The 50,969-nt window shown below is 38.6% G+C and carries 53 protein-coding genes and 2 pseudogenes; 39 read left to right on the top strand and 16 right to left on the bottom strand.

Translation table 11 applies throughout. The features are described 5' to 3' along the window. Positions 1-94: 94 nt before the first annotated feature. Genes GGQ84_RS08820 through GGQ84_RS08810 form a run of 3 tightly spaced genes read right to left on the bottom strand, consistent with a single transcriptional unit; the run spans position 95 to position 3,369 of the window. Positions 95-2,113 carry a DUF6449 domain-containing protein gene (locus tag GGQ84_RS08820; RefSeq protein ID WP_429161795.1) on the bottom strand — a complete coding sequence of 673 codons (2,019 nt, stop codon included), beginning with the start codon at positions 2,111-2,113 and terminating at the stop codon, positions 95-97. Beyond that, on the bottom strand, positions 2,085-2,987 hold the full coding sequence (locus GGQ84_RS08815; protein ID WP_429161793.1) for an ABC transporter ATP-binding protein: 903 nt from the start codon (positions 2,985-2,987) through the stop codon (positions 2,085-2,087). The genes GGQ84_RS08820 and GGQ84_RS08815 overlap by 29 nt, the downstream gene beginning before the upstream one ends. Next, a complete protein-coding gene (locus tag GGQ84_RS08810; RefSeq protein WP_429161791.1) occupies positions 2,980-3,369 on the bottom strand; it encodes a GntR family transcriptional regulator in 390 nt (129 codons plus the stop codon). The genes GGQ84_RS08815 and GGQ84_RS08810 overlap by 8 nt, the downstream gene beginning before the upstream one ends. A 200-nt stretch (positions 3,370-3,569) precedes the next feature. Between GGQ84_RS08810 and GGQ84_RS08805 the strand changes: the two genes are divergently transcribed. From GGQ84_RS08805 to GGQ84_RS08795, 3 genes are all read left to right on the top strand, one after another. Beyond that, positions 3,570-5,129 (top strand): glycine betaine uptake BCCT transporter, encoded by a 1,560-nt coding sequence (locus GGQ84_RS08805; protein WP_429161800.1) that lies wholly within the window; start codon positions 3,570-3,572, stop codon positions 5,127-5,129. A 228-nt stretch (positions 5,130-5,357) separates the two neighbouring features. Further along, positions 5,358-6,641: an FAD-dependent oxidoreductase gene (locus GGQ84_RS08800; RefSeq protein WP_429161798.1), complete on the top strand. Its 1,284-nt coding sequence runs from the start codon at positions 5,358-5,360 to the stop codon at positions 6,639-6,641. A gap of 26 nt (positions 6,642-6,667) precedes the next feature. Further along, complete coding sequence (locus GGQ84_RS08795; RefSeq protein WP_429161789.1) at positions 6,668-8,056, top strand: hypothetical protein; 1,389 nt, start codon at positions 6,668-6,670, stop codon at positions 8,054-8,056. Between the two features lie 15 nt (positions 8,057-8,071). Here the strand turns inward: GGQ84_RS08795 and GGQ84_RS08790 are convergent, their stop codons facing one another. After that, positions 8,072-8,548: a hypothetical protein gene (locus tag GGQ84_RS08790; RefSeq protein ID WP_429161788.1), complete on the bottom strand. Its 477-nt coding sequence runs from the start codon at positions 8,546-8,548 to the stop codon at positions 8,072-8,074. An 89-nt stretch (positions 8,549-8,637) separates the two neighbouring features. Between GGQ84_RS08790 and cls the strand changes: the two genes are divergently transcribed. Next, positions 8,638-10,086: a cardiolipin synthase gene (gene cls, locus GGQ84_RS08785; protein WP_429161786.1), complete on the top strand. Its 1,449-nt coding sequence runs from the start codon at positions 8,638-8,640 to the stop codon at positions 10,084-10,086. Between the two features lie 13 nt (positions 10,087-10,099). Here cls and GGQ84_RS08780 read toward each other — a convergent pair whose 3' ends face one another. Then, positions 10,100-10,369, bottom strand: a complete 270-nt coding sequence (locus GGQ84_RS08780; protein ID WP_429161784.1) for a DUF2619 domain-containing protein — start codon at positions 10,367-10,369, stop codon at positions 10,100-10,102. Between the two features lie 109 nt (positions 10,370-10,478). Between GGQ84_RS08780 and GGQ84_RS08775 the strand changes: the two genes are divergently transcribed. From GGQ84_RS08775 to GGQ84_RS08760, 4 genes are all read left to right on the top strand, one after another. Continuing rightward, positions 10,479-10,760, top strand: a complete 282-nt coding sequence (locus GGQ84_RS08775; protein ID WP_429161782.1) for a DUF503 domain-containing protein — start codon at positions 10,479-10,481, stop codon at positions 10,758-10,760. A gap of 31 nt (positions 10,761-10,791) precedes the next feature. Continuing rightward, complete coding sequence (locus GGQ84_RS08770) at positions 10,792-11,055, top strand: hypothetical protein (protein ID WP_429161780.1); 264 nt, start codon at positions 10,792-10,794, stop codon at positions 11,053-11,055. Positions 11,056-11,129: 74 nt separating this feature from the next. Further along, the gene (locus GGQ84_RS08765) at positions 11,130-11,480 is read left to right on the top strand and encodes a cupin domain-containing protein (protein WP_429161778.1); all 351 of its coding nucleotides are present in this window, start codon (positions 11,130-11,132) and stop codon (positions 11,478-11,480) included. 8 nt (positions 11,481-11,488) lie between these two features. Further along, a complete protein-coding gene (locus GGQ84_RS08760; protein ID WP_429161776.1) occupies positions 11,489-12,124 on the top strand; it encodes a DUF3786 domain-containing protein in 636 nt (211 codons plus the stop codon). 49 nt (positions 12,125-12,173) lie between these two features. On the opposite strand, the gene GGQ84_RS08755 is transcribed toward GGQ84_RS08760, so the two are convergent. Beyond that, on the bottom strand, positions 12,174-12,725 hold the full coding sequence (locus GGQ84_RS08755) for a ferritin-like domain-containing protein (RefSeq protein ID WP_429161774.1): 552 nt from the start codon (positions 12,723-12,725) through the stop codon (positions 12,174-12,176). A gap of 151 nt (positions 12,726-12,876) precedes the next feature. Here GGQ84_RS08755 and GGQ84_RS08750 point away from each other — a divergent pair, with 151 nt between their 5' ends. Then, entirely contained in the window at positions 12,877-13,689 is an 813-nt protein-coding gene (locus GGQ84_RS08750; protein WP_429161772.1) for a formate dehydrogenase accessory protein FdhE, read from the top strand. Between the two features lie 40 nt (positions 13,690-13,729). Here the strand turns inward: GGQ84_RS08750 and GGQ84_RS08745 are convergent, their stop codons facing one another. Further along, entirely contained in the window at positions 13,730-14,281 is a 552-nt protein-coding gene (locus GGQ84_RS08745; RefSeq protein WP_429161770.1) for a TIGR03915 family putative DNA repair protein, read from the bottom strand. 19 nt (positions 14,282-14,300) lie between these two features. Next, positions 14,301-15,538, bottom strand: a pseudogene (locus GGQ84_RS08740) (putative DNA modification/repair radical SAM protein). A gap of 138 nt (positions 15,539-15,676) precedes the next feature. On the opposite strand from GGQ84_RS08740, the gene GGQ84_RS08735 reads away from it, so the two are divergent. The 6 genes from GGQ84_RS08735 (at position 15,677) to glsA (ending at position 19,950) form a co-directional block, all read left to right on the top strand. Beyond that, positions 15,677-16,168, top strand: coding sequence for a cation:proton antiporter regulatory subunit (locus GGQ84_RS08735; RefSeq protein WP_429161769.1), 492 nt, complete (start codon positions 15,677-15,679; stop codon positions 16,166-16,168). 6 nt (positions 16,169-16,174) lie between these two features. Next, positions 16,175-17,335: a cation:proton antiporter gene (locus GGQ84_RS08730; RefSeq protein WP_429161767.1), complete on the top strand. Its 1,161-nt coding sequence runs from the start codon at positions 16,175-16,177 to the stop codon at positions 17,333-17,335. Between the two features lie 107 nt (positions 17,336-17,442). Next, positions 17,443-17,910, top strand: coding sequence for a hypothetical protein (locus GGQ84_RS08725; protein WP_429161765.1), 468 nt, complete (start codon positions 17,443-17,445; stop codon positions 17,908-17,910). An 81-nt stretch (positions 17,911-17,991) separates the two neighbouring features. Then, complete coding sequence (locus tag GGQ84_RS08720; protein WP_429161764.1) at positions 17,992-18,486, top strand: YajQ family cyclic di-GMP-binding protein; 495 nt, start codon at positions 17,992-17,994, stop codon at positions 18,484-18,486. A 57-nt stretch (positions 18,487-18,543) separates the two neighbouring features. Next, positions 18,544-18,984: a DMT family transporter gene (locus GGQ84_RS08715; protein ID WP_429161762.1), complete on the top strand. Its 441-nt coding sequence runs from the start codon at positions 18,544-18,546 to the stop codon at positions 18,982-18,984. A 45-nt stretch (positions 18,985-19,029) separates the two neighbouring features. Continuing rightward, positions 19,030-19,950 carry a glutaminase A gene (gene glsA / locus GGQ84_RS08710; RefSeq protein ID WP_429161760.1) on the top strand — a complete coding sequence of 307 codons (921 nt, stop codon included), beginning with the start codon at positions 19,030-19,032 and terminating at the stop codon, positions 19,948-19,950. A 49-nt stretch (positions 19,951-19,999) separates the two neighbouring features. Here the strand turns inward: glsA and GGQ84_RS08705 are convergent, their stop codons facing one another. Beyond that, on the bottom strand, positions 20,000-20,239 hold the full coding sequence (locus tag GGQ84_RS08705; protein WP_429161758.1) for a YgaP family membrane protein: 240 nt from the start codon (positions 20,237-20,239) through the stop codon (positions 20,000-20,002). A 173-nt stretch (positions 20,240-20,412) separates the two neighbouring features. Between GGQ84_RS08705 and GGQ84_RS08700 the strand changes: the two genes are divergently transcribed. Beyond that, positions 20,413-22,320, top strand: coding sequence for an ABC-F family ATP-binding cassette domain-containing protein (locus GGQ84_RS08700; RefSeq protein WP_429161756.1), 1,908 nt, complete (start codon positions 20,413-20,415; stop codon positions 22,318-22,320). Positions 22,321-22,364: 44 nt separating this feature from the next. Here the strand turns inward: GGQ84_RS08700 and GGQ84_RS08695 are convergent. After that, positions 22,365-22,826: pseudogene (locus GGQ84_RS08695) on the bottom strand (anaerobic carbon-monoxide dehydrogenase catalytic subunit); the annotation flags it as partial. Between the two features lie 163 nt (positions 22,827-22,989). Between GGQ84_RS08695 and GGQ84_RS08690 the strand changes: the two are divergent. The 3 genes from GGQ84_RS08690 to nth are packed head-to-tail and all read left to right on the top strand — an operon-like array spanning position 22,990 to position 25,024. Next, entirely contained in the window at positions 22,990-23,715 is a 726-nt protein-coding gene (locus tag GGQ84_RS08690) for a class I SAM-dependent methyltransferase (RefSeq protein WP_429161754.1), read from the top strand. A gap of 30 nt (positions 23,716-23,745) precedes the next feature. Next, positions 23,746-24,363, top strand: coding sequence for a flavin reductase family protein (locus tag GGQ84_RS08685; RefSeq protein ID WP_429161752.1), 618 nt, complete (start codon positions 23,746-23,748; stop codon positions 24,361-24,363). A 4-nt stretch (positions 24,364-24,367) separates the two neighbouring features. Beyond that, entirely contained in the window at positions 24,368-25,024 is a 657-nt protein-coding gene (gene nth / locus GGQ84_RS08680; RefSeq protein WP_429161750.1) for an endonuclease III, read from the top strand. Here the strand turns inward: nth and GGQ84_RS08675 are convergent. Then, entirely contained in the window at positions 24,977-25,435 is a 459-nt protein-coding gene (locus GGQ84_RS08675) for a ferritin family protein (RefSeq protein WP_429161748.1), read from the bottom strand. The genes nth and GGQ84_RS08675 overlap by 48 nt on opposite strands. A 115-nt stretch (positions 25,436-25,550) precedes the next feature. On the opposite strand from GGQ84_RS08675, the gene GGQ84_RS08670 reads away from it, so the two are divergent. The 4 genes from GGQ84_RS08670 (at position 25,551) to queG (ending at position 28,525) form a co-directional block, all read left to right on the top strand. Beyond that, entirely contained in the window at positions 25,551-26,858 is a 1,308-nt protein-coding gene (locus GGQ84_RS08670) for an FAD-dependent oxidoreductase (RefSeq protein ID WP_429161746.1), read from the top strand. After that, positions 26,858-27,142: a ferredoxin family protein gene (locus GGQ84_RS08665; RefSeq protein ID WP_429161744.1), complete on the top strand. Its 285-nt coding sequence runs from the start codon at positions 26,858-26,860 to the stop codon at positions 27,140-27,142. Before GGQ84_RS08670 ends, GGQ84_RS08665 begins: the two co-directional genes overlap by 1 nt. A gap of 78 nt (positions 27,143-27,220) precedes the next feature. Next, entirely contained in the window at positions 27,221-27,460 is a 240-nt protein-coding gene (locus GGQ84_RS08660) for an FmdB family zinc ribbon protein (RefSeq protein WP_429161742.1), read from the top strand. Positions 27,461-27,502: 42 nt separating this feature from the next. Then, entirely contained in the window at positions 27,503-28,525 is a 1,023-nt protein-coding gene (gene queG, locus GGQ84_RS08655) for a tRNA epoxyqueuosine(34) reductase QueG (RefSeq protein ID WP_429161740.1), read from the top strand. Between the two features lie 69 nt (positions 28,526-28,594). Here the strand turns inward: queG and GGQ84_RS08650 are convergent, their stop codons facing one another. Continuing rightward, positions 28,595-30,517, bottom strand: coding sequence for an aconitate hydratase (locus GGQ84_RS08650; RefSeq protein WP_429161738.1), 1,923 nt, complete (start codon positions 30,515-30,517; stop codon positions 28,595-28,597). Between the two features lie 150 nt (positions 30,518-30,667). Here GGQ84_RS08650 and hpt point away from each other — a divergent pair, with 150 nt between their 5' ends. The 5 genes from hpt (at position 30,668) to GGQ84_RS08625 (ending at position 34,949) form a co-directional block, all read left to right on the top strand. Then, the gene (hpt, locus tag GGQ84_RS08645) at positions 30,668-31,222 is read left to right on the top strand and encodes a hypoxanthine phosphoribosyltransferase (RefSeq protein WP_429161736.1); all 555 of its coding nucleotides are present in this window, start codon (positions 30,668-30,670) and stop codon (positions 31,220-31,222) included. Positions 31,223-31,225: 3 nt separating this feature from the next. Continuing rightward, positions 31,226-31,687, top strand: coding sequence for a tRNA (uridine(34)/cytosine(34)/5-carboxymethylaminomethyluridine(34)-2'-O)-methyltransferase TrmL (trmL, locus tag GGQ84_RS08640; protein ID WP_429161734.1), 462 nt, complete (start codon positions 31,226-31,228; stop codon positions 31,685-31,687). A 287-nt stretch (positions 31,688-31,974) separates the two neighbouring features. Continuing rightward, complete coding sequence (gene kamA, locus GGQ84_RS08635) at positions 31,975-33,234, top strand: lysine 2,3-aminomutase (protein ID WP_429161732.1); 1,260 nt, start codon at positions 31,975-31,977, stop codon at positions 33,232-33,234. Between the two features lie 123 nt (positions 33,235-33,357). Next, complete coding sequence (locus tag GGQ84_RS08630) at positions 33,358-33,558, top strand: alpha/beta-type small acid-soluble spore protein (protein ID WP_429161730.1); 201 nt, start codon at positions 33,358-33,360, stop codon at positions 33,556-33,558. 80 nt (positions 33,559-33,638) lie between these two features. Continuing rightward, positions 33,639-34,949 (top strand): DRTGG domain-containing protein, encoded by a 1,311-nt coding sequence (locus GGQ84_RS08625; protein WP_429161729.1) that lies wholly within the window; start codon positions 33,639-33,641, stop codon positions 34,947-34,949. A gap of 45 nt (positions 34,950-34,994) precedes the next feature. On the opposite strand, the gene GGQ84_RS08620 is transcribed toward GGQ84_RS08625, so the two are convergent. Together GGQ84_RS08620 and GGQ84_RS08615 are read right to left on the bottom strand one after the other, a co-directional pair. Continuing rightward, entirely contained in the window at positions 34,995-35,471 is a 477-nt protein-coding gene (locus tag GGQ84_RS08620; protein WP_429161727.1) for a sporulation membrane protein YtrI, read from the bottom strand. Further along, on the bottom strand, positions 35,468-35,791 hold the full coding sequence (locus tag GGQ84_RS08615; RefSeq protein ID WP_429161725.1) for a YtrH family sporulation protein: 324 nt from the start codon (positions 35,789-35,791) through the stop codon (positions 35,468-35,470). The genes GGQ84_RS08620 and GGQ84_RS08615 overlap by 4 nt, the downstream gene beginning before the upstream one ends. A gap of 155 nt (positions 35,792-35,946) precedes the next feature. Between GGQ84_RS08615 and GGQ84_RS08610 the strand changes: the two genes are divergently transcribed. The 7 genes from GGQ84_RS08610 to pyk all read left to right on the top strand — a co-directional run bounded on the left by GGQ84_RS08610 (position 35,947) and on the right by pyk (position 44,099). Next, positions 35,947-39,372, top strand: a complete 3,426-nt coding sequence (locus GGQ84_RS08610; protein ID WP_429161723.1) for a DNA polymerase III subunit alpha — start codon at positions 35,947-35,949, stop codon at positions 39,370-39,372. Between the two features lie 12 nt (positions 39,373-39,384). After that, complete coding sequence (gene coaD / locus GGQ84_RS08605) at positions 39,385-39,861, top strand: pantetheine-phosphate adenylyltransferase (RefSeq protein ID WP_429161722.1); 477 nt, start codon at positions 39,385-39,387, stop codon at positions 39,859-39,861. Between the two features lie 117 nt (positions 39,862-39,978). Beyond that, a complete protein-coding gene (mtrB, locus tag GGQ84_RS08600) occupies positions 39,979-40,191 on the top strand; it encodes a trp RNA-binding attenuation protein MtrB (protein WP_429161796.1) in 213 nt (70 codons plus the stop codon). Between the two features lie 80 nt (positions 40,192-40,271). After that, positions 40,272-40,472: a putative signal transducing protein gene (locus GGQ84_RS08595; protein WP_429161720.1), complete on the top strand. Its 201-nt coding sequence runs from the start codon at positions 40,272-40,274 to the stop codon at positions 40,470-40,472. A 17-nt stretch (positions 40,473-40,489) separates the two neighbouring features. Beyond that, the gene (gene accD / locus GGQ84_RS08590) at positions 40,490-41,362 is read left to right on the top strand and encodes an acetyl-CoA carboxylase, carboxyltransferase subunit beta (protein ID WP_429161718.1); all 873 of its coding nucleotides are present in this window, start codon (positions 40,490-40,492) and stop codon (positions 41,360-41,362) included. Between the two features lie 3 nt (positions 41,363-41,365). Then, a complete protein-coding gene (locus tag GGQ84_RS08585) occupies positions 41,366-42,328 on the top strand; it encodes an acetyl-CoA carboxylase carboxyltransferase subunit alpha (RefSeq protein ID WP_429161716.1) in 963 nt (320 codons plus the stop codon). 22 nt (positions 42,329-42,350) lie between these two features. After that, a complete protein-coding gene (gene pyk, locus GGQ84_RS08580; protein WP_429161714.1) occupies positions 42,351-44,099 on the top strand; it encodes a pyruvate kinase in 1,749 nt (582 codons plus the stop codon). A 52-nt stretch (positions 44,100-44,151) separates the two neighbouring features. Here pyk and GGQ84_RS08575 read toward each other — a convergent pair whose 3' ends face one another. Then, the gene (locus GGQ84_RS08575) at positions 44,152-44,955 is read right to left on the bottom strand and encodes an undecaprenyl-diphosphate phosphatase (RefSeq protein ID WP_429161712.1); all 804 of its coding nucleotides are present in this window, start codon (positions 44,953-44,955) and stop codon (positions 44,152-44,154) included. Positions 44,956-45,099: 144 nt separating this feature from the next. Between GGQ84_RS08575 and GGQ84_RS08570 the strand changes: the two genes are divergently transcribed. The 4 genes from GGQ84_RS08570 to GGQ84_RS08555 all read left to right on the top strand — a co-directional run bounded on the left by GGQ84_RS08570 (position 45,100) and on the right by GGQ84_RS08555 (position 49,947). Next, complete coding sequence (locus tag GGQ84_RS08570; RefSeq protein WP_429161710.1) at positions 45,100-45,276, top strand: hypothetical protein; 177 nt, start codon at positions 45,100-45,102, stop codon at positions 45,274-45,276. 150 nt (positions 45,277-45,426) lie between these two features. Then, positions 45,427-46,971, top strand: coding sequence for a hypothetical protein (locus tag GGQ84_RS08565; RefSeq protein ID WP_429161708.1), 1,545 nt, complete (start codon positions 45,427-45,429; stop codon positions 46,969-46,971). Between the two features lie 213 nt (positions 46,972-47,184). Beyond that, positions 47,185-47,610, top strand: a complete 426-nt coding sequence (locus GGQ84_RS08560) for a hypothetical protein (RefSeq protein ID WP_429161706.1) — start codon at positions 47,185-47,187, stop codon at positions 47,608-47,610. A 36-nt stretch (positions 47,611-47,646) separates the two neighbouring features. Continuing rightward, positions 47,647-49,947, top strand: a complete 2,301-nt coding sequence (locus tag GGQ84_RS08555; RefSeq protein WP_429161704.1) for a SpoIIE family protein phosphatase — start codon at positions 47,647-47,649, stop codon at positions 49,945-49,947. Positions 49,948-50,020: 73 nt separating this feature from the next. On the opposite strand, the gene GGQ84_RS08550 is transcribed toward GGQ84_RS08555, so the two are convergent. Then, positions 50,021-50,446, bottom strand: a complete 426-nt coding sequence (locus tag GGQ84_RS08550) for a rhodanese-like domain-containing protein (RefSeq protein ID WP_429161702.1) — start codon at positions 50,444-50,446, stop codon at positions 50,021-50,023. Between the last annotated feature and the right edge of the window lie 523 nt (positions 50,447-50,969).

Below are 50,969 nucleotides of genomic sequence, written 5' to 3'. Positions count from 1 at the left end.
TGCAATTAACTTAATGAACCGCCAAGTACCGAACGGTATGCTTGGTGGTGTGAGAGGACGGTAGATAAAATAATTATCTACCTCCTACTCGATATTACTCAGCAATCTGGTCTGCTACAAAGGAAGGCATATCTTCCTTTGTTAGCTCTTCATACATAATCTGTTGATTATCCTGATTATAATATCTCACTAAATATTGGGGGAAGTTGCCTTCAGGTTTTCTCCACCTGTGCTCCCTAGACATAAGCATGCATTTTTCAATTTCAGCCGGATCCGAGGTTTTAAAGATAATGTTCTCATCTTGAACGATACCGCTTGGGTTATCATGAATATCCTCTAATGAATACACCTGCTCCACTATCAGTGAATGGACATCGCTACTGGTGATCCTAGCATGCTCTAAATAACCTTTTTCCTCTAGCCAAGCATCAATTAGATGAAAAGATTTATTCCAGCTCATATGGGAGCTCCTGGTATGCATAGCTCTTGGGTCATCTTTAACAGGTACATATACTTCGATAAAGCCCCAGTTTCTAGCGGAAGTAAGATCTTCATAGCTTGTTGCCAGAATATCCTGCTGCAATATAGATACTACTTCCTCAATTTCACTTTGGTTTACAACAGAATAAGACTTATGGTTGCCATGAGCATAGGTTCCGAAGGTGATTTTATCTAAGTCATCAGGATCTACATGAAAAATATCGTAGTTAACCTTTTTGTATTCTGTTGAATTGTGAATAGGATCCATTAATTCCTTAAAAGCTGTAGTATCAAACACTTGGTATGATCTTGCAATTTCACCACCGTTCTTGAGCTCATAAATAATAGTGATATTGGCACGACCACCGGGCTGTAATCTGTTCTCATGTACTCCTTGCCTGTTAGTAATAAGGGCTTGGTGTAACTGCTGAATGTATTGTATATTTTCCTCCTCCTGATAAAGGCGTTGGTTATTATTGAGATAAGCCCAATAGCCACCTTGGCTATAGTAAACTGCCTCTACTTCATGGGGGGGAGGAATTCTATCCTCGTATCCGATGGCATCTGTGTTAACTGCTGTGAAAACTGCCATCACTATGGCTAAATATGCTCCATAGTGAATAAAGGCTCTTTTGTTAAAAACATAGACCGATTTTTGCAAAATAGCCTCTGCAATAAAAAAGCCTACAATTGAAAAGAAAATATAGCCGAATATTATCCAACTTAGCCCCCCGTGGGCGCTACCAAAATAAAGTCCACCTAGGAGCATAAAGCATAGAGTAAAACCGTATTTAAACAGGTGATTGATGCCGTTAAAAGTGATTGTCTCCATATTGCGCTCTAGCTTTCGGATGCGATACAGATAATAGGATAGACCAAAAAGCACAGCACAGAATAGGGCGTAACCAAAAACCTCCCTTGTTGACAGCAAATTTGATGTCAGGTTAAAAATTCTCATCAGGGGAGAGATTATTATTAACAAGTCCATACTTGATTCCATATAATAATTCCAATCAAATCCATACAAAAACAATTGCAGGTTATAAGCCAGTAAAGTCACTAGACCAATGGGCAAAAACAGTAAAATATAGGTGAAAACCCCTTGAGCCATGGCTAATCCAGTGACCATGCCCATAAAGACTGCACTCATAAACATCACCGAATTCATAAGTAAAACTGTAAAGAGCCAAGTAAGAATACTTTGGGCTTCAACAAATTCAGTCAAGTTAAGTGTTATACTCAAAAGCCAGGTGGCAATAGCTGTAATAATAGCAGGCAGTGCTAAAAACAAGAGACCCACAAATACATGACTGGTAAACATGGCACTGCGCTTAATGGGCAAGCTGTGCATGGCGTCTGAATAGCCTTTGCTATGCAGATAATTAAACAATAGTAGGGCAGTTAATACTGGCACTGTTAAAATCAACATGAGATTAAATGGATTAGATCCAAACCCCAAAATTTGCTGAAAGGAATAGTTATAAGTGTCATTATTTAATAAAGGAGCTTGCATTACAACCTGTAAAGGCACTGTAAAGAATAGAACACCAAGATATAATGAAGGAATCCAATACAAGCGCTTAAAGGCGTTTCTAATCAGCCCCCTATTCAAAAATGATGTTTTCCACTGCATATCCAGTTCCCTCCATTTCATAAATAAATATCTCCTCTAATGTTAGGGGTAATATATCCAATAAAATAGGATTAAGCTCCTTAAAATAATCCATTAGATCGCTTTTTTCTCCTTTTACTATTAACAACCAAACACTCCCTCGTTCTTCCTTATGTAACAGATTTAATTGCTCTAGCTGATTGATAGTTAAAGGCTCTTTAAAGGCAACTTGGACTTTGTGGATATCCCGTTTTAAATCATCCAATTCCTTTTCCACAATTATAGCTCCATTGTGCATGATGCCGATGTGGTCACAGAAATCCTCTAGCTCTCTCAAGTTATGAGAGGAGATAATGATGGTCAGCTGGCGATCGGCCACCTCTTGAAATAATATGTTTTTCACCTGCTGGCGCATAACTGTGTCTAGGCCGTCTAAGGGTTCGTCTAAAATTAAAACCTCAGGAACTAGGGCAAGGGCTAGCCAAATTGCCACTTGTCGCTGCATCCCCTTTGATAGACTCTGAATTTTCTTCTTGCGATCTATCTTAAATACAGACTGTAAAGAAGCATATCTTTCTTGATCCCAAGAGCTATAAATACTCTTATAAAAGATAGCCATATCCTCAATAGTGTAGGAGGGGAAGAAATAAAGAGTATCAGAAATAAAGATTACTCTTTGCTTTAAAGTGTCATTTTCAAAAATGGGTTCAGCATCAATTAAAGCCTGACCCTGATCCTGCTTATAAATACCCGCTAAGATTTTTAGTAAAGTAGTCTTACCAGCACCATTAGAACCCAGGAGGCCATAGATGGATCCCTTTTTTACATGTAGATTGACTCCATTTAGTGCTTCTAAGTCTCCAAAGCTTTTAACCAAATTAGTTGTTTTAATCACCTTTAGTCCTCCTTCCAATACCTTCTTCAACAGTGGAGATTATTTCATAAATCTCTTCTTTGCTCATTCCCAGATACAGAGCTTCTGAAATAAGCTTTGTCAATTCTTCCTTTAAAAACTGTTTTTTCTCATGTTGTCTGTCTTGAAGAATTGGTGCTACAAAGTGGCCTTTGCCTTTTACAGAATAAACATAACCCTGTCTTTCTAATTCCTTGTAGGCCTTTTGAATTGTGTTGGGGTTTATAGTCAACTGCTGAGCTAAAGCGCGTACTGAGGGCAGTTGCTCATCAGCTTGTAAAAGTTCATTAATTATAAGCTCTTTGGTTTTTTCCATTAATTGTTCATATATAGGCAGGCGACTTCTCAAATCCAATTCAAACATCAACTTCCTCCTTTCTGTACTAACCACAACAACTGTATTAATACGCTTAATACAGTTAGATTATATCTTTGTTCTCTTATTTAGTCAATATCATTTTGACAAAATAATGCAGAAAAATTATAATATCACATATTGCATAATTGGTTACAATAAAAAAAACTAACTTAAGTAAGGGAATGATTGATGTGAAAAAAGGAGAAATGGGAACTGTCTTTTATGTATCAGTAGCTGTAATTCTCATGTTTGTAATTTGGGGTTTTTTATTGCCTGAGAGCTTAGCTGAAAGAACAGGTACGCTATTGGGATTTATTATTGAAGGTTTCGGATGGTTCTATCTACTGAGCACATTTATTTTTGTGTTTTTCGTCATTTATTTGGGATTTGGTCCTTATGGAAGCATTAAATTAGGCAAGAAAGATGATGAACCTGATTACAGCTTCTATACGTGGCTGGGTATGCTCTTTTCAGCAGGGATGGGAATTGGGCTAGTGTTTTGGGGTGTAGCAGAACCGATTTTTCACTATATGGCTCCACCTGAAGGAGTGAACCCAGAGACTAAAGAAGCGGCAATGATTGCTTTACGGTACTCCTATTTCCATTGGGGGCTACATCCTTGGGCAATATATGCTGTTATCGCATTAACGTTGGCCTATTTCCGCTTTCGCAAAGGCGAATCCGGATTAATTAGTGCCACCTTTCGCCCCTTAATAGGAGATAAGGTGAACGGGCCCATTGGGAAGAGTATTGACAGTCTGGCGGTAATAGCTACTGCCTTTGGTGTGGCCACTTCATTAGGATTTGGTGCACTACAAATTGGTGGAGGAATTTCCCATACATTTGGCATACCAAATACTACCAGCACTCAGCTGATTATAATTTTGGTAGTTACTGTGTTGTATATGATTTCTGCTTCAACAGGGTTGAACAGAGGGATTAAAACTTTGAGCAATATAAACCTAGGTGTGGCATCTGCTCTCTTATTCTTCGTGTTGTTAGCAGGACCTACTTTGTTTATAGTGGACAACTTTACTGCTACTATGGGCAGATACTTAGGAAATTTTATTCCCATGAGCTTTCGCTTAACTCCTTTCGGAGGAAGTGGTTGGGTTGGCTCTTGGACACTATTTTACTGGGCATGGTGGATATCTTGGGCGCCCTTTGTAGGGACCTTTATCGCCCGGGTTTCTAGAGGGCGAACAATTAGAGAGTTTGTAATGGGTGTTCTATTTGTCCCAGCTATTTTAGGCGCTCTCTGGTTTTCTACCTTTGGCGGAGCAGCTTTGTATCTGGAAATATTTCAGGGAGTAGAAATCGCCCAAGCAGTAAATGCGGATGTAACCTCGGCCCTATTTATTACTTTAGAGCAGTTCCCCCTTGGAACTCTCTTAGTGCTGACGGCTATTTTGCTTATTATCACATTTTTTATAACCTCTGCAGATTCAGCCACCTTTGTACTGGGTATTCTCACTTCTAAAGGCGTACTCAATCCCAATATATCAGTCAAGATTGTGTGGGGAGTGTTACAGTCTAGTATTGCTGCTGTGCTTCTTTGGAGTGGGGGCTTAGAGGGGTTGCAAACGGCCTCGATTATAGCCGCTCTACCATTTACAGTTATAATGCTGGGAATGGTTATGTCTATCAATAAAGAGTTAAAGCGAGAGCTTAAGGAAGAGAAGCTGAAGGAAAAGAAGCGGATTAAAAAGCTGGAAAAAATGATAGAAGACTATGTTCTAGAGGATGAAAATGGTAATGGTAAATAAAAAGGAGTAATTTTGAGACTTTAGAATGATTTAATATGGTAATCTATAATGTTTGTACAGGTGAACCATATCCGCTAATAGTGGACACTAACAGGGGGATTATGGCACTTTTCTTTGAAAACCCGGTATGTTAAACTAAGAAAAGCTAATATAATCGACAATTTATAACATAGAAATCGATAGACATATGTCTACCGGAGGCGGACAAAGACTTAAGGGAGGATTATGATGGTAAAAGTTGTAGTAGTTGGAGGAGGATGGGCTGGTGTTAGTGCTGCTGTTTCAGCGGCTAATGCTGGATCTGAAGTAACAGTTTTAGAAAGGTCTGATATGCTTTTGGGAACAGGGCTTGTAGGAGGGATAATGCGAAATAATGGTAGATTTACAGCCACTGAGGAAGCCATTGCTATGGGTGGAGATGAAGTATTCTCTGTTATTGACAACAACGCCCGGCATCAAGATATAGAATTTCCAGGACACAAGCATGTAACCCTTTACGATGTGGCTACTATTGAGCCAGCAATAAAAGGACTTTTACAGCAAAAGGGAATAACAATTAAACTTCAGACTAGAGTAAAAGACGTAGCTTTAGACGGAGAGCGAATTGAAAAAGTAATAGCTAATCAAGATGAGGAGTACTCTGCAGACGTTTTTGTTGAAGCAACTGGAACAGCTGGCCCTATGGGTAACTGCTCAAAATACGGCAATGGTTGTGTAATGTGTATCTACAGATGCCCTACCTTCGGTGGGAGAGTTAGTATAGCAGCCAAAGCTGGGGTGAAAGAATTTGTAGGCAAGAAGGGTGACGGATCTGTTGGAGCTATGAGTGGATCATGTAAGCTGCATAAAGATTCTCTTAGTGAAAATATCGTTAGGGAATTAGATGAAAAGGGAGTTGCTGTTATTCCAATTCCTGAAGAGCTGCGCAAAGGGGAAGAAATGCTTTCTGCAAAGGCATGTCAACAATATGCCCTTAAAGATTTTGCGCAAAATATCATACTCTTAGACACAGGTCACGCTAAGCTGATGTCTCCTTTTTATCAACTAGAGAGCTTGCGAAAAATACCTGGCTTTGAAAACGCGCGCTTTGAAGACCCTTATGCAGGGGGACTAGGAAATTCAATTAGATATCTTGCACTATCTCCTAGAGATAATAGTTTAAAAGTTGACGGAGTTACCAACCTATTCTGTGCTGGGGAAAAAGCGGGTCTACTTGTGGGTCATACAGAGGCAATAGTGACTGGTATCCTAGCAGGACACAATGCTGTTAGAAGAGCAGTAGGAAAAGACCTCTTGGTTATTCCTGAGGAGTTAGTAGTAGGTGATGCTATTTCTTATGTGAATAAAAGAATGACAAATGAAGAGGGGCTAACTAAGAAGTATACCTTTTCAGGCTCTGTGTACTTTGAGCGGATGAAGGAGTTAGGTCTTTATACAACTGAAAAGAGTGAAATTCAGGACATAGTAAATAAAGTTGGGCTAAAAGGAGTATTTAGAGAAAAAATAAGTTAGGTTTTATTTTATTGGGGGGCTAGAAAATGCCGGATTTAATGGCAACGCACTGGGTGTACTTGTCAGTAGTACTTGTTGTAATAGGACTTATGGTTTTTAGGCGAGATGTGGTCTTGCCGTGTATTTTGGGGATATTTATTATTGGATGGATGTGGACCGGTTCCATAGTAGGGGGAGGACAAACCGTTTTTAAGGCACTAGAAACAGCAGGAACCAGTCTTTTTGATATAATGTTAGTAATCGCGTTAATGGTGGGAATGCTAAAATCTCTGCAAAGCATGGGAGCAGACTTTTACATGGTGGCGCCAGCTAGAAAGCTAATGGCTAAACCGGTGATAGCTTATTTTGGTTTAGCCCTGTGTATGTTTTTAGCAGCTACATTTTTTTGGCCCACTCCAGCAGTTGCCTTAGTGGGGACAATGCTGATTCCAGTAGCCATTGCTTCGGGCTTGCCGCCCATGGCAGCTGCTGTTGCAATTAATCTGAGTGGCCATGGAATGGCGTTGTCTGGAGATGTTGTCCTGCAAGGAGCGCCTTCAATTACGGCTAATGCAGCGGATGTAGATGTGGCATTAGTTGTATCAAAGGGAGCTATGTTTGGAATAATTGTAGGTATTACAGCATTGCTAGTAGCTTTTTTTATGATGCGCAAGGAAATACTAAATGGCAAACCGCAAAAAAGCGAGTTGTTGAAGCTAGAAGAACCTGAAGCAGCTCCTGGATACGCTAAGATATTTGCATTTTTGGTGCCATTAGTATTTATATCTATTGTGGGGATGATGGTTTATTCCAATATGAACGATCATATAGCTAACATTCAGGGAGGCGGAGCTACTTCTCTTTTGGGAGGAGCTGCAGCAATTATGATGTTAGTAACAACAGTTGTTCATCACAAAGGAGAAGCTTTTGAGAAATTAGTAGGCTTTTTGCGAGAGGGTTTACTTTTTGCAATTAAAATATTTGCACCGGTTATACCTATTGCTGGATTTTTCTTTTTAGGTGCGCCTAATCATGCTGAAGCTATTTTAGGGCAAGGAGCTCCTGGATTTATGTTTGATTTAGGTACAGCTCTTGCAACCAATATTCCCTTGGGTACGGTTCCACTGGCAATAGGAATTGTTCTGATAGGGCTAATGACTGGTCTTGATGGATCAGGATTTTCTGGGTTACCTCTTATAGGATCATTGGCAGCCTCTTTAGGAGGACCGTCTGGTGTAGATGTAGCAACATTAGCTGCTCTGGGACAGGTAGCTTCTATCTGGGCTGGAGGGGGAACCTTAACAGCTTGGGCCTTTGGAGTAGTAGCTGATGCAGGTATTGCTGGGGTTAGTCCTACAGATCTAGTCAGGAGAAACTTTATAGCCGTAATCTCTGGTTTAACCGTAGCTGTGGTTGTAGCAGTATTAATAATGTAATTTTTTTGAGGGGGCTCAAAGATCTATTTCTTTGGGTTTCTTTTCTTTAACATAGAAATACTTGTTTTCTGCCAGGGCTTGTTTTTCCCGTTGGTCTTGTAGAGACAATAAAATAGAAAGTATGCCGTTGTCCTTGCTATAGTTTTTAGGTGCGATGTTAAAAACGACTAGATCGTTATTTTGGGGTTGAATTGATATAGGTTTAGTAGGATCTAAAGAGTTCAGGGTGCGTTTTGGTACTAAAAAATAGACAATATGTGTATTGGGTTGATTAGCTAGAGTGGCGAAAGATGCTTTTTTAATCTGGTTATGCTGTGAAGGGGGGGTGACTTTGGGCTGTTGGAATTTGTATTCCAAAAAAACGCAGTGACCATTCCAATTGCAGTTGCAAAAGTTTTCTCCCTTAAGGTGACTGCACATAACACAGTTATTTAAAGCAGATAAAGCGCAAGGACAAGCGTTGCTTGCCATTTGGTTACACTGAATTTCCACGGCTACTCACCTCCTAATTTTAAAGGAATCGCAAAATATACAAAGAACTAATATATTATTATTGAGTTTAAAGTGAAAAGGTGATTAGAGTGGAGTACTTAACAACAATTATTTCAATTCTGTTTATAGTGACTATAGTGTTTATCAGCATGGTTATTTTGCTGGAGAAAAGAAACCCTTCAAAGACTGTGGGGTGGCTATTAGTACTCACGTTTTTGCCAGTACTGGGTTTTATATTATATATCTTTTTCGGAAGCAACTGGCGCAAAAGTAATTGGCTTCCCGATAGTGAAATGGCATATGTAAAAAAGCAGGAAAAACTTCTTGCTCAATACAGTGAAGAGGTTACTGCAGATGAAATCCTGCCGAATTACGATGCAAGGTCTGAGCGAGTGAGCCAATTAGCAGTGACAACTTCTCATGCCCCTCTACTGCCTAATAATCAAGTGGAGCTAATATTCGAGGGTGAAACTCTTTATAAAAAGCTCTTTAGGGATATCGAAGAGGCAAGAGATCACATTCATATTGTATTTTTTATAATTAGAAATGATGAAATCGGTCAAAAGCTAAAGAATTTATTGATAAAGAAAGCTGAAGATGGGTGCGAGGTAAGGCTAATTTATGACCACATCGGAAGCAAGAGTATAGAGAGGAATTATGTAAGGCAGCTGAAGAAAGCAGGAATAAAAGTGTTTTCTTTTCTGCCGTTAATGTTTCCAATGATAAATAGGAGGCTTAACTACAGAAATCACAGAAAAATTGCAATTATAGATGGTAAAATTGCATATACAGGTGGTTTTAATTTAGGCGATGAATACGTGGGGAAAAGCAAGCGTTTGGGGTTTTGGCGTGATGCCCATATTAGAATATGTGGCAAGAGTGTTTACAACCTTCAGGTTATATTTTTAAAAGACTGGTATTTTGTCAGTAAAGAAGCCATTAGTGGTGAAAATTATTTTCCGCCCATTTTTATTACTAGTCTGGAAAAACATTACCTACAGATAGTCAGTAGTGGCCCAGATACCAGATGGCCTGCAATTATGCAGACCTACTTTACCTTAATTACAAATGCAAACAGAAGTGTGTGGATTACTACACCATATCTCATCTTAGATGACCCCACTATAATGGCGTTAAAAACAGCTGTTTTGAGCGGTGTAGATGTGCGAATAATAGTGCCTGGCAAACCAGACCATCGAACCATTTATTTTGCTACTCATTCGTACATTGAAGAGCTTTTAGAGGCGGGTGTGAAAATCTATCTATACCAAAAAGGTTTTATCCACTCCAAAATGCTAATTTGCGATGATCATATACTATCAACAGGTTCTGCAAACTTCAACATGCGAAGCTTTCATATCGACTTTGAAGTAAATGCCCTAGTGTACAACCGGGAAACCATTAAACAGGCAATAAAGCAATTGGAAGTGGATATGGATGATAGTATCGAAATAGATTACCAGGAATACAAAAAAAATAAAAGATGGTATCGTCATGTAGCTGAATCAATAGCTAGGTTATTCTCACCCTTAATTTAAAAACAGTTTGCTATCATTTGGTAATTGTACCCAAAAAAATCAGCAATGCTCCTGACAAGATGAGACCTAACTTTAGGAAAGATACCTTACCCGCAAGACCAGCCACACCAACCATATTGAGAACTAAAAATAGGAGAGGGTTTATGATGATGATAAAGGAATTGATCTTTAAACCTGCTTCTATGGTTGGGTTTTTGTACATTAAGTAAACGCCGGTAGCTGAAATTAGTGTGAGCATGACTCTAATGGTAAGCATTATTCTTGCCGCATGTTCTTCTGCCATAGGACAACCTCTCTTTCAAAAATTTTTCTTACACTATAGTATAACACAATAATAAATATCAATATTAAATATATGCTATAATATAAGCTGAGTCGAGAGAGGTGATTAAATGCTCGTGGGTAAAATTGAATTAATTCTTTATATTCCTGATAGTCACTCCCTGAAAGAAAAGAGGAGTGTATTAAAGAGCATCATAAGAAAAGTTCAAAATAAATTTAATGCGGCCATTGCAGAGGTTGACCATCAGGACAAATGGCAAAAGAGCACTTTGGGAATTGCTGTTGTAGGAGTAGACAACGCTCATGTAAATAGCCAGGTAGATACGATACTGAATTTTATAGATAGAAACTATAACTACACTCTAGGTGAGTGTCATGTTGAAATACTATGAAGTAAAAAGTTTATCTTTGGGGGTAAGGTAATTGGAACAGTTGTATTTAGCACTGCTTATATGTGTTTTAGCCTTTGTGGTGAACTTACCCATGGGTTTGTGGCGGTCGTCGGTTAAAAGATATTCTTTATCTTGGTTTGTGGCTATCCATTTAAGTATACCCTTGCTTTATAAAGTAAGAATTGCATTAGATTTTAATGATATAATCATACCCTTTTTGATTATTACAGCTATTTTTGGTCAGTTTGTGGGAGGAAAAATAAATTTGCAAAATGAACTTTTGGAAGAGGGATAATGGAAGGATAAGCAGGATAAGTTGTCTTTGTACAGAAATTTTAATAGACAACAATTTAAAGGGGGTAAAAGATTATGACAGAAAGACTATTTTCTGTTGAAGAGATTTTGACAGATGTGCCAGAGAAGGCTACCAAAAAGGTGTTTTATGAAAATGAGCGCCTAAATGGAGCAGTATGGTATGTTCCAGCAGGAGAAGAGCTACCTGCCCACTATCACCCGGAGACCGATGACGTTTGGGTAGTATTGCAGGGAAAAGGTGAATACTTTTTAGGAGATGGGAAAACTGCTCCTCTTGAAAAGGGGATGGTAGCAGTAGCAGCAAAGACAGAGATACACGGAATTAAAGCAACAGGAGATGAACCCCTTGTTTTTGTGGCTTTTGCAGCACCACTACCTGTGGAAATGATTAAAGTAGATAAATAGGAGGCCACATGGTTAGAAAGTATATGTGGTATAGCAAAGTGAACTTTAACAACTACAAAGACGCTTGGGAGCAAGCATTAGAGCTTTTTCAGGGGAGAACGCCAGAGGAAATATCCAAGTCCAGTGGGGCGCAATATGATGGTATGGTATTGCGCCTGCAAAGTTTAGGGCAAGAGCTAGAGGTATCCTATCCTAGTGGGCAGGTGTATTTTAGGGGTACAGACAAGAAGCCCATTTTTCCCTGGCAGTTGATGACACTAAATTACTTGGGCAGAGCTAGCGGGGTAGAGCTTAAAAATATCCCTATATCCTATCGGGAATTGGAGAGTGGAAATGTTTATTTCCCTGCACTTCAGCGAGATGCATTTATTCCTTTTGTTAAAAGAATACAAAAGGAAAGAGCCGATACTGTAAGGAATGCCTTTACTTATTTTTCTCCGGAAAGCAGAAACAAGGGAGATATATCTCTTGTGGTATGGGGGTTCCCTAGATTTTCCATTACCATAACATTGTGGCTTGCTGATGAAGAAATAGACGGCAACATAAACGTGCTTTTTGATAAGACTGCCAATCACTATATGCATACAGAGGATGTTGCTGTTTTTGTAGAAATGTTATTTCGCTTTATCAGATATGAATTATAACAAAAAGCCAGTGCCGATTAAAAATCTGCACTGGCTTTAAAATTAGTGACTATTCATTTGATAATCGAAGGTCGTTCACTAATTTGCTTTTAGTCTTTATATCAAAGGGCTTTTTTTCAATTTCTGAAAAAAGCCACTTTTTGTGGTCTGAATCTGTACAATATTTTTCCAGTTTCTCTAAGAACCAAATGATGTGTCTAATTTCATCTTCTATGATTTCAAAGAGTAGCTTTTGAACAGGGGCATAGGGGATTAACTCAATATGCCTTAAGTATTGCTCTATTGCCTCCAGTTCTGCAGTAATGTCAGCTCTTAATATATCGCAAACATCGTACTGGTAATTGACAAAGCTGCCGTCCCAGTAAGTACCTTCGGCGTCCCAAATACGAGGATCTATTCCAAATTCAGCTAGAACCTCGGCTAACTCCTCCATATGATGCATTTCTTCAATTGCAACATCTTCCAGTAGCTGGGCAACATCGCGCTCCTTCACTACGAAATAGTGGTGCAAATATTGCTTAGTAGCGGTAACTTCACTAACCCTTCCGGCGTAATCATCTAGTAGAAGATGAATATTTTTCTTGTGATGATGATGTGACATAAGATCCCTCCAAGTTTTTTAATTGTATTACTTGCTATATCATATGTAATTACATTTTGAATTGCGAACTAGATTCGTAGTTTTTTTAATTGTCATGAATATGAGGCTTTGCTATAATTGGTATAAGCTAGTATTAAAGGTGGGGTTAATAATGGCTAATCAGAAAAAAGAATCTGGGCTTCCAACCAATGAACAATTTTATCAAGAATTGGGGCAGCTTTACGAGGACACTGTAATAACTGTACAAATAGCAAAAGAGCCAACAGAAGTAGAAATGAAAAACTACACTAAAGAGGGATTGGCACTTTTATCCGGGTACTATCCTTCTGTAAGTGCTGCTGAGTTTAGAAAAATATTTGGACAGGTACAGGAGTTGCTAGATAAGTACAATCCTGAAGCTGCCCATCTAGACTTAGTAGAGTTATTGCCTTCTGATAAGGAGCTAGAAACAAAAATTGTCCAATTGTTAAAAGGGAATCCTATTGAAGAGGTATTTGACATGAGTAAGTGTCATAATTTCGTTAAGTTTGGAGTTCTCTTAACCTATGCTATAAAACCATTTTTAAAAGTTTATAGCGAATATATTGGGGACAAGTATCCGGCAAGCTCTTGGAAAAGGGGATATTGCCCAATTTGTGGTCATGGAGCTGCAATGGCAAAATTGGCAAAAGAGGAAGAAGGTAAGAGATATTTGTGGTGTCCGGCCTGCGAGTACCAGTGGAACTTTAAGCGCATTGGCTGCCCAAATTGTCTAGAAGAAAATCCCGATAAATTAGGTTACTTTCGAGTGCAAGACCAGGATGATGGATATAAAGTCAACGTGTGCTATAGCTGTAAAAGGTACATAAAGACTTATGATGAGCAAGGGAGAATTGCTCAGAAAAGAAATGAATTTATGGAAGAGAAAAAAACAGTACACCTGGATTATTTGGCAATTAGAGAGGGTTTTAAGCCCATTGAATAATTAGAAAGAGCAAGAGCACATGTATGATTGTGCTCTTTCTTTATTGGTGTTTTTCAATTAAGTGCTTCCAGTATCGTTCTGGCATAAAGTTTCTTTGAAGCTTTAGGTTTTTTCGTTCCTTGATAGAGATATGGTCGAAGTATTCCCTCCACAGTTTTTGGAATACAGTTTCCTCTTCTGAAAAATTTAATTCAACTAAAGGGGCCTCATGGGCGATAACCCAGCTAGTAGTGTCAAACAGGAGCATCTGGTTTCTTTTCAAATCATGAATTACCCACCTCTGATCAGAGAAACGGTTGGCAAAATGGGATGCGATTAAAGGCAAGATAAAATGGTCTGGTTCAATGGAGGAATAGTAAATACCGTTGTTGAGCTGTTGAAATCGAATTAAACCCAGCATGCGGTGCTTTTCCCTGCGAACTTTACTACTTGCCTGATGGATGGGATCAGTTTTAACCAATGTTGAACTTGCAAAGAGGTCTTTTTCAAAACTAGATTCCGCTACAATTTTGTCAGGTACTGCTGAATAGTAGCTGTAATAAACAGCTGTGAGGAAGCCTTCATAGCTACCGTCGTAAAGGTAGTACTGCACTTTAGATCACCACCTAGTATTAGTTGTCTAGGAAAGAAAAGATTGTGAGCTGTTCGTGGTTAGAACTTTTAGCCTTTATACTATTGGACATTAACTTGTTTTTTAAGAGATCCTCTCTAAATTTAGTCTGACCCCAATATTTTCCCTTACAAGTGATAAAATATTTAGCTCGCTTCAAAACAACACCTAAATTTTTCAAGTCATCAAAGCTGAGCCAATTGACTTTTCTAGCTGCTATAATCTTCATGACTGACTTGTGACCTATCCCAGGAATTCTTAATAGAGTATTCTTGTCTGCTCGATTAATTTCTACTGGGAAAATGTGAAGGTTTCTAAGTGCCCAGTTGGCCTTTGGATCAAGTTCTAAATCGAAATTAGGATGCGAACTATCCAATAACTCCCTTGCAGTAAAGCCGTAAAAGCGCAAGAGCCAGTCAGCCTGATAAAGTCGGTGCTCTCGCAATATAGGGGGCTCAGGGAGCATGGGTAAGTTTGGGTTAGTTGAAACAGGAACATATGCTGAGTAATAAACTCGCTTTAGCTTAAAGCCTTGATACAGCTTTTCTGATAAGCCCATAATGGTTAAATCCGTATCTGGTGTTGCTCCCACGATTAACTGAGTAGTTTGTCCTGCTGGGACAAATTTTGGTGCTTTTTTCAGGTGTTTCTTTTCTTCTTACCGATGAATTGCATGGGTTTTAGCACAGCTTCTTTTTTCTTTTGTGGAGCTAGTAAATTAAGACTTTTTTCTGAAGGCAACTCGATATTGCAGCTCAGCCGATCAACTAACTTGCCTGCTTCCGTGAGAAGTTGTGTATCAGCCCCGGGAATTGCCTTTAAGTGGATGTAGCCGTGGAAATTGTATTGGTTTCTCAGTTTTTTTATGGCAAGAACCATTTTTTCCATGGTGTAATTAGGGCTTTTAATTACTCCTGAACTCAAGAATAGTCCTTCAATGTAATTGCGCCTATAAAAATTTATTGTCAGGTCTGCTAGCTCATCTGGGGTAAAGCTAGCCCGGGGGATGTCATTGCTAGTTCGATTATAGCAGTATAGGCAGTCGTAAATACAGTAATTAGAAAAGAGTATTTTTAAAAGTGAAATGCACCTGCCATCATCAGACCAACTGTGGCAAATGCCGCTAGCTGCAGCATTACCTAATCCATTTTTATTTTGTCTAGAGCTACCGCTAGAGGAACAAGAAACATCGTATTTAGCAGCGTTAGCCAGTATTTTTAATTTATCGTGAATATCCAAATCAATCACTTCCCATAATACAATTAATGATATTATACCAAACATTAGTTCTGGTGCGCAAAGTTTTTTTGCATAAAATATTTAAATGCTTTAAAATAAATAATACAGAAAAATGCTTAGATAAAGGAGGTTTAATAAATGCAAGTTAAGGCTACAGATCTTCCTGGTGTTGGGAAAAAGTATACTATGGAGACAGCTGAGGGGCAAAGCTTTATAATTATTATTCACCATAGTGGGCATAGAGAGTTATATTTTATGGAAGAGTGTGATGATGATGAACCATGCTTCTCAGTGGATTTAAATGATGAAGAGGCGCGAAAAATCGGTGCTATTATGATGGGTGCTGATTATCAGCCTGTGGTAGATGAAAAAATGGAGATAGTAAGGAAAAATATTTTAATTGAATGGATTAAATTAAAAGCTGAAGCGCCCATTGCTAATATGAAATTGGGAGATGCAAAGATAAGGTCAAAGACAGGAGCAACAGTGATTGGAATTGAAAGAAATAAAGAAATTATAGGCAGTCCAGAAATAACTGAACTCTTGTTGCCAGGCGATATACTGATGGTAGTTGGAAAAAAGGATCAGATTAAAAAGTTTGAGCAACTGTGCTCAGGTAAAAGGGAGTAAATATTGATGGAACAGTTACCTTTTCTTTTGATTGGTGGCATAGGCTTAATAGTATTTTTTTTAATAGGGTACTTAGCTCAGAAGTTTAAGTTGCCATCAGTATTATTGTATATAATTATTGGTATTATACTTGCTGGCTTAGGAGTAATTAGTCACAGTAACGATGCGTTACATGTTGTAGCCGAGATAGGGATAGTATTACTATTTTTCCTACTAGGTTTAGAGTTTCCCTTGAAGCGAATGATGGAAATTTCAAAAAAAGTTTGGCCTGCCGGATTATTAGATGTATTTTTAAACGTGGGGATAACAGTGGGAATAGCACTGCTCTTTGATTTAAGTTTAATGGCAGCAATCTTAATTGGTTCAGTTACATATGCTACTAGTTCTTCTATAACAGCTAAAATGTTAGAGGAAAAAAAGCGTTTGGCTAACCCAGAAGCAGAATTTATTCTTGCATTGTTGATTTTTGAGGATTTGGTTGCACCAATATTAGTTTCTTTTTTAGCGGGTGTTTACGCTGGGGCTGAAGTGACAGCTTCATACATTGCAGTATTAATTTTAAAGATAGTACTAATGACTGTAGGAGCAGTTATAATTGGCTATTACGGGTTTAGAAAACTAGAGAATTTTATTGATAGGCATTTAGAAAGAGACTTTATGCCCTTATTTGCAATAGGAATAGCCTTCGCTTATGGAGGCTTGGCATTAGCCTTAGATTTATCTGAAGTCTTAGGTGCTTTTTTGGCGGGTGTAATGCTGTCAGAAACTAAGAAACAAAAACAACTGGAACATTTAATTTTACCTGTACGAAATATTACCTTGCCATTCTTTTTCTTTTGGTTTGGGACAAGTATTTCGTTAGGTGAAGGTGTTCCCATGATTCCATTACTTATCCTTATAACGGTATGGTCTATTGTTGGAAAGCTGGTAGTAGGAGTTGTAGGTGGTAAAATGTATGGTCTAAAGCGAAAAGTAGCGTTGAGGGCAGGTTTTTCTTTAGTTCAAAGAGGAGAATTTTCTGCTATTATCGCGGCTTTAGCTCCTCCACAATTGAGAATTTTTAGTGGTATCTACATTTTGATAACAGCTGTAATTGGAGTGTTTATGTTTGGGAAAGCACCTATTTGGGCAAAAAGTCTGAATGAACGGTTTAAGGCTAATGAATGATATCTTTAATAAGACCAAAAAGTACGCAATTATCCAGCACACGTGCATTTTTAAGAATAAAGTGGTAAACACTACATCTTAAAAGAGAAAAAGGTGTGGTGATTTCAATGACATTGATTTCGATTGGAATTTTTATTTTAGCCAGTGTACTTATTGGTCTTTTAGTTCCTAAGGAAAGAATTATCAGGTTTTTGCCCTTTGGTCTATGGGCGGGTTTGGGCCTGGGCCTTATAATGCTATATATAATGGTGGTTCTTTTAGGTACATGGCAATTTGCGCCTGGGTCACTAGTAATTGCGGGTATGCCCTTAGGGCTGGCCTTGATTTGGGTGCCATTAGAAATAGGGTATGCCCATTTCTTTCCTAGGAGCAATTCATTGTGGGTGTTCGCTGGTTATATAGTTGCGTTACCGTTGTTAGCAGGTATCTTTCACGCGGTGGCACTTATGTTTGGATATCTTCAGTATAACAACTGGAGCGTAACTTCTACAGTACTGGTCTCAGTCTTAATACACGGATTTCTGGCATATTACCTCTATAAATATCAATACAACCATAGCCTAAACTCCTTGTAAAAGGAGTTGTTTTTTGAATTTGTATTCCAAGGAAAAGTATTCTATAATAGGATTTAATAATTATGGAAGAGGGGATGTAATATGGCTAAATCATGTTCTTTTGATGTAGTTTCGGAAGTAGATTTACAAGAAGTGGACAACGCTGTTAATCAAGCCAACAAGGAATTAGCAACAAGATATGATTTTAAAAACTCTAAGTCTACGATAGAACTAGAGGGTGGGGAGATAAAGTTAGTCTCCGATGATGACCACAAGATTAAGAGTGTTATTGATGTATTGCAGAGCAAAATAATCAAAAGAGGTATTGAATTAAAATCTTTAGAATATGGTAAAGTAGAGCCTGCTTCTGGTGGACTGGTAAGGCAAAATATTACGGTCAAAGAGGGAATTTCCAAGGAGAAGGGCAAAGAGCTAGTGGCTGCTATTAAAAAACAGAAATTAAAGGTTCAGGCTCAGATTATGGATGATAAATTAAGAGTTACAGGGAAAAATAAAGATGACCTCCAAGAGGTAATTCAGTTTCTTAAAGCAAATGACTTTGATGTTCCGTTACAATTTAACAATTTTAGATCTTAAACTGAGAACTAGGCTAACCCCTAGTTCTTTATTTAGAAGAACAGGGAGGAAAGCTCAATGAGTGGTTTACTTCTGGCATTGCTTTTAAGCCTTTTAGCAGGGTTGGCTATATCTTTTCAGGGGACATTAAATACATTGTTAAGTAAGTCTGTTGGGATTTTAGAATCAACCTTAGTGGTACACCTTGTAGGATTTATGTTTGCAGCCGTACTTTTAGTGGTAGGTGTAGGTTCTGGTAGTATGGCGAAAATATGGGAGGCCCCCAAAATAAGTCTTACCGGAGGATTGCTGGGAGTAATAATTGTATCCAGTACAATTTTTGCCATCTCAAAGCTTGGAGTCTCATATGCCTTAGCTTTAGTAATTTTAGCTCAATTAATGGCTGCAGGAGCTATTGATCACTTTGGTCTTTTGGGTGTGGAGCAGACAGCCTTTACTTGGAAGCGTGCGCTAGGGGTTACAATAATAGTTGCGGGAGTATTTTTAATGAAAAAGTAAATAATAACCTTATGTGTAACACCTAACTTATCAGGAGGTTATAAGGTGAATCTACATGATGTGCTGAATAGGGCTATTGAAAACAATAGAAAGTGGTGTTCTAAAGGCAATGTTGCAACGTATATTCCAGAGTTAAGTAAAGCTAATCCGTGCGCTCTAGGTGTTTCTCTTTGTACCTGGGATGGCAAGATTATAACTGCAGGAGATTGTGATACTCCCTTTACGCTACAGAGTATTTCCAAAATATGCTCTTTAATTCTCGCTCTTCAAGACAATGGCCGAGAGAAGGTGTTTAGTAAAGTTGGGATGGAGCCTACTGGTGATCCATTTAACAGCATTGTAAAGCTTGAAACATTGGAGCCATCGCCGCCACTAAATCCAATGATTAATGCTGGAGCCATAGCGGTGACCAGCTTAATTAAGGGGTCCGATGTGGATGAGCGCTTAGAAAGGCTGTTAACTTTGATTAGAGCAATGGCGGACAACAATCAAATAGATGTGGATTGGGAAGTATACACCTCAGAAAGGGAAACGGGTAATCGCAACAGAGCAATGGCATACTTCTTAAAGGATATAGGAATTATAGATGGACAGGTTGAAGAAGCCCTAGATTTATACTTTAAGCAGTGCGCAATTAAAATAACCTGTCAGGACTTAGCTAGGATGGGTCTTACTTTAGCAACGCAAGGAATAGGACCATGTGGAGAAATAATTATTGATCCTGCTATAGCTAAATTGGCAAAAACCTTTATGGTTACTTGTGGTATGTACAATGCATCAGGAGAATTTGCTATTAGGGTTGGAATTCCCGCTAAAAGTGGTGTTAGTGGTAGTATCTTAGCAGCGGTTCCTCACCGGATGGGAATAGGAGTAATCGGACCTAGCTTAGACAAAAAGGGAAACAGTATAGCAGGAGTACACTTGTTAGAGGAGCTGTCGAGAGAAATGAAATTGAGTATTTTTTAACCGCTTTCTACCTGATTATTTGAGTAGAAAGCGGCTTTTGTATCGGTAACTAAAACTCTTCTACCATCTTTTTTACTACCCGCTTTAACCCGGGTTTCTTTACGGTTTTTCCTGTAGTTGAAATGCCAACTGCATCTAGGACAGGACAGTAACGAGTTACTCCCTCAGCTACCTTCATAGAACCTAAAGCCAAAAGAGTTGTTGAGTCTCTTCTTATGCCGTAGCCAACCATAAAAAGTCCACAGGCAATGCGAATATATTGATCTAAATCGCCTACATTTTTTTTCAAGTAGATCCCTCCTTTTTATCCTACCGTCAATAAAGCATTAATTTTTTTCCTGGACAAGCCAAGTTTTCATTACGCATATTTTATTGTTCCCGCAAAGTAAAGTGTGCTATACTATTTAAGATAATCTTTTGCCGCAAGTTTTGATAAGCAGTGGCTAAAGGAGTGTTATTAAGTTGATTTCTATTCAAGCAAAAGACATAAAAAAAAATTATGGCAGTGAGGTAATCTTGACTAAGGTTACCTTTTCACTTAATTATGGCGATAAGGCCGGTCTAGTGGGACCTAATGGGGCTGGGAAAACCACTTTATTCCGTTGTCTTATTGGCGAGGAGAGGGCAGATGGCGGGAAGACAATCTTGGGTTCTGGCATGAACTTAGGGTTTGTGGAACAAGATGTTAAGTTCGCAACTGAAGCCACATTGGAGGAAACTCTAATAAGTTCTTTTCAGCATATCATAGAGATGAGAAATAAGTTAAAGCAATTAGAAGAAGAGATGACGGCTCAGTCAGAGGATTTTAAAGCACTTGAAAAGACCATGGCTAAATATAGTTCACTTACAGAAGAATACGAACAAGCAGATGGATATGGAATAGAGGCCAAAGTTAGACAGGTTAGTTCAGGCCTTGGATTTGAACAGGCTGATTTGAAAAAGAGAGTAGAGTTATTTAGCGGCGGACAGAAGACGCGAATAAAATTGGGAAAACTGTTATTACAAGAGCCTACAGTGTTGTTGCTAGATGAACCTACAAACCACCTGGATCATGAGGCAGTAGAGTGGCTGGAAAATTTTCTTCGGGCATACAAGGGCACTGTTTTAGTTATTTCCCATGACAGATATTTTCTAGATCAATTTACGAACAAAATTCTAGAATTAGAATTCGGTAAAATAAACGCATTTAATGGCAACTATACTAGATATAGACAGCAGAAGAGTGAGCTGGAAGCCCAGCAATTAAAGGTATTTGATAAACAACAACAACATATAGCTAAGACAGAAGAGTATATAAATCGTTATCGGGCAGGAGTAAAATCAAAGCAGGCTCGGGGACGACAAAAGCAATTAGAAAAATTGGAGTTAGTAGATAAGCCTATGGCGGCAAGTACCCTTAACCCTTTTGAATTTGACATAAACCAAGCGTCAGGGCAGAGGGTAGTTGAACTAAAGGATATTGGACACAGCTTTGAGGGTGAAAAATATCTATTTCAAGGTGTTACAGGACTATTGCGTCAAGGGGAGAAGCTGGGGATTGTTGGACCAAATGGTGCAGGGAAAACTACACTACTAAAGATCATTATGGACAAGCTTCAGCCTACTAAAGGAGAGGTTGTCCACGGCAGTAGGGTGGATTTTGGCTATTATAGTCAACAACAGGAAGACTTAACTGAAACCAATACAATTATTCAGGAAGTGGTAAAAAAAACAGAGCTCACTGAGTACCAGGCTCAGGACGTATTAGGTCGGTTTTTATTTTCTGGGGAGGATGTATTCAAATTAGTTTCAGAGCTTAGTGGAGGGGAAAAGAGTCGACTGTGCTTGTTAAAGCTTTTCTTAAGCAAAGCAAACACTCTTGTTTTAGACGAGCCTACAAACCATCTGGACATACCAGCGAAAGAAGTGTTGGAAAGGGCGCTACAGGACTTTGCGGGGACAGTAATAATGATATCTCACGATAGATATTTCCTAGATCAGATAACCGATAAGATTTGGGAAATAAAAGATGAACGATTTGTAGAGTACTTAGGAAATTACACCGATTATCGTTGGAAGAAACAGCAACTATTGGAGTTGAAGGAGAAGGAACTGGCAGAGGTAAAAGCTAGGGAAGCGGAAAAGGGGAAGTTAAATCAAAAGAAGGAGAAGGAAAAACAAAAAAAAGCTAGAGCTGAAAAGAAGCAGCAGAGTCAGTTGGAAGAAGAGATATCAGACTTAGAGTCTAAATTAAATGCAATCGGCGAAGAGCTTGCTCAGCCTGAGACTTACAGTGATCCTGACAAAGCGCGAGAGCTCAATTTACGGTATAAGGACTTAGAAAATGAAATAGCTGAAAAGTATTCCCAGTGGGAAGAACTAATAGAATGAAATAACCCCTGAAGACAATAGTTTGTCTTTCAGGGGTTTAGTGTTTAGATACCCAGTGCTGAACGCTTACTCTCTATATGAGCTACGATAGCTTGAGCTGCTTCTTGTGGATTATCTCCAATTGCAATTTTTCCTCCTGTAATGGCTTCCACATCTTCAGTTAAGAGTTTAACTAAATCAGGACCACCTGTTACAGGGGGTGTAGGCGATAGATGAGTGTAAAGGCCGTAAGCTAAGGCAAATATACCATCAATTGTTGCCTTTTGCTCTAAATACTGAGGTGCACTTACTGCCACTGGTAAAGCAGAAGTGTCCGTGCCTAAGGCATTAGCCACGGCAGTTACCAACATGGATACTCTTCCTGTGTCTGTACATGTTCCAAAGGGCAGTACGGGTGGAATACATAGGGAGTTACAAACTTCTTTTAAGCCATCGCCAGCTAAGTCTATAGCTGTCTTATTTGTCATCCCTGCCACTTCTAAGCCATGACAGCCACATCCCCCAGCTTAAAATGTTCTTAATTTATGTACCTATTGTTTCCAAAATTGATAAATATATTTATAAATGAATATGTTTTCTTTGGAGAGTCTAAGAATATAGGCAGGTCTGTTTCATTTTGGTGTAGAAATATATGTAAGTAGGTGGCAATACATAGAATGGAGGATGTAAATGAAGTTTTATAAAGAGTTTTCAAATCATTATGATCACATTTTCCCCCCTGGGTCTGCCCAGTTGAAATTTGTGGAAAAGAAGATAGGGGATATTTTCAATCACAAAGTGGCAATCCTAGATGTGGGCAGTGCCACAGGAGGTTATTCCCAGGAGTTAGCTCAAAAGGGATATTCGGTTACGGGAATAGATTTAAGTGAAGAAATGATTGATATAGCTAAAGAGAAGGCAGGAGACATAGCTGAATTTTATGTTGCGGATATGAAGGAGTTAGAGCGCTTTTACGGGCAATATGATGCTCTATTATGTCTAGGCAATACACTACCCCACTTAACAACTGAGGAAGAGGTAGTTAAAGCTTTAGAAGAGTTTTATCAGGTGCTAGGTACAGTTGGGATAGCTATCATCCAATTGGTGAACTATGATCGAATTCTGAAACACAGAATTGACAGATTAGATACTATTGAAGGTGAACAGGCATCGCTGGTGAGGAAATATTCGTATAGAGATGACGGTTTAATTGATTTTAATACTGTGCTCAAACTAAATAATGGTGAAGAATTTAATAACACTGTGCCACTAAACCCCATAGTTAGGGAGGATTTAACTAAATACCTCAAGAGTGCAGGGTTCAAGAATGTGAATTACTACGGCAATTTTGCAGGTGGAGCACACAATGATGAAGCCCATGCCACAATTGTGGTAGCCAAAAAGCTACCAAAATAAATATATTTCAATCTAAAGGGGGAGATTTTATTGGAAAATAAGAAGTGGAGATGTGTCGTATGCGGATATGTTCATACGGGGCCCACGCCGCCGGATGAATGCCCTATTTGTAAGGCTGGTCCAGAGGCCTTTGAATTAATTGATACCGGGGCTGATGACATGGATCAGGAATTAAAAAAGAAAATCCAGAGATCCCTATTCAAAATTTCCTACGGTTTATATGTGGTAGGGTCAAAGAGTGGAGACAAGATTAATGCCCAATTGTGTAACACATTTTTTCAAATAACCAGTGACCCACTGCGGGTATTAGTTGCGTTAAATAAGAATAATCTCACTAATAAGTATGTGAATGAAAGTGGGATTTATACGGTAAGTGTACTGGGTAAGCAAGGACACGATTTGGTAAAGCGGTTTGGATATCAATCTGGACACAAAGTGGATAAATTTACAGAGTTTAACTATAAAGTAGGAGAAACCGGTGGACCTATCGTGGAAAAAGGTTGTATTGCCTATTACGAATGCAAGGTTTTACCTGATAAAGTAACTGATGCAGGAACTCATACTATGTTTTTGGCAGATGTAGTTGCAGGCGATGTTATAGCTGATGAAGAGCCCATGACTTATGCCTATTACAGGGAGACGAGATAATAAAGTGACTAAAGAAGATAAGTGGATTGAAGAGATTTTAACAGAATTAGAGCGTTTATACCCAAATCCTAGACCTGCCCTTAACTTTAGCAACTCATTTGAGTTGTTAGTGGCAGTTGCTTTGAGTGCTCAATGTACTGATGAGCGAGTCAATAAAGTGACTTCTAGACTGTTTCAAAAGGTGAAAGAACCGAAGGATTTAGCGTTTGCAGATCAGGGTCAATTAGCTGATGAGATTAGGGAATGTGGCCTATTTAGAAATAAGAGTAAGAACTTGAAGTTGATGGGCCAGATGCTTATGGATAAATGGGATGGAAAAATTCCCGAGGCTAGACAAGAGCTTGAGCAGTTACCTGGAGTGGGGAGAAAGACAGCAAACGTTGTAATCAGCAACGCCTTTGGTATTCCGGCAATTGCTGTAGATACTCATGTGCATAGAGTGGCTAATCGCTTAAAATTAGCAAAGAGCAATAATGTTGAGGAGACGGAAAAACAATTAGAAGTAGTTATCCCCAGAGAAAAGTGGACAAATGCTCATCACTGGCTTATTTTTCATGGACGCAATGTTTGTAAGGCTAGAAAGCCTGAGTGTGAACAATGTACTATAAGCCATCTATGTCCTAGTAGTCAGCTCCCGGACACGGTGTTGCATCCATTGTAGGTGCAGTTCCTCATCGATCAAGTGTTTCCAAAGGGCATCTTTAATAGTGGGATCATTGACAGAGCGAATAAATTTCTTATAATCTCTAATGGCCATTCGCTCCCCCAGCATATTAATTCTCAAATAGTTTTTCACATCGGTATGACCTGCAATAGCTTGCCCGCCTAACCTAACAAATTCACCTAAAAAAAATCCAGAATACTCTACATAGGGCTTTGGCTTAGAGTCAAAGCTCTTAATTATTTTTGTTATGGTATTTACGTGCTCCTGCTCTATTTCAGCAAAACGGTCTAGATATCTGCGCAAATAAGGATCATCTGTAGATTTGCTTTGACTACCGTACAACTCAACCTGCTGCTTTTCTAGTAGCAAGAACCAATTCAGGCTATTCAATATTTGCTTCCGATTCATTTTCACACCTCGCATATACAGTTCTTGTTTAGTATTGGTATTAATCTGGAATACCATACTTAAATGGGGGAAAGCTAGTAATATTAACGGCAGAAAAAGGGGAAGAGGGTAGAATATGAGAGATAAGTTTGATGCTATAGTTGTAGGAGCTGGCCCAGCGGGATCATCGGCAGCTATGATTATGGCCCAAAAGGGAATGTCGGTGGCACTGTTAGAGCGAGGTGACTACCCAGGGAGCAAAAACGTCTTTGGAGGAGCAATATACTCAGAACCTACTGCGGAAATAGTACCCGCCTTTTGGAAAGAAGCTCCACTGGAAAGAGCTATTGTAAATGATCAAGTATGGCTATTGGAGCGGGAATCTGCAGTGAAAGTTAGTTTTACTGGGTTGCGCTTTGCCAAAGAGCCCTATAATAAATTTAGTGTTTTGAGAAGTAAGTTTGACAATTGGTTGGCAAAGAAAGCTCAGGAAGACGGTGCACAACTATTTAACAATACGCTTGTTAAAGATTTAGTTATGGAGAAAAAACTAATAGGCAAGGGTAAGGTTAATGGGGTCAAGCTAGACACAGGAGAAGTTATGCTAGCTGATGTAGTTATATTAGCGGAGGGAGTTAACGCGTTTTTAACAAAGAAAGCTGGTCTTAGATCTGATATTCCCGCTGACACACTAACCCTTTATGTAAAAGAAATTATTGGGTTGCCCTCGGAAAAAATAGAAGAGAGATTCCAGCTAGAAAAGGGCGAGGGAAGCACTATTGGAATGATTGGTTACCCGGGTGCTGGTGCAATGGGCAAAGCGGGAATATGGACAAATAAGGATACCATATCCTTCAATTGGGGAGTATACCTGAATCAAATTGTGGAAAAGGGCTTTAATACCTTAGAAATGTTTCAGCGAACCAAGGAGCATCCGCTAATAAAACGCCTATTGGCTGGGGGAGAGACACTGGAATACATGGCCCACCTGATACCAAAGGGAGGTTACAAGTTTGTCCCTAAGCTATATACAGATGGATTGATGGTAGCAGGAGATGCAGCAGTTATGATCAGTGGGCGTAGGGGCAGTGACTTGGCAATGCTATCTGGAAAGATGGCAGCTGAGGTGGCTGTACAAGCTAAGGCAAAAAGTGATTTTTCAGAGAAAACACTGTCCAGCTATGCAACAAAGCTTAACAATAGCTTTTTTATGAAAGATATTAAGGGCAGTCCCGACAAGACTAAGTACTATAAGGAAAACCCGGATACTGACTATTTAGTGAGCAACACAGCTAACGAACTGGCTTATCGGTTTTTTACAGAGGATATGTCCACAGACAAGGAGAAATATAAGCAGCTCATGGATATAGTGAAGAGTAAGCAGAACCCTGTGAAAACAATTTCGGATATTTATTACGGATACAAGTATTGGGGGCTGTTCTAATGACTAAATTGAGAATGGTAAATGATGTTATAGATCTAGTAAAGATAAAGCCTGACAGTAAGTCCCATATCTCTATTAAGGATAAGACTACTTGTTTTAAAAAGTGTAAAGACAAACCCTGTACGTACTTTTGTCCTACCCAGGTGTATAGCTGGAGCGGTCGTGAAATTAAAATAGATTATGCCCGATGCATTGAATGTGGAGCTAGTGTCATGGGTTGCCCCTATGGAAACATAGACTGGTTCTTTCCTAGATCTGGATACGGAATTTCTTACAGATATTAACTTAATATTTTTAGATAGTGTAAGCTTGACAAAATCCCCACCTTCGTTTATAACTTTGTTAGAAGGAGGGGATAAGGAATGCCAAGATACGAATATAGATGTAAAAAATGTGGAAAATTTGAGCTAAACCAAAAAATATCAGAAGAACCCCTAAAAGAGTGCCCGAAATGTGGTGATGAGGCTAGTCGCATCATCTCTGGAGGCGCTGGTGTGGTTTATAAAGGCTCAGGTTTTTACACTACGGATTCTAAGAATAGCAAGTCAGAGTGCAATACAGGTGGTTGTGGCGGCAGTTGCAGTTTTGAAATGGGTAAATAGTCCTCTCGTATAGAGGGCTTTTTATTTTTTGAGGTGAAAAGGATGAGTGAATTAAAAGAAAAAATTAAAATTAAGGCTAGGGAACAGGGTTTTGACCTGATCGCTGTTATTTCTCCTAAGCCAATAGAGGGGTGGAGTGACAAAATAGGGGAGCTACAAGCTTCTTGTTATCTCACCTCTTTTTTAGGCAATGAGGCAGGGAAAAGGGGCAACCCTAGGGAACTGATGGCTTCAGTAAAATCCATTATAATGTTAGGTCTGGCTCATGATGATAGGGAAAAAGCAGATCTTTTTCCCGGGGAAGGCAGACTTGCCCAAGGTATGGGTGGTATAGATTATCACAGGCTGCTCTATGAGAAGATTGGGGCGTTAATCAAGGATATGGAGCCCATAGTACCTGAGGATTTTCAGTATAAGACATTTGTAGATGACAAACCTATTGCAGAGAAAGCCTTGGCTGTGCGAGCAGGCTTTGGTTTTATAGGGAAGAACAGCCTTTTAATTAATGAGAAACTAGGATCCCATCTATATATTGGTGGTGTACTAACTAATATAGATCTGCCTGCTGATGATTTGGATGACTGGGCGCTGTTCAGTAGCTGTGGTCAGTGCGATAAATGCATGAGGACATGTCCAACTGGTGCTATTGTGGAGCCTGGAGTTATTGATACCAATAGATGCTTGGCCCAGGTTGCACAGCTAAAGGGAATAATGCCTGAAGAGTACAGAAACAAGATGGGATATACTCTTTATGGTTGTGACTTGTGTCAGCGTTCGTGTCCTCATAATGCCAGTGGAAAAGGTTTTAATGAGAGCAAGAATGTGTACAACTTGATGGAGATAGTAGAGATGGATAATAAAAGGTTTAAAGAAACCCTTGGTAAAACTGCGGCAGGGTGGCGCGGTAGAACTACACTGCAGAGAAATGCCATTATAGCCCTGGGGAATTGGGGGCATGAGCAAGCCATTCCCGTGTTGACCAAGGCGCTCAATGATCAGCGAGAGGTAATTCGTCACCATGCAAAATGGGCACTAGATCAGATAAAGGTAAAAAAGAACACATGAATCTAAAACGCTGTCTTAATGCACTAAAAGAGAAAGAACCCATATATTATTAGGGTTCTTTCTTTTAGGCTATTGATTTTGTTTTTTAGTGTAGTTTAACAGGCCACCTGCTTTAATAATATCCTTTTGTCTGGAACTAAGTTCGTGGGCAACTTGGAATGTTTCACCCTTGTCTGTAGTAACTGTCAAAGTGCTGTTGTCAAGCTGGGCGACTATATTGTCTATATTAAGTGTATTGTCTTGGTTTATTTTGTCATAATCACCTTCATCCACAAAGGTCAGTGGTAAAATTCCAAAGTTAATTAGATTAGCCTTGTGGATTCTGGCAAAGGATTTAACTATAACCGCTTTAATACCTAGGTACATGGGTGCTAAAGCTGCGTGCTCCCTGCTAGAGCCTTGACCGTAGTTGTGCCCACCTACAATAAAACCACCGTCGTTTTCCTTTGCGCGAGCTGAAAACTGCTCGTCTACACTGGAAAAGACGTATTGAGAGATAGCAGGTATATTAGAACGCAGGGGTAAGATCTTTGCTCCCGCTGGCATAATGTGATCTGTGGTGATATTGTCCTCTAGTTTCAAAAGAGCTTTCCCGGATAAACTTGCTGGTAGTGCTTCATTAACTGGTAAAGGCTGAATATTTGGGCCTCTGACAATTTCAACTGCCTCTGGGTTATCGTTAGGTTCAATTACCATTGAATCATCAATTTTAAATTGAATGGGCATTTCCACGACAGCAGAAACACTAATGTCTCTTGGATCTGTTAGCACGCCTTCTAGCGCTGTAGCAGCTGCAACTTCGGGACTAGCTAAATAAACTTGAGCATCTTTTGTTCCGCTGCGCCCTGGGAAATTTCTGTTAAAAGTTCGAACAGAAACTGCGTTAGTTGATGGAGATTGGCCCATACCAATACAGGGACCACACGCTGATTCGAGAATTCTAGCTCCTGCTGCAATCATATCTGCAAGAGCGCCATTTTCGGCAAGCATTGAGAATACTTGCTTAGATCCAGGAGCAATCACCAAGCTCACTTCTGGATGAACTGTTTTTCCTTTTAGCACTTTGGCCACTCGCATCAAATCTGAATAAGAGGAATTGGTACAGCTACCAATGGCAACTTGATCTACCTTAATCTTGCCCACTTCTTCAACAGTAGCCACTGCATCAGGACTGTGGGGCTTGGCCACCATAGGTGCTAAAGCATCTAAATCTATTTCAACAACTTCATCGTAAGTGGCGTTATCATCTGCTTGGAGCTCAGTCCAGTCGCTCTCTCTATTTTGAGCTTTTAAGAATTCCTTAGTAACCTCATCGCTCGGGAAAATTGAAGTTGTGGCTCCTAGTTCAGCCCCCATGTTAGTAATGGTAGCTCTTTCGGGAACTGAGAGAGTTTTTACTCCTGGGCCGGAATATTCAATCACCCTACCTACGCCACCTTTAACAGATAAGCGCTTTAATACTTCTAAAATGATGTCCTTAGCTGAAACCCAAGGCTGAAGCTTTCCCTTGAGAATGACATTTACAACTTTGGGCATATTTAAGTAGAAAGGGCCGCCTGCCATGGCAACAGCAACGTCTAGTCCACCAGCACCCATGGCCATCATTCCAATTCCACCGCCTGTAGGTGTATGGCTGTCAGAGCCTAAAAGGGTTTTGCCCGGCTTGCCAAAGCGCTCTAAGTGAACTTGGTGGCAAATTCCGTTACCCGGTTTTGAGAATTTAACTCCGTGTTTAGCAGCAACAGTCTGTAGATACTTGTGATCGTCTGCATTCTCAAAACCAGTTTGAAGAGTGTTATGATCCACGTAACTTACAGAAAGTTCAGTTTTCACCTGCGGGACATCCATTGCTTCAAACTGCAGGTAAGCCATTGTGCCAGTTGCATCTTGAGTTAGTGTTTGATCAATCTTTATACCTATTTCAGAATTAGGAGTTATTGATCCAGACAACAAGTGATTTTCAAGAATTTTTTCAACAATATTTTTCCCCATTAAGCGTAAACCTCCTTATAAACTTCTTTATTCTTATTAATGTATCAGAAAAGAAATATAGTGTCAATTTTACCATTGCACAAAGAACTGCTAAGTGGTAAATTAGTATTTATATAAAAAATTATATCAGCAAAAGGCGGAGGTATCAGAATGGAAAAATTCGTAAAAGAAGTGCTAATTTCAGAGGAAGAGATTAGGGAGAAAACAAAGGAATTAGGCCAACAGATTTCTAAGGATTATGAGGGTAAGGATATTCTGTTGTTGTGTATATTAAAAGGTGGCATCATGTTTATGACGGAACTGTCAAAGCATATAGATGTGCCTGTTGAATTTGATTTTATGGTAGTATCAAGTTACGGGAACGAGTTAAAGTCATCGGGCGAAGTAAAAATAATCAAAGACTTAGATCAGAGTATCAAGGACAAGCATGTGCTAATTGTAGAAGATATTATTGATACGGGATTAACTTTAAATTACTTATGTGATTACTTAAAAGGAAGAGGGCCGGCTAGCATAAAGATATGCACTCTTTTAGATAAACCAGAAGGAAGAGAAAACCCAATAGAGGTTGATTACATTGGATATTCTATCCCTAACAAATTTGTTGTGGGGTATGGCTTAGACTTTGAGGAGTACTATCGCAATGTACCTTATATTTTTGTGCCTAATCCTGAAGAGGATCCTAGAAAGCGGGGTTCGAAGTAGGAGATGTTTAACATTGTACTTGTGGAGCCGGAAATACCACAAAATACTGGTAATGTTGTGAGAACCTGTGCTGCCACCGGATGTAATTTACATTTAGTTCGGCCACTAGGTTTTTCTGTGGAGGACAAATATTTAAAGCGAGCAGGCTTAGACTATTGGCACATGGCCAAGACCGAGTATTATGACAGTTTAGAGGAGTTAGTAAAGAAATACCCACAAAGCAACTTCTACTATGCATCAACTAAGGCAAAAAATAGCTATGCGGATCAAACATATCAAAGAGGAGACTTTTTTGTTTTTGGCAAGGAGACAGCCGGTTTGCCTGAAGAAGTAATAGAGGAGAATAGGGACAATTGTATTAGATTGCCAATGAAAGCTGATTCTAGATCACTGAATTTAGCTAATTCTGTGGCAATTGTCACCTATGAAGCTTTGCGTCAAATTGGATTTCCGGATTTGACATAGTAGCATCCCAAAGCTATCCTGTGGATACAGCAGTATTTATGAGTAAGCAATGGATATTTCGGCAAAAGCTATTATATAACACTGAATACATAGTGGCACTGTATCATATCTAGTTTGAGGCAAGGCTACTTTTATGTTAAAATAAAAATACATTTGAGCACAATAAATAAGAATTTCAGAGATTATTATGGGGATTAAAGTTTTAGGTTTGACAGAAAATAACACTAAAATTTTAATCTTTTTTTGTACAATTTTTTAAAGAAAAAATAAGGAGGAAAATATTTTATATGCAAAGATCTTATAAAGAAATACCTATGTGGAGTGATGTGAAAGAGGAAGAATGGAATGATTGGAAGTGGCAATTGAGAAACCGAATTACTACAGTAGAAGAACTGAAAGAAGTAATTAACCTAACGGAAGAAGAGGAAGAGGGAATTAAGCAGGCGCTAGAAAACCTTCGTATGGCAATTACCCCGTACTATACTACATTGATGGATCCAGAAAACCCAAACTGTCCTATCAGAAAGCAAGCTGTTCCAATTTCGCTAGAATTACAAGAGGTTAACTGCGATATGGAAGACCCGCTACACGAGGAAGCGGATTCACCGGTACCTGGCATTACTCATCGCTATCCTGATAGAGTTCTGTTATTAGTAACAGATCAGTGTTCCATGTACTGTCGCCACTGTACCAGAAGGCGAATGGCTGGAACTACAGATAAGGCCCTGCCAACAAGTCAGATTGACAGTGCTCTTGAATATATAAAGAAGAATAAAGAAATTCGGGATGTACTAATATCTGGTGGAGACAGTTTATTAATCTCTGATGATATGATTGAATATATCTTAGATCAGTTGAGAAAAATTAAGCACGTGGAAATTATAAGGTTTGGCTCTAGAACGCCTGTTGTACTGCCTCAGAGGATAACCCCTAAATTAGTTGAGATTATCACTAAATATCACCCTGTGTGGCTTAATACCCATTTCAACCATCCACAAGAGATAACTGAAGAGGCAAAAAAGGCCTGTGAAATTATGGCTAATGCAGGAATGCCTTTGGGAAATCAATCTGTTTTACTTAAAGGTGTAAATGATTGCGCTTATATTATGAAAGATCTAGTGCACAAGCTAGTTAGAATGAGGATTAGACCCTACTACCTATATCAGTGCGACTTATCTCAAGGAATAGAGCACTTTAGGACATCTGTGGCTAAGGGAATAGAGATTATTGAATTGCTGCGCGGCCATACTTCTGGTTTTGCTGTTCCAACCTATGTGGTAGATGCGCCGGGAGGCGGTGGAAAGATTCCAGTAGGACCTCAATATCTGATCTCTCAGTCAGATGACAAGGTTATATTGCGAAATTATGAAGGTGTAATTTGTGCTTACACAGAACCAGCAGACAAGCAAAGTCAATGTAATGATTGCGAGGAGTGCCATGACCATAGAGAGAAGCCTTATACTGGAATTGAGAAATTATTTGCTGAGAAAAAAATTAGCTTAGTTCCAAAAGGCAATCTAAGAACAAAGAAACGAGAAAGCTTTTAAGGGAAAAACAGTTGAACTGTCAGAATAAGTAGTGGTACAATCAAATAATGAATCAAAATGGCAGGGTATAATGGTTAATTAAAACAACTCACCTTGGTTATATTATTAGCGGAGGTGGGTTTAATGACAAAGAATAAAAAAAGTAAAAAAGATCCGTTAGCAATAAAAACTTATAATGACAAAGTTAAAATTGAGATAGCTGAAGAATTAGGCCTAATAGAAAAAATTAAAGAAAGAGGTTGGGGCGATTTAAGCGCTTCAGAAACTGGAAGAATTGGAGGCCTAATGACTAAAAGGCTAAGAGAAAGCCAGGGAGAGAATTAGCAAATCTGTAGGAATACACTTGCCAAATATAACATCGTGTTATAATATAGTCCTGTAAGAAAGATAGGGTGGTGAGTTGAGTGGCAACAAAACATAGAAAAATTATTGAGTACATATCTAAATTAGATATTGGAACTAAGGTCTCAGTACGGCAACTGGCTAAAGAACTTGATGTGAGTGAGGGGACCGCTTACAGGGCAATAAAAGAAGCAGAAAAAGAGGGCTTTGTTAGTTCTATTCCCAAAGTGGGAACCATTCGAATTGAAAAAGAAGAAGAAAAGAGAATTGAGGACCTTACAATAAGAGAGCTTGCTACAATTGTGGAAGGAATAGTCGTAGCGGGAGAAAATAATATGGACTGGATTCCAAATAAATTTTTAATTGGGGCCATGTCTGAAGATAATTCCTTTCGCTTCATCGAAGAGGGATCTTTACTAATAGTAGGAGATAGATCTAATATTCAACGTAAATCCATTGAAGTGGGGGCAGCTTTGATGGTTTCTGGAGGTTTTGAAGTAGAAAAAGAGGTTGTAGAATTGGCAAAAGAAAAGAATATACCAGTTATCACCTCCCCTTATGACACATTTGCCCTCACGTCGATGATTAACAAATCTATTTATGATAAACTTGAAGAAAAAGAATTAATTTTAGTTGAGGATATCATGGTAGACGAAGTAGACTATCTTCCTAGCACTGGAAGAATTCAAGACTGGCATGAATTATCAAGTGCCACTAGCCATAGCAGATTTCCTGTTGTGGATGAAGAGAATAAAGTTGTTGGCATTGTAAGTGCTGTGGATGTAGCTGGTAAAGAGCTAGATACGGGTATTGATACAGTTATGACTAAAAAGGTTATCACTACTGAAAAACACGTATCTGTTACTCATTTATCTCGAATTATGGTTTGGGACGGATTAGATGTAGTTCCGGTAGTGGAAAAAGGCCGATTAGTTGGTCTTGTGAGCAGACAAGATATTATTGAGGCCTTTCAAGTAATTCAAAAGCAACCTCATTTTGGTGAAACTGTAGATAACATAATCATCAGTGGATTCAAGTATGATGAGAGATGTGATAAGGGGCATCAAATAGTGGGAACTATTACCCAATTTATGTCCAATGAATTTGGAACGGCTAGTGTGGGTACTATATCTTCAATTGTTAACACGGCAGCCTATGTAGCAATTAGAAGACAGTTGCGAATGGATACTATCACAGATAGTGTATATATTAACCAATTGATACCCATTCCGGTTAACAGTCAGGTTCATGCAGTATCAAAAATAATTTATTTAGAGAAAAAGACATGTAAAGTGGATGTAGAGCTTTATGTCAATGAAAAAATGGCAGTGAAAGCAGTCTTGACTGCTAGACTTGCTAAATACAATAAGTAGAATGGCAATATGAAGAGAGTTGCGGGTAGTATTAAGCAACTCTCTTTATTGTTCACTCTGCTCTCTTTCACTAGATTTTTCTACTTCTACAAACATCATTACTTTTTCTGATATTAAGGGGCCTCTAGTTACTGTGAGGGTGTAAGTAGTATCTTCTACAATAACTTTTCTATTATGAACAATATTGGCTATTAGAATAGGGTCTAAGGTATTTACTTCTTTACCCCAGATATCGGAAAGCATATCTCCCACCTTTTTTTCCAGAGACATCTTTGTGAACTCATCTTCATCCTTTTCGTTTTTAAAGCGAATGTGAATTTGCATATCACTTACAACATATTTTTGCTGTGTCTTTAGACTTTCCTCCATAGTTCGCAGTTGGGTTTCTTTTGTATCTAATTCTCCTTGAAGGCGTTCGTTATGGCTCATCAAATAATCAATTTTTCCACCTACCCACCATGTGACCAATCCTGATCCTACCAGTACACCAATAGCAAAAGCCGCAAAAAGTCTTCTTTTCATCTTCCACCTGCCAGTGTTGTCACTAAGTATTCCCCCACTTGAGCACCAAGAAAAGCACTGATGATAAAAACAACTTGCTTAGCTAAATCTAGTAGTTTGCCTTCAAAAATTCCCAACTCTAAAACTTCAAAAGCTGTAAAAGTTCCACCAATAGCGGCCACCATAGCCCAGATTTTTATTTCATTGGCCAATTTAATCATAGTTTTCACAGGAGGATTAGAGGTGAAAAGAGCTGCAATAGAGCCAATTAGTGCAGCACCCATAACCACTCCCAGGGAAGTGAAAAAAATAAGTAAAAGCTTGTGAGGAAAATTTTCCATAGCTACCCCTCCAATGCTGTGAGCCTTGATAATATATTTATATGAGGGGTTTTCAGCTCTAGTACAAGAGGAAAGACAATAAAAGGGAAAAATCGAAAAAGGGAATTAAGCTTATGGTGTTGAATTATTTAGGTGAGTTTGGCGGAGGTGTAAATATGAGCGCAGAATTTGTCCATTTACATAATCACACCGAATTTAGCCTACTAGATGGTTCGGCTAGAATAAAAGCGTTAGTAGAGGCTGCAGTAAACAACAACATGCCAGCTATAGCTATAACAGATCACGGTGTAATGTATGGTGTAATAGATTTTTATAAGGCAGCTGTAGAGAGAGGAATAAAGCCAATCATTGGCTGTGAAGTATATGTGGCTCCTAGAACTAGATTTGATAAAGAACCCAGAAAAGACGAGAACCAATTTCACTTAGTTCTATTAGCTAAAAATAAAACAGGATACGAGAATCTTTTAAAGCTTGTGTCGGCAGGATTCACAGAGGGTTTTTATTATAAGCCTCGAGTGGACAAGGAAATACTTAAAAAATACTCAGAAGGGCTGATCGCCTTAAGTGGTTGCATGGCCGGGGAAATATCCAGGCTAATTTTGAATGATAACTTAAAAGAGGCAGAAGAACTGGCTAAGTTTTATAACCAGGTTTATGGGCAAGAGAATTTTTATTTAGAACTACAGGACCATGGTATTGAGGGACAACAATTAATTAATAGACACTTGCTTGAAATGAGTAAAAGGTTGGGGATACCTACTGTAGCAACTAACGATGTTCACTACATTAAGCGAAAGGAACAGGAGATCCACGATGTCTTGCTTTGTATTCAGACAGGCAAAACCCTTGCCGATGAAAACAGGATGAGGTTTGGGACTTCTGAATTTTACCTGAAAACCCGGGAAGAAATGGAACTTCTGTTTGGAGAGTACAGAGAAGCACTAGATAATTCTTTAAAGATAGCAGAGAAGTGTAATCTCCAATTGAATTTTGATGAGTTTCATCTGCCATATTATGAAATTCCAAAAGAGCACAGTGTAGATTCTTATCTTAGAAAAATGTGCTTTGATAGAGCTAAGAGTTGCTATAAACAAATTGAAGGCAAGGTACGAGAGAGATTAGATTATGAATTAAAAGTAATTAAAGATATGGGCTACTCAGACTACTTTCTCATAGTGCAGGATTTTGTAAACTATGCCAAGGAGAAGGGGATTTTAGTCGGTCCTGGCAGAGGTTCGGCAGCAGGAAGTATAGTGGCATACGTGCTAGGGATTACAAATATCGATCCGTTAAAGTACAACTTACTATTTGAACGTTTTCTAAACCCCGAACGAGTTAGCATGCCCGATATTGATATCGACTTTTGCTTCGAGAGAAGAGGGGAGGTTATCGACTATGTTGTGAATAAGTATGGTTCTGACAAGGTGGCCCAGATAATAACCTTTGGAACTATGGCTGCAAGAGCTGCTGTGAGAGATGTGGGGAGGGTAATGAATGTTCCTTTGCCCCAGGTGGATAAAGTAGCCAAGATGATTCCCAATGAGTTAGGGGTGACCATTGAAAAAGCCCTAAAAGTTAACCGAGAGTTAGTAGATGCCTGCGAAGTTGATGCTCAGATTAAAAAACTTATCGAAAACGCAAGAGCACTAGAGGGTATTCAACGACATGCTTCTACTCATGCAGCAGGGATAGTTATATCCAAAGAGGAGTTGACTAGGTATGTACCCCTGCAAAGGACTGCTGATGACTTCGTGGTCACTCAATATGCCAAAGATCAGGTTGAAGACATAGGGCTTTTGAAAATGGATATCTTAGGTTTGAGGACACTCACTGTAATTGGAAATGCTCTGAAGATAATAAAAAAGGTACACGGTAAAGAAATTGACATAGAAGAAATTTCCCTAGATGATAAAGCAACCTATGATTTGTTAAGTAGAGCTAATACGGCAGGGGTATTCCAATTAGAGAGCTCTGGTTTGAGAGCTATCTTAAAAGAACTAAAGCCCTCACACTTAGAAGATATTATCGCTTTAGTGGCCTTATATCGCCCAGGCCCCTTGGGCAGTGGCATGGTGGACGATTTTATTGCTAGAAAGCACGGGAAAAAAGAAGCTAGTTACCTTCACCCAAAGCTCGAGCCCATTTTAAAAGAGACCTACGGTGTTATTTTATATCAAGAGCAAGTAATGAAAATTGCCAATGATTTAGCTGGATTTACATTAGGTCAAGCGGATATGTTGCGCAGATCTATGGGAAAGAAAAAGCCAGAAATTATTGCAGAAGCTAAAAAGGATTTTATTGAAGGTGCTAAATCTAAGGAAATTGACCTTCAGATAGCTGAAAAAATCTTTGAGCTTATTGAGCACTTTGCTGGCTATGGTTTTAATAAATCTCACAGTGCGGCCTATGCGTTGATAGCATATCAGACAGCCTATTTAAAGGCTCACTATCCAGTTGAATATATGGCATCACTTTTAACCAGTGTTATGGAGCACTCGGATAAAGTTTCCTTTTATATAAGAGTATGCCAGCAAATGGGTATAGATATTTTACCACCCGATGTAAACGAGAGCTTAGAAGATTTTACAGCTGCTAAGGGGAAAATTAGGTTTGGGCTTGCGGCAGTGAAAAACGTGGGTAGGGGTGCAATTAAGTCCATAATAAAGGCTAGAAATGAACTGGGCAGGTTTACCTCACTTCAGGACTTTTGTGAGAAGGTTGACCTATCTCAGATTAATAAAAGAATGATTGAAAGTCTTATCAGATGTGGGGCCTTTGATTTTACCCAAATGTATCGAAGTCGCTTGCTGAATATTTCAGACCAAGCGGTGGAGTTGGGTCTAAAGTTAAGTGCGGACAGGAACTCTGGGCAAGTGAATTTGTTTGATATTGTAGATGATACTAAAGAAAGTCTAACTGCAGAGGTAAAACCACCTGAACTAGATGAGTTTAGCAATAGAGAATTATTAGCCATGGAAAAAGAAATGTTAGGATTCTATGTAAGCGGGCATCCTTTAGATGAATATGTAAATGATTTAGCTAAGGTTCGTAACTGTAATAATGAAGAACTAACCTCTAAGCATGATGATCAAAGAGTTATTTTAGGTGGAATTATTACAGCTCTCAGATATACAATTACGAAAAAAGGAGAGCAAATGAGTTATCTCACTCTAGAGGATTTAACTGGTTCAACAGACGTCTTAGTATTTCCAAAAACATTGACTAAATACAGAAATCAGTTACAAGAAGATGGGGTAATAATATTAGAGGGCAGAGTTCATCATGAGGATGACAATGTTAAAATATTTGCAGAGAAAATTACAAACATAAAAGAATGCAGTAATGAACTGAAAAGTAGAGAAATATATATAAAAATAGAGGACAGAGAAAATACCGAACAGACTTTGCAAAAACTAAAGCATATGTTCAAATCATCCATTGGAAATACACCTATTTACCTGCACTGGCCAGAAACCAAGAAAACAATTCTTTGTGATAATAGGGTGAACTTTAACCAAGAGCTTGTTGAGGAGATTAAGAGCATTTGTGGACAGGAAAATGTTTACATAAAGGAGATTTAGGGGGAATTTCTAATGAAAAAGGCTATTTACCCTGGGACCTTTGATCCCGTTACTAACGGACATATGGATATTATTAAAAGGGCAACAGGATTGTTTGACGAAGTAATAGTAGCCATTGCAGTAGAAAATTATAAGAACAATTTATTTTCTTTAGAAGAACGCTTAGAGCTATTAGAGGAAGAAGTTAAAGAATACGATAATGTGACTATAACAAGCTTTGATGGGTTGTTAATGGAGTTTGCGGAAGAAACTGGTTCAGTGGCGGTTATAAGAGGACTGAGGGCAGTATCGGACTTTGAGTATGAACTGCAATTGGCGTTGATGAACAAAAAGCTCAACAAAAATGTGGAAACCATGTTTTTAATGACTGATAGCAAATACTCTTTTATTAGCTCTAGCATAATCAAGCAAGTTGCGTCACTACAGGGCTCGGTCTGCGGATTAGTGCCAAAAAATGTAGAAGATGCTTTAAAGGCTAAATACAAGTAAAAGCCGTTAAACCTCATGAATACAAGGGTTAGCTTGCTTGCAATAACACTATAAATGTGATATTATTAGTTTGATTTTCGCAACTTTTATTAAGAGGTGACTAATTTGAATGGAAATATGTCTGGAGACTATATAGTCATTAAAGCTGAAGAAAATGGGGTTACAATAATAGGCCTTACTAGAGGAAGGGATACTAAATTTCATCATTCAGAAAAACTGGACAAAGGTGAAGTTATGATCGCTCAGTTTACTGAACACACTTCAGCTATTAAGGTAAGGGGTAAAGCAAAAATCCACACAAAGCACGGTGATATAATTGCCGGTTCTTAATGGGCTAATGTCCAGGTGAGATATCCTGGACTTATTAATATGTCCTCAGGATAACATCAACATAAAGGAGGCGCACTGTTATGTGGACAGTAGTCTATATTGCTTCTAATCGTCCAATGGCTGAAATGTTGAAGGGTATATTAGATCATGAAGGTATATTGGTAATGTTGCGCTCGGTTGGCGCTCCACATTTAGGAGAATCTGCATCTGTAGAAATTCTTGTGCCGGAGTCAGAAGTGGAAGAAGCGCATGAAATCTTAGCAGAGAGCATAGGCAAGTAGAAAAGTAGGTGATATTAGTGTTTAAAAATTTCTTTCAGCGACCCAAGTATGCTACTGTATCGCAAAAAGAAAAAAAGGAAAAGCAGAAGAAAAAAGATGAAGATAATAACCTGAGCTTCTTGTGGACTAAGTGTAAAGATTGTGGTGAAATCATATTTAATAAGGAACTTGAAAAGAACAACAAGATTTGTTACAAGTGTGGATATGGTTTTCGCCTAACAGCAACAGAGAGAATCAACGTAACTGTTGATGATGGAAGCTTTGAAGAGTTTAATGAGGATATAGAAGCTACAAATCCTCTTCAGTTTCCCGGGTATGAGGAAAAACTGAAACAAGAAAAGGATAAAACTGGTCGCAAAGAGGCTATAGTAACAGGAACTGGGACGATAACAGGTAATAAATGTGTTATTGCAATTTTGGATTCTCATTTTTTTATGGGGAGTATGGGAACCGTAGTAGGGGAAAAGTTTGTCTTAGCTGTAGAGAAAGCTATTGAATTAGGCGTTCCTTTAGTTGTATTCTCTGCTTCAGGTGGAGCGCGAATGCAAGAGGGATTATTATCTTTAATGCAAATGGCCAAAACAAGCGCTGCACTGAACAAACTAACTGATGCTAGATTGCCATTCATATCAATTTTAACAGATCCTACAACAGGTGGTGTATCTGCTAGTTATGCCTCTTTGGGAGATATTATAATAGCCGAGCAAGGGGCACTTATAGGCTTTGCAGGACCTAGGGTGATTGAACAGACTATCAGACAAAAGCTTCCCCAAGGATTTCAAAGAGCAGAGTTTTTATTGCAACACGGACTAATTGATAAAGTAGTGGCTAGAGATGAGATGAAAGATACATTGGGAAAGATACTGGAGCTGCACAGTGTAGGAGGTTAAAGTATGGTAAAGCCTTTGGATTTTGAAAAGCCAATTGTGGAATTAGAACAAAAAATTGAAGAGTTAAAGCAATTTACGGCGGAAAGGGAAATGGACTTAAGCGATGAGATTAAAAAGCTTGAAAATAAATCCAGCTCTTTAAAGCGTGAAATTTTTGGCAATTTAACTGCGTGGCAGCGAACTCAAATTGCACGTCATGTGGATAGGCCTACTGCAATGGATTACATAAATAAGATCTTTGATAATTTTATTGAACTACACGGAGATCGCCTTTATGGTGAGGACAAATCTATTGTTGGCGGCATTGCTAAGTTAAATGGAAAACCAGTAACAGTAGTTGGGCATATGAAAGGTAAAGACACTAAGGAGAATATCAGCAGAAACTTTGGGATGCCTCATCCGGAGGGGTATAGAAAGGCAATAAGACTGATGAAGCAGGCTGAAAAGTTTAATCGACCCATAGTGTGCCTTGTGGATACTCCAGGAGCTTATTGTGGGATTGGAGCCGAAGAGAGGGGTCAGTCAATAGCTATTGCTGAAAGCATCCAAAAAATGTCCAACTTAACAGTTCCTATTGTTGTGGTTGTTATCGGAGAAGGTGGAAGTGGTGGGGCCTTGGCGCTAGGAGTTGGCGACAAAATATTAATGCTAGAAAACTCTATCTACTCTGTTATATCACCAGAGGGAGCGTCTACCATTCTATGGAAAGATGCTACTAAGGCGCAAGAAGCAGCAGAAGCATTGCAAATTACAGCTCACCAACTAAAGGAGCTAAATATAATTGATCAGATCATCGAAGAGCCTCTAGGGGGTGCACATAAAGATCCAGGCACCACTGCAGAAAATATAAAAAAAGCAATTAACCTAAATCTTGAAAATTTACATGAAATTTCAAGTAATGATTTGGTAGAAGAGAGGTACAATAAATTAAGAAAGATGGGTGATTTTGTAGCTCATAGTAATTAGACGCTACCAAGAGGTGATTGCTTTGAAAAAGACAAAGATTGTATGTACAATTGGACCGGCAACAGAGACTGTTTCTAAGTTGAAGGAACTAATAGCTGAAGGAATGAATGTTGCCCGGCTGAACTTTTCCCATGGTGATTATGAAGAACATGGGAAACGAATTGACAATATTAGGCAAGCAACGCTAGAAGTGGGTAGAGATATTGCTATTATGCTTGATACTAAGGGACCCGAAATAAGGCTAGGCAAATTTGCAAACGATGCCAAAATCAAGCTGGAAGTAGATCAAGAATTCACCTTAACAGTTGACGAAATTGAGGGTGATGAGAGCAAAGTCCAGGTTAGCTATGAAGGCCTACCTCAGGATGTGAACCCTGGAACCCAGATCTTGATTGATGATGGGCTTGTAAGTTTAGAAGTAGTATCAATCGAAGGAAATGATATTAAGTGCAGGGTAATAAATGCCGGTGAAATTTCCAGTAGAAAAGGGGTAAATGTACCCGGGGTAAAAATTAACCTGCCTGCGCTGACAGAAAAGGACATAGCAGACTTGCATTTTGGGATTGATAGAGATGTTGATTTTATAGCGGCATCATTTATCCGAAAAGCAAGCGATGTATTAGCAATTAAAGAGATACTGGAAGCAAGGGAAGCTGATATTCACGTTATCTCCAAGATAGAAAATCAAGAAGGCGTAGACAATATTGAGGATATATTAAAAGTATCCGATGGCATTATGGTTGCACGGGGAGATCTGGGTGTTGAAATACCTGCAGAGGAAGTTCCTCTGGTACAGAAGGTTATTATTGAACTCTGTAATAATGAAGCTATTCCCGTAATTACTGCTACTCAGATGTTAGACTCTATGATGAGAAACCCTAGGCCAACTAGAGCTGAGGCCAGTGATGTGGCTAATGCTATTATTGATGGTTCTGATGCAATCATGTTGTCTGGAGAGACTGCTGCTGGGAAATATCCAGTTGAATCCGTAAGAACTATGGCTCAAATCGCAAATAGAACTGAGCAGGCAATTAGAGAAGATGAGCAGAGGGAAAAGATTAGACCAGAGCATACTGTCACTGATTCCATTGGTTATGCCACCTGTAGTATTGCTACAGATTTGGACGCTGAAGCAATTATAACGGCAACTGTTTCAGGCTCTACTGCTAGAGTGGTGGCAAAATATCGACCGCGTGCTCCCATTATAGCAGCAACTCCCTCGCGCAAGGTTTTGAGGCAGTTAAATTTAGTTAATGGTGTTCTGCCTATTTTTGTGAACAAAACTGACGGAACAGATGAAACTATTAGGGAGACTGTGTCTAAAGCGTTAATTGAAGAGCTGATTTCCACTGGAGATTTAGTGGTGGTAACTGCGGGAGTGCCTGTGGGGATGCCTGGCACAACTAACCTGATAAAAGTACACGTAGTTGGAGAAATTGTTGCTCAAGGAACTGGGATAGGAAAGGGAGCTATCAGCGGCAAAGTAGTTTTTGCCGATAGCGGTGAAGAGGCTGTCAAAAAAGTTGCTGAAGGTGATATCCTAGTTACTGTAATGACAGACAAGGACTTTATCCCTGCAATAGAAAAGGCAGGGGTAATAGTAACAGAGCAGAGTGGTATAACGTCTCATGCGGCATTAGTGGCTATAAACATGGGTAAACCTGTGGTCTTAGGTATAGGAGATAATGTTAAGAACCTGTACACTGACATGGTAGTAACTGTAGATGTATCTCGAGGATTGATATATAGAGGAACAGCAAAGATATTATAGACAGAGAGAGCCAGTCGTAAATTAAGCGACTAGCTCTTTTTTTATACTTTCTTTACATATAAATTAAAGTTAAGATGCCGATGAAAAATACATATCCGGCAAAGTAAGCAAGCTTACTCTTATTTACAAAATAGATTAGCCATTTTATCCCTAAGAGTGCAGAGATGAAGGAGGCTAAGAAGGAAACTGTCAGTGCTAAGGGCTGGGAAGTGAAGAATCCTAAACCCAGTTCAGGAAGCATTAAAACAGTTGAACCTAAGATAACAGGTATTGATAAGATAAAGGAATAGCGAATAGCTGTTTCCTTTGCTAATCCGGTCCAAAGAGCAGCAACCAAAGTTGACCCGGAGCGAGAAATTCCCGGTATTACGGCTAGGGTTTGGGCTAAACCTACTATAATAGCATCCTTTATGGTCATATCACCTTCTCGTCGAAGGCCATAGCCTTGCAATCGTTCAACTAATATTAAGAAGATTCCTGTGGCGAATAAGGAAAAAGCGATTACTTTTGAGGAGCGCAATGCATCTCCCATGAAATCCTCTAAAAGCAAACCCAATACCCCTGTGATTAAAGTAGCAATAAGTAAAAGCACCCCAAAGCGAAACTCTGCTAAATCAGAATGATTTCGCTTAATAATATAGCTAAAGAAGCTTACAACTATGGACACTATATCTTTCCAAAAGAATATTATTACAGCTAATAAGGATGCAGAGTGCAAAAATACTTCAAAAGCAAGCCCTGGGAAGTCTAATCCCAATAACTTTTCTGTTAAAACTAAGTGTGCAGAGCTGGAGATTGGCAGAAACTCAGTTAATCCTTGTACTAATCCTAATATTAAAGCCTCTAAAATAGTCATTAACAATCACTCCCACGTTGTTTTCCACTGACTTATTATATATCATACACAATGAAAATGAAAAAAATGTTACTAATGAAGGATATTTTCCTGTAGGTAGAGAATAATATTATATTAAAGAAAGAAAAGAAGGGGAGTGATGTTATGGACAAAGAAAGTAAGTGTAAGAAATGCGGAGCATCCATAGTTGATAAGTGTCCAGAAACAGAAGATCAGCTTTGTGAGAAGAAGAAAAATGTGGTCTGCCCTGAATGTGAATATGTTGAGCTGCAGGAAGATGATACAGCAAAGTGTGCCCATCCAGAAAAAGGAAATGCCTAACAAGCAGTTAGGCATTTTCTTTTTACAGAAAAATTGTGAATATTAGTGCTAATAGCACATTTAATAAGTGTATTGCATCTTTCTATGTTTGTAATATATATTTATGTAAGGAATATAATTTTAACTTTTTAGGTGCGAGGGAGGAAGAAAATGGAAGTATTGGTTGATCAAATAGCGAAACTGCAGTTGCTAAATCAGTTTTGGCTATCTATGTTCTTATTGATACCTATGGTGCTAATTTCTAGAACTATAGTTGCTGGGACCAGGTATTCACCAATTTTAATTATTGTTATTTTTGGATTGACTATGGGTTATGTATTAGTATCTACTGGGGTATCTGAACCAGGATTACCTGAATTTCCACTGATAGACTTAATAAGTAGGGCTACTATTATAGCCTTAACTGTATCGTTCTTTGTAGGTGGACAGGAACTGAGAAAAATCTTTGGTAAAAAAGAGATGACAGTAGACGAAATGGTAGTAGTTTCTGAAGAAGAAACGGTTTTGGGTACAAAAAGGACTCAGTTAGTTTTTATTATCAGATCTTTTTTCTTATTGTTGGGAATAGAAGGTTTGAGCAGGTTACTTCTGGGAACAGAAACTGAAGGATATTTAAGTCAATTTTACCCGTTAATAGCATACATTGGATTGGTAGGAGCGATAATCTTAATAGACTATAAGGCTACTATTAAGGATAAGCACGCTTATATGCGAAAAGGTTTATTGGAAATTGCTGCAATCGTGGCAGTCTTATACGTATCTTACCAAATTGCTATGCTGGTTATGCCTCTTATAGCTTTACCTCAGATTTTCTTTGCAATGCTGATTTCAGCTGGTCTAGGGGCAATCTTATACAACTGGACCTTTGGTCCAACAGTACGAGCTTTGCTGTTTGCAGGTATTCCAGTTGTGTTGGCAGGTAACTTTATGATAGGTGGTTCACGGATGAGTGACGCTTTTAACATTACGGGTATGAACTCTGTCTTGGCCTATGGCTTCTTTGGTCAATTGTTCTGGATGTTCGGTGGTATTGCCCTGCTCATGTTTGTGGCAAGAACGGCTAATGCTCGCAACTTAGCCCCAGGTATGGCAGGAGCTCTGTCTCACTCAGGTTTGACAGGAGCCTGTACTGCAGGAGATTTAGGTAAGCTTGCGGCAAATAGAGCCCCAATTATGATTAATGTACCATTCTTTGGACACATCTTTGTATTTTCTGTTTTGGCTATCAGTGCTGAGCGAGGAGCATTGATGATGGGGCCAGCTTTTATAATTGTAGCTACAGGTTTAATTTTGACAGCCCTTTCGTTAAAAAATCTTCGAAGTTCTAATGGAGAAGACGGTAAAGAGGTAAAAGCCTTAATGCAATTCTCCTTTGGGTGGCAATTATGTGCTGTGTTTGGGGGATTAACCTTACTGAGCTTTACTACTATGCCCATGGATTATGCTGCTATGGCGCAGACATCTGCTATTTCACACTTTGGATTGTTTGCAGCAGTTCAAGGAGGAATGTTTGGATCTGATGCGGCTGGCTTAATTCCATTCATTTTTGCAATGCCTTTCTTAGTTCACCCATTAGTATTCTTTATGTTTGGTAAGGCAATGGAGAAAGATGGAGAGATGCCTAAAAAGTCAGTTTATATTTTAGCGGCAATTGGTTTAGTTGGTATTGTATATGCTTTGTTAACAGCTATTTAGAAATATAGCGAGAAAAAGCAGCAGACTTTAAAAGGTCTGTTGTTTTTTTTCGCGTAAAAACCAATAAGATAGAGGAATAAACAGTATAATGTAGAATATGACAGTTAGATTTAATAAATTTTGTAAGGGGTAGACTAGTAAATTCAATTTGTCATCAAAGGTGTAGATTGCAGGTTATTAGGATCATTTTTTCCAGAGAGGCAGGTGAATTATATGTATTCCAAGGCAAACCACAGCTTATTGCTTCAAAACATGCCGGATGCCTATGCTTATCATCAAATCATTAGAAATGAGCTGGGAAAACCAGTAGACTATATTTTACTAGAAGCAAATCAATCATTTGGGGAGATGACAGGTCTTAATATTAATTCGATAATTGGCAAAAGGGTAACAGAAGTTTTGCCCGGAATTGAAACTGGAAGTTTTGATTGGATAGAAACCTTTGGCGAGGTCGCTACCAATGTAGAAACTATAACCTTTGAGCAATATTCTGGGCCTCTAGATAGGTGGTATAAGGTAGTTGCCTTTAGTGATAAAAAAGGGTACTTTGCTACCATATTTCAGAATATTACAGAGAAGATTAAATCAGAGCAAAATATGCGAAAAATAATTGAAGCCTCAGAGCAATTTCTAAAATAATCAAAGGGCGACATAGATTACCAAGAAATTACCGATGTGTTGTTGAGTATCTCTGGAGCAAAATACACAGTATTTAATCTATACAATGAAAGTGGAGTAGAATTCACAATTATGGCTATTTCTGGTTTTGATCCTGTAGGCAAGGATTGGGAACATGATCAAGCAGGAGCAGCAAAAACAATAGAAAAAATGTGCCAGGTAGGGATGGTTGCAGTCATTAAAATTTCAAATGACGATGTGGTTTTAGGTGATTTTACCATAATTATGCCAGCAGGAGAAAAGCTTAATAATATTGAGCAGTTAGAACTTTATTCAAAGCAAGTGGGTCTTTATATAAGTCGCAAGAAGGCCGAAGAAGCATTAAGGGTAAAGTCACATAAACTAGAAGAACGGGATAGATTGCTGGCAAAGCTATCAGCGCAAGTGCCAGGAGTAATTTACCAATATCGCCTTTTTCCTGACGGCAGCGTCTACATTCCATTTGCCAGCCGGGGGATCTGGGATGTTTATGAGGTGAGCCCAGAAGAAGTAAAAAAAGATGGCACAAAAATTCATCAGCGGCTTCACCCTGATGACTATGATGGCGTCATGGAGTCAATAAATCAATCATTTAAAACGCTAGAAATTTGGAAGGGTGAGCATAGGGTTATTTTACCTAGCAAGGGTACTAGATGGTTGCGTGGATACGCGCGACCTGAGAAGCTAGCTGACAATAGTGTTCTTTGGCACGGATATATTACCGATGTTACAGAGCGCAAACAGGCAGAGCAGGAAATAATGAGACAAAAAGCTCATTTCGAGGCATTATTTGTTAACACTAATAGTGCCATTGCTTACTTTGATAGCAACAAGAAGGTTTTTAATATAAATAAAGAGTTTACTGTCTTATTTGGATATAAATTAGAAGAAGTGGTAGACAAAGTAATTTACTCTATATTAGATCCTAAGGAAACTATGGGTGACTATATTGTCACTGCTGTCCTACAGGGGCAGATAATAGAAGTGGAGACAGTCTGCTTTGACAAAGGGGGAAAGCCAATCCAAGTGCTCATAAAAGGAGCTCCTGTCTATGTTGATGGCAAAACTGTAGGAGGGTATGCCATCTTTACAGATATTACAAAACAAAAAATAGCTCAAAGTGAGCGAGCTGCCTATACGAAGGAAATAGAAAATCAAAAACTTGAACTAGAAGAGCTTTATAGGCAATTAGACAATGAAATTGACAAGGCCATAAAGATTCATCAAAACAACCTGCCGGAATTTCTACCTAAATTAAAGGATATATCTATAGAGGCATATTATCAGCCCTCATATATTATGGGGGGAGACTATTACGACGTCATAAAGGCAAAAAACAAGCTGATTTTTTATATATCAGATGTTTCAGGGCACAGTTTAGATGGGGCAATGATGAGCCTATTTGTTAAAAATAGTATTACTAGCTATGTTGCGTTAGCAGATAAAGAAGACATAGCTCCAGAAAAGATAATGCAATACACTTTCAGCCGATATTGTAATGAAAATTATCCTGAGGATTACTTTATCTGTCTATTTATAGGGATCCTAGATTTAAAAACCTATAATTTATCTTATGTTGGAAGCGGTTACCAATTTCCTTTTGTACTATACAATGGAGCTAAGCGGGTAGAGTTAGCTGGAGGAGGGTTACCTATAGCCTGTTCTTATGGCATGGAATTGATGGAAATAGAAGAAGAGCAGATACGAGTTGATATTAACAGCACTCTTCTCTTGTACACGGATGGAATAGTAGAAGAAGAAATTAATGGTGAGCACTACGGCACAGAGAGGCTAGAGCGGGTATTTGCGGACAACCAATCACTGCCTCCCGAGATCATAAAGGAAAAGATAAACCAGGACTACAGGAACTTCACTAGAAATAGAAATAATAAAGATGATATAACATATCTAATTTTACAGCGGACAAAAGAAAAAGTAAAATATTACTTTGAAATAAACAGTACCGTTCATGATGTATCTAGAATTATAGATGATATAAATGCAAAAATAGTACAACAGGATGAAACAGGGATAATTCGAATGGGCATCTATGAATTGCTGGTTAATGCAGTGGAGCATGGTAATAAATTTGACCCCAATAAAAAAGCATTTATAAGCCTAGAAATCACTGACAAATATATTTTCACGAAAATCAGAGATATGGGCGAGGGCTTTGACTGGAAAACTAGTTTAAGTAAAGAATACGATCCCTTGAGTGGTTATGAACGGGGCAGGGGCATTGCCATGACTAAAATAGGTATGGATTACGTGGGATATAACCAAAAGGGAAATGAAGTTAAATTCTGTAAAAAACTATAAGTGTAAAAAAAGTCTAGCTGTAGTTATATAGCATAGACTTTTTTTAATATTTTGTTGTAAATAGTTTCCTAGGTTAATAACACTTAATCACATCAGTTGTAATATCATATGGCCAATCTTTCATACCACCTGATAAATTATAGATATTTGTAAATCCTTCTTTTAAAAAAAATTGAGCAGCTTGCATGCTCCTATTTCCGCTTCTACAAACCAATATTATTGGCCGATCAGCATCAATTGTAGTTATGTTTTGCTGTAAAAGCCCTAAAGGTATTAGAAGAGCTCCTGGAATATGTCCCTCTTGAAACTCATGAAGTTCACGAACATCAATTATAATTAAACCTGCTTCAGATTCAATTAAATCCCCAACTTGTTGAGCGCTAATATTAGTTACTTGATTATCAGTTTTCAGATTAGCAGACATTGTAATAAACAGAGCAAATAAGACTGATAAAACTAGCAAAACCATAAGCTTATTATTATTTAAGAGTTTATACATTCCCACTACTCCTTTCATAACTACACCTAATAATATCAATATACCTCAAAACTCATGCCTCTGCATAGTGTTTTCTACTACATAATACTGAAAATATAATTCTCATGATTAATAAAGCGTGGCTTCACTTAAACAATTGATTCTATTAAATAGAGTAGAAGGAGAATGTATTATTTTGTAGAAATTAAGATAATAATAAACATTGAAAAGTAGGTTGTTGCTTAATGAAAAATAGTAAATTAAAACTAATAATACCCATAGTGCTACTTTTTTTTGGTTGCTTCTTCACTAGCGTTGCAAAACAATAAAACTAACTTTGTCAATACCTAAAGCTTGAAAATATTGAGGAAACACCTGCCTAACACAAAAAAATCCTTTATAATAGAGATAAGGGTAGTCCTTGCCCAAATCCCTAATATAAAGGAGACACAAATGCAAGGCAAGGATATCATAAATTCCACATTTCATCAACTATTTAGGCCAATTTTCAGTAAAAATTTTTATCAACAACTTACAGAGTTGG

It is taken from the genome of Desulfitispora alkaliphila, from assembly GCF_050433185.1.
Lineage (GTDB): Bacteria > Bacillota > Desulfitisporia > Desulfitisporales > Desulfitisporaceae > Desulfitispora > Desulfitispora alkaliphila.
Note: the sequence above shows the minus strand (reverse complement) of the source record. Positions and strands in the feature narration are given on the sequence as shown.

Coding starts and splice junctions, on each gene's coding strand:
- GGQ84_RS08820 (WP_429161795.1), bottom strand. CDS start 2,113: ATGCAGTGGAAAACATCATTTTTGAATAGGGGGCTGATTAGAAACGCC.
- GGQ84_RS08810 (WP_429161791.1), bottom strand. CDS start 3,369: ATGTTTGAATTGGATTTGAGAAGTCGCCTGCCTATATATGAACAATTA.
- GGQ84_RS08805 (WP_429161800.1), top strand. CDS start 3,570: ATGGGAACTGTCTTTTATGTATCAGTAGCTGTAATTCTCATGTTTGTA.
- GGQ84_RS08800 (WP_429161798.1), top strand. CDS start 5,358: ATGGTAAAAGTTGTAGTAGTTGGAGGAGGATGGGCTGGTGTTAGTGCT.
- GGQ84_RS08795 (WP_429161789.1), top strand. CDS start 6,668: ATGCCGGATTTAATGGCAACGCACTGGGTGTACTTGTCAGTAGTACTT.
- GGQ84_RS08780 (WP_429161784.1), bottom strand. CDS start 10,369: ATGGCAGAAGAACATGCGGCAAGAATAATGCTTACCATTAGAGTCATG.
- GGQ84_RS08775 (WP_429161782.1), top strand. CDS start 10,479: ATGCTCGTGGGTAAAATTGAATTAATTCTTTATATTCCTGATAGTCAC.
- GGQ84_RS08765 (WP_429161778.1), top strand. CDS start 11,130: ATGACAGAAAGACTATTTTCTGTTGAAGAGATTTTGACAGATGTGCCA.
- GGQ84_RS08760 (WP_429161776.1), top strand. CDS start 11,489: ATGGTTAGAAAGTATATGTGGTATAGCAAAGTGAACTTTAACAACTAC.
- GGQ84_RS08755 (WP_429161774.1), bottom strand. CDS start 12,725: ATGTCACATCATCATCACAAGAAAAATATTCATCTTCTACTAGATGAT.
- GGQ84_RS08750 (WP_429161772.1), top strand. CDS start 12,877: ATGGCTAATCAGAAAAAAGAATCTGGGCTTCCAACCAATGAACAATTT.
- GGQ84_RS08735 (WP_429161769.1), top strand. CDS start 15,677: ATGCAAGTTAAGGCTACAGATCTTCCTGGTGTTGGGAAAAAGTATACT.
- GGQ84_RS08730 (WP_429161767.1), top strand. CDS start 16,175: ATGGAACAGTTACCTTTTCTTTTGATTGGTGGCATAGGCTTAATAGTA.
- GGQ84_RS08725 (WP_429161765.1), top strand. CDS start 17,443: ATGACATTGATTTCGATTGGAATTTTTATTTTAGCCAGTGTACTTATT.
- GGQ84_RS08720 (WP_429161764.1), top strand. CDS start 17,992: ATGGCTAAATCATGTTCTTTTGATGTAGTTTCGGAAGTAGATTTACAA.
- GGQ84_RS08715 (WP_429161762.1), top strand. CDS start 18,544: ATGAGTGGTTTACTTCTGGCATTGCTTTTAAGCCTTTTAGCAGGGTTG.
- GGQ84_RS08690 (WP_429161754.1), top strand. CDS start 22,990: ATGAAGTTTTATAAAGAGTTTTCAAATCATTATGATCACATTTTCCCC.
- GGQ84_RS08675 (WP_429161748.1), bottom strand. CDS start 25,435: ATGAATCGGAAGCAAATATTGAATAGCCTGAATTGGTTCTTGCTACTA.
- GGQ84_RS08670 (WP_429161746.1), top strand. CDS start 25,551: ATGAGAGATAAGTTTGATGCTATAGTTGTAGGAGCTGGCCCAGCGGGA.
- GGQ84_RS08665 (WP_429161744.1), top strand. CDS start 26,858: ATGACTAAATTGAGAATGGTAAATGATGTTATAGATCTAGTAAAGATA.
- GGQ84_RS08660 (WP_429161742.1), top strand. CDS start 27,221: ATGCCAAGATACGAATATAGATGTAAAAAATGTGGAAAATTTGAGCTA.
- queG (WP_429161740.1), top strand. CDS start 27,503: ATGAGTGAATTAAAAGAAAAAATTAAAATTAAGGCTAGGGAACAGGGT.
- GGQ84_RS08650 (WP_429161738.1), bottom strand. CDS start 30,517: ATGGGGAAAAATATTGTTGAAAAAATTCTTGAAAATCACTTGTTGTCT.
- hpt (WP_429161736.1), top strand. CDS start 30,668: ATGGAAAAATTCGTAAAAGAAGTGCTAATTTCAGAGGAAGAGATTAGG.
- trmL (WP_429161734.1), top strand. CDS start 31,226: ATGTTTAACATTGTACTTGTGGAGCCGGAAATACCACAAAATACTGGT.
- kamA (WP_429161732.1), top strand. CDS start 31,975: ATGCAAAGATCTTATAAAGAAATACCTATGTGGAGTGATGTGAAAGAG.
- GGQ84_RS08630 (WP_429161730.1), top strand. CDS start 33,358: ATGACAAAGAATAAAAAAAGTAAAAAAGATCCGTTAGCAATAAAAACT.
- GGQ84_RS08620 (WP_429161727.1), bottom strand. CDS start 35,471: ATGAAAAGAAGACTTTTTGCGGCTTTTGCTATTGGTGTACTGGTAGGA.
- GGQ84_RS08615 (WP_429161725.1), bottom strand. CDS start 35,791: ATGGAAAATTTTCCTCACAAGCTTTTACTTATTTTTTTCACTTCCCTG.
- GGQ84_RS08610 (WP_429161723.1), top strand. CDS start 35,947: ATGAGCGCAGAATTTGTCCATTTACATAATCACACCGAATTTAGCCTA.
- coaD (WP_429161722.1), top strand. CDS start 39,385: ATGAAAAAGGCTATTTACCCTGGGACCTTTGATCCCGTTACTAACGGA.
- mtrB (WP_429161796.1), top strand. CDS start 39,979: ATGTCTGGAGACTATATAGTCATTAAAGCTGAAGAAAATGGGGTTACA.
- GGQ84_RS08595 (WP_429161720.1), top strand. CDS start 40,272: ATGTGGACAGTAGTCTATATTGCTTCTAATCGTCCAATGGCTGAAATG.
- GGQ84_RS08585 (WP_429161716.1), top strand. CDS start 41,366: ATGGTAAAGCCTTTGGATTTTGAAAAGCCAATTGTGGAATTAGAACAA.
- GGQ84_RS08575 (WP_429161712.1), bottom strand. CDS start 44,955: ATGACTATTTTAGAGGCTTTAATATTAGGATTAGTACAAGGATTAACT.
- GGQ84_RS08570 (WP_429161710.1), top strand. CDS start 45,100: ATGGACAAAGAAAGTAAGTGTAAGAAATGCGGAGCATCCATAGTTGAT.
- GGQ84_RS08565 (WP_429161708.1), top strand. CDS start 45,427: ATGGAAGTATTGGTTGATCAAATAGCGAAACTGCAGTTGCTAAATCAG.
- GGQ84_RS08560 (WP_429161706.1), top strand. CDS start 47,185: ATGTATTCCAAGGCAAACCACAGCTTATTGCTTCAAAACATGCCGGAT.
- GGQ84_RS08550 (WP_429161702.1), bottom strand. CDS start 50,446: ATGTATAAACTCTTAAATAATAATAAGCTTATGGTTTTGCTAGTTTTA.